This is a genomic window from Actinomadura sediminis (assembly GCF_042675525.1).
GTDB lineage: Bacteria > Actinomycetota > Actinomycetes > Streptosporangiales > Streptosporangiaceae > Spirillospora > Spirillospora sediminis.
Genome location: NZ_JBHTJA010000041.1, coordinates 1 through 57,341, shown reverse-complemented (window position 1 = coordinate 57,341; position 57,341 = coordinate 1). Strand labels below are relative to the sequence as shown.

At 74.7% G+C, this 57,341-nt stretch carries 50 protein-coding genes (1 of these 50 running past the window's edge); 14 read left to right on the top strand and 36 right to left on the bottom strand.

Annotated elements, in window-relative coordinates:
* Positions 1-810, top strand: partial view of an aldehyde dehydrogenase family protein gene (locus tag ACFQ11_RS20460; RefSeq protein WP_378300912.1) — the 3' portion only. The gene continues 618 nt to the left of window position 1, outside the view; only the last 810 of its 1,428 coding nucleotides appear in the window; its start codon lies beyond the left edge, outside the window; its stop codon occupies positions 808-810.
* Positions 811-846: 36 nt separating this feature from the next.
* Here ACFQ11_RS20460 and ACFQ11_RS20455 read toward each other — a convergent pair whose 3' ends face one another.
* On the bottom strand, positions 847-1,881 hold the full coding sequence (locus ACFQ11_RS20455; RefSeq protein WP_378300910.1) for an alpha/beta hydrolase: 1,035 nt from the start codon (positions 1,879-1,881) through the stop codon (positions 847-849).
* Between the two features lie 173 nt (positions 1,882-2,054).
* Between ACFQ11_RS20455 and ACFQ11_RS20450 the strand changes: the two genes are divergently transcribed.
* Positions 2,055-2,990, top strand: a complete 936-nt coding sequence (locus ACFQ11_RS20450) for a hypothetical protein (protein WP_378300908.1) — start codon at positions 2,055-2,057, stop codon at positions 2,988-2,990.
* A gap of 22 nt (positions 2,991-3,012) precedes the next feature.
* On the opposite strand, the gene ACFQ11_RS20445 is transcribed toward ACFQ11_RS20450, so the two are convergent.
* Positions 3,013-4,512, bottom strand: a complete 1,500-nt coding sequence (locus ACFQ11_RS20445; protein ID WP_378300906.1) for a carboxyl transferase domain-containing protein — start codon at positions 4,510-4,512, stop codon at positions 3,013-3,015.
* A 53-nt stretch (positions 4,513-4,565) separates the two neighbouring features.
* Positions 4,566-5,945, bottom strand: coding sequence for a sensor histidine kinase (locus tag ACFQ11_RS20440; protein WP_378300904.1), 1,380 nt, complete (start codon positions 5,943-5,945; stop codon positions 4,566-4,568).
* Between the two features lie 278 nt (positions 5,946-6,223).
* On the opposite strand from ACFQ11_RS20440, the gene ACFQ11_RS20435 reads away from it, so the two are divergent.
* The gene (locus tag ACFQ11_RS20435; RefSeq protein WP_378300902.1) at positions 6,224-7,552 is read left to right on the top strand and encodes a serine/threonine-protein kinase; all 1,329 of its coding nucleotides are present in this window, start codon (positions 6,224-6,226) and stop codon (positions 7,550-7,552) included.
* Positions 7,553-7,594: 42 nt separating this feature from the next.
* Here the strand turns inward: ACFQ11_RS20435 and ACFQ11_RS20430 are convergent, their stop codons facing one another.
* Positions 7,595-8,713 carry a PP2C family protein-serine/threonine phosphatase gene (locus ACFQ11_RS20430; RefSeq protein WP_378300900.1) on the bottom strand — a complete coding sequence of 373 codons (1,119 nt, stop codon included), beginning with the start codon at positions 8,711-8,713 and terminating at the stop codon, positions 7,595-7,597.
* A 160-nt stretch (positions 8,714-8,873) separates the two neighbouring features.
* Here ACFQ11_RS20430 and ACFQ11_RS20425 point away from each other — a divergent pair, with 160 nt between their 5' ends.
* Positions 8,874-9,080: a hypothetical protein gene (locus ACFQ11_RS20425; protein ID WP_378300898.1), complete on the top strand. Its 207-nt coding sequence runs from the start codon at positions 8,874-8,876 to the stop codon at positions 9,078-9,080.
* 210 nt (positions 9,081-9,290) lie between these two features.
* Here ACFQ11_RS20425 and ACFQ11_RS20420 read toward each other — a convergent pair whose 3' ends face one another.
* The 8 genes from ACFQ11_RS20420 to ACFQ11_RS20385 form a co-directional block, all read right to left on the bottom strand.
* A complete protein-coding gene (locus ACFQ11_RS20420) occupies positions 9,291-9,755 on the bottom strand; it encodes a ribose-5-phosphate isomerase (RefSeq protein WP_378300896.1) in 465 nt (154 codons plus the stop codon).
* A 47-nt stretch (positions 9,756-9,802) separates the two neighbouring features.
* Positions 9,803-10,840 (bottom strand): hypothetical protein, encoded by a 1,038-nt coding sequence (locus tag ACFQ11_RS20415; protein WP_378300894.1) that lies wholly within the window; start codon positions 10,838-10,840, stop codon positions 9,803-9,805.
* A gap of 78 nt (positions 10,841-10,918) precedes the next feature.
* The gene (locus ACFQ11_RS20410; RefSeq protein ID WP_378300892.1) at positions 10,919-11,857 is read right to left on the bottom strand and encodes an ATP-binding protein; all 939 of its coding nucleotides are present in this window, start codon (positions 11,855-11,857) and stop codon (positions 10,919-10,921) included.
* A gap of 127 nt (positions 11,858-11,984) precedes the next feature.
* Positions 11,985-12,737, bottom strand: coding sequence for an energy-coupling factor ABC transporter ATP-binding protein (locus ACFQ11_RS20405; protein ID WP_378300890.1), 753 nt, complete (start codon positions 12,735-12,737; stop codon positions 11,985-11,987).
* Positions 12,734-13,450 (bottom strand): cobalt ECF transporter T component CbiQ, encoded by a 717-nt coding sequence (gene cbiQ / locus ACFQ11_RS20400; RefSeq protein WP_378300888.1) that lies wholly within the window; start codon positions 13,448-13,450, stop codon positions 12,734-12,736. The genes ACFQ11_RS20405 and cbiQ overlap by 4 nt, the downstream gene beginning before the upstream one ends.
* A 47-nt stretch (positions 13,451-13,497) precedes the next feature.
* The gene (locus ACFQ11_RS20395; RefSeq protein ID WP_378300886.1) at positions 13,498-13,812 is read right to left on the bottom strand and encodes a PDGLE domain-containing protein; all 315 of its coding nucleotides are present in this window, start codon (positions 13,810-13,812) and stop codon (positions 13,498-13,500) included.
* 11 nt (positions 13,813-13,823) lie between these two features.
* Positions 13,824-14,537: an energy-coupling factor ABC transporter permease gene (locus ACFQ11_RS20390; protein ID WP_378300884.1), complete on the bottom strand. Its 714-nt coding sequence runs from the start codon at positions 14,535-14,537 to the stop codon at positions 13,824-13,826.
* 172 nt (positions 14,538-14,709) lie between these two features.
* Positions 14,710-15,324, bottom strand: coding sequence for a DsbA family oxidoreductase (locus tag ACFQ11_RS20385; protein ID WP_378300882.1), 615 nt, complete (start codon positions 15,322-15,324; stop codon positions 14,710-14,712).
* Positions 15,325-15,494: 170 nt separating this feature from the next.
* Here ACFQ11_RS20385 and pepN point away from each other — a divergent pair, with 170 nt between their 5' ends.
* Positions 15,495-18,032 carry an aminopeptidase N gene (gene pepN, locus ACFQ11_RS20380; protein ID WP_378300880.1) on the top strand — a complete coding sequence of 846 codons (2,538 nt, stop codon included), beginning with the start codon at positions 15,495-15,497 and terminating at the stop codon, positions 18,030-18,032.
* Between the two features lie 70 nt (positions 18,033-18,102).
* Positions 18,103-19,101, top strand: a complete 999-nt coding sequence (locus ACFQ11_RS20375; protein WP_378300878.1) for a hypothetical protein — start codon at positions 18,103-18,105, stop codon at positions 19,099-19,101.
* A gap of 74 nt (positions 19,102-19,175) precedes the next feature.
* On the opposite strand, the gene malQ is transcribed toward ACFQ11_RS20375, so the two are convergent.
* The gene (gene malQ / locus ACFQ11_RS20370; protein ID WP_378300877.1) at positions 19,176-21,269 is read right to left on the bottom strand and encodes a 4-alpha-glucanotransferase; all 2,094 of its coding nucleotides are present in this window, start codon (positions 21,267-21,269) and stop codon (positions 19,176-19,178) included.
* A 51-nt stretch (positions 21,270-21,320) separates the two neighbouring features.
* Positions 21,321-22,745 (bottom strand): amidase, encoded by a 1,425-nt coding sequence (locus tag ACFQ11_RS20365; RefSeq protein ID WP_378300876.1) that lies wholly within the window; start codon positions 22,743-22,745, stop codon positions 21,321-21,323.
* A 328-nt stretch (positions 22,746-23,073) separates the two neighbouring features.
* On the opposite strand from ACFQ11_RS20365, the gene ACFQ11_RS20360 reads away from it, so the two are divergent.
* The 3 genes from ACFQ11_RS20360 to ACFQ11_RS20350 all read left to right on the top strand — a co-directional run bounded on the left by ACFQ11_RS20360 (position 23,074) and on the right by ACFQ11_RS20350 (position 26,552).
* A complete protein-coding gene (locus ACFQ11_RS20360; RefSeq protein WP_378300875.1) occupies positions 23,074-23,874 on the top strand; it encodes a nuclease-related domain-containing protein in 801 nt (266 codons plus the stop codon).
* Between the two features lie 355 nt (positions 23,875-24,229).
* The gene (ilvD, locus tag ACFQ11_RS20355; protein WP_378300873.1) at positions 24,230-26,089 is read left to right on the top strand and encodes a dihydroxy-acid dehydratase; all 1,860 of its coding nucleotides are present in this window, start codon (positions 24,230-24,232) and stop codon (positions 26,087-26,089) included.
* Between the two features lie 103 nt (positions 26,090-26,192).
* On the top strand, positions 26,193-26,552 hold the full coding sequence (locus ACFQ11_RS20350) for a DUF1330 domain-containing protein (RefSeq protein WP_378300871.1): 360 nt from the start codon (positions 26,193-26,195) through the stop codon (positions 26,550-26,552).
* Between the two features lie 28 nt (positions 26,553-26,580).
* Here ACFQ11_RS20350 and ACFQ11_RS20345 read toward each other — a convergent pair whose 3' ends face one another.
* On the bottom strand, positions 26,581-26,799 hold the full coding sequence (locus ACFQ11_RS20345; protein ID WP_378300869.1) for an FmdB family zinc ribbon protein: 219 nt from the start codon (positions 26,797-26,799) through the stop codon (positions 26,581-26,583).
* Positions 26,800-26,858: 59 nt separating this feature from the next.
* Positions 26,859-27,368, bottom strand: coding sequence for an HNH endonuclease (locus ACFQ11_RS20340; RefSeq protein WP_378300867.1), 510 nt, complete (start codon positions 27,366-27,368; stop codon positions 26,859-26,861).
* Between the two features lie 267 nt (positions 27,369-27,635).
* Here ACFQ11_RS20340 and ACFQ11_RS20335 point away from each other — a divergent pair, with 267 nt between their 5' ends.
* Complete coding sequence (locus ACFQ11_RS20335) at positions 27,636-29,723, top strand: prolyl oligopeptidase family serine peptidase (RefSeq protein WP_378300865.1); 2,088 nt, start codon at positions 27,636-27,638, stop codon at positions 29,721-29,723.
* Between the two features lie 106 nt (positions 29,724-29,829).
* Positions 29,830-30,363 (top strand): DUF488 domain-containing protein, encoded by a 534-nt coding sequence (locus tag ACFQ11_RS20330; protein WP_378300863.1) that lies wholly within the window; start codon positions 29,830-29,832, stop codon positions 30,361-30,363.
* Positions 30,364-30,385: 22 nt separating this feature from the next.
* Here ACFQ11_RS20330 and ACFQ11_RS20325 read toward each other — a convergent pair whose 3' ends face one another.
* The gene (locus ACFQ11_RS20325) at positions 30,386-30,991 is read right to left on the bottom strand and encodes a GNAT family N-acetyltransferase (RefSeq protein WP_378300861.1); all 606 of its coding nucleotides are present in this window, start codon (positions 30,989-30,991) and stop codon (positions 30,386-30,388) included.
* A 7-nt stretch (positions 30,992-30,998) separates the two neighbouring features.
* A complete protein-coding gene (locus ACFQ11_RS20320; RefSeq protein WP_378300859.1) occupies positions 30,999-32,660 on the bottom strand; it encodes an XRE family transcriptional regulator in 1,662 nt (553 codons plus the stop codon).
* Between the two features lie 407 nt (positions 32,661-33,067).
* Between ACFQ11_RS20320 and ACFQ11_RS20315 the strand changes: the two genes are divergently transcribed.
* Positions 33,068-33,469 (top strand): hypothetical protein, encoded by a 402-nt coding sequence (locus tag ACFQ11_RS20315; RefSeq protein ID WP_378300857.1) that lies wholly within the window; start codon positions 33,068-33,070, stop codon positions 33,467-33,469.
* Positions 33,470-33,757: 288 nt separating this feature from the next.
* Positions 33,758-34,141 (top strand): globin, encoded by a 384-nt coding sequence (locus ACFQ11_RS20310; protein WP_378300855.1) that lies wholly within the window; start codon positions 33,758-33,760, stop codon positions 34,139-34,141.
* 91 nt (positions 34,142-34,232) lie between these two features.
* Here ACFQ11_RS20310 and ACFQ11_RS20305 read toward each other — a convergent pair whose 3' ends face one another.
* The 5 genes from ACFQ11_RS20305 to ACFQ11_RS20285 form a co-directional block, all read right to left on the bottom strand.
* Positions 34,233-35,645 (bottom strand): S28 family serine protease, encoded by a 1,413-nt coding sequence (locus tag ACFQ11_RS20305; protein WP_378300853.1) that lies wholly within the window; start codon positions 35,643-35,645, stop codon positions 34,233-34,235.
* Positions 35,646-35,972: 327 nt separating this feature from the next.
* The gene (locus ACFQ11_RS20300; RefSeq protein ID WP_378300851.1) at positions 35,973-36,413 is read right to left on the bottom strand and encodes an acyl-CoA thioesterase; all 441 of its coding nucleotides are present in this window, start codon (positions 36,411-36,413) and stop codon (positions 35,973-35,975) included.
* A 137-nt stretch (positions 36,414-36,550) separates the two neighbouring features.
* Positions 36,551-38,215, bottom strand: coding sequence for an energy-dependent translational throttle protein EttA (gene ettA / locus ACFQ11_RS20295; protein ID WP_378300849.1), 1,665 nt, complete (start codon positions 38,213-38,215; stop codon positions 36,551-36,553).
* Positions 38,216-38,372: 157 nt separating this feature from the next.
* Positions 38,373-39,659, bottom strand: a complete 1,287-nt coding sequence (locus ACFQ11_RS20290) for a GGDEF domain-containing protein (protein WP_378300847.1) — start codon at positions 39,657-39,659, stop codon at positions 38,373-38,375.
* A 1,013-nt stretch (positions 39,660-40,672) separates the two neighbouring features.
* Complete coding sequence (locus ACFQ11_RS20285; protein ID WP_378300846.1) at positions 40,673-41,071, bottom strand: single-stranded DNA-binding protein; 399 nt, start codon at positions 41,069-41,071, stop codon at positions 40,673-40,675.
* A 156-nt stretch (positions 41,072-41,227) separates the two neighbouring features.
* Between ACFQ11_RS20285 and ACFQ11_RS20280 the strand changes: the two genes are divergently transcribed.
* Positions 41,228-42,721 (top strand): serine/threonine-protein kinase, encoded by a 1,494-nt coding sequence (locus tag ACFQ11_RS20280; RefSeq protein WP_378300845.1) that lies wholly within the window; start codon positions 41,228-41,230, stop codon positions 42,719-42,721.
* Positions 42,722-42,761: 40 nt separating this feature from the next.
* On the opposite strand, the gene ACFQ11_RS20275 is transcribed toward ACFQ11_RS20280, so the two are convergent.
* The 13 genes from ACFQ11_RS20275 to ACFQ11_RS20215 all read right to left on the bottom strand — a co-directional run.
* Entirely contained in the window at positions 42,762-44,441 is a 1,680-nt protein-coding gene (locus tag ACFQ11_RS20275) for a P-loop NTPase family protein (RefSeq protein WP_378300844.1), read from the bottom strand.
* Positions 44,438-46,435 carry a GTPase family protein gene (locus ACFQ11_RS20270; protein WP_378300842.1) on the bottom strand — a complete coding sequence of 666 codons (1,998 nt, stop codon included), beginning with the start codon at positions 46,433-46,435 and terminating at the stop codon, positions 44,438-44,440. The genes ACFQ11_RS20275 and ACFQ11_RS20270 overlap by 4 nt, the downstream gene beginning before the upstream one ends.
* Positions 46,432-47,694 carry a uroporphyrinogen-III C-methyltransferase gene (cobA, locus tag ACFQ11_RS20265; protein ID WP_378300840.1) on the bottom strand — a complete coding sequence of 421 codons (1,263 nt, stop codon included), beginning with the start codon at positions 47,692-47,694 and terminating at the stop codon, positions 46,432-46,434. Before cobA ends, ACFQ11_RS20270 begins: the two co-directional genes overlap by 4 nt.
* Before the next feature lie 149 nt (positions 47,695-47,843).
* A complete protein-coding gene (cobT, locus tag ACFQ11_RS20260; protein ID WP_378300837.1) occupies positions 47,844-49,592 on the bottom strand; it encodes a nicotinate-nucleotide--dimethylbenzimidazole phosphoribosyltransferase in 1,749 nt (582 codons plus the stop codon).
* Between the two features lie 22 nt (positions 49,593-49,614).
* Positions 49,615-50,637: an Rv2231c family pyridoxal phosphate-dependent protein CobC gene (gene cobC / locus ACFQ11_RS20255; protein WP_378300835.1), complete on the bottom strand. Its 1,023-nt coding sequence runs from the start codon at positions 50,635-50,637 to the stop codon at positions 49,615-49,617.
* A gap of 8 nt (positions 50,638-50,645) precedes the next feature.
* Entirely contained in the window at positions 50,646-51,239 is a 594-nt protein-coding gene (locus ACFQ11_RS20250) for a precorrin-8X methylmutase (RefSeq protein WP_378300833.1), read from the bottom strand.
* A gap of 17 nt (positions 51,240-51,256) precedes the next feature.
* Positions 51,257-51,799, bottom strand: coding sequence for a cobalamin biosynthesis protein (locus ACFQ11_RS20245; protein WP_378300831.1), 543 nt, complete (start codon positions 51,797-51,799; stop codon positions 51,257-51,259).
* Entirely contained in the window at positions 51,796-52,728 is a 933-nt protein-coding gene (locus ACFQ11_RS20240; RefSeq protein WP_378300829.1) for a hypothetical protein, read from the bottom strand. Before ACFQ11_RS20240 ends, ACFQ11_RS20245 begins: the two co-directional genes overlap by 4 nt.
* 2 nt (positions 52,729-52,730) lie before the next feature.
* Positions 52,731-53,192 carry a hypothetical protein gene (locus ACFQ11_RS20235; RefSeq protein WP_378300827.1) on the bottom strand — a complete coding sequence of 154 codons (462 nt, stop codon included), beginning with the start codon at positions 53,190-53,192 and terminating at the stop codon, positions 52,731-52,733.
* Entirely contained in the window at positions 53,189-54,121 is a 933-nt protein-coding gene (locus tag ACFQ11_RS20230) for a GNAT family N-acetyltransferase (protein WP_378300824.1), read from the bottom strand. The genes ACFQ11_RS20235 and ACFQ11_RS20230 overlap by 4 nt, the downstream gene beginning before the upstream one ends.
* A complete protein-coding gene (locus ACFQ11_RS20225) occupies positions 54,118-55,473 on the bottom strand; it encodes a cobyrinate a,c-diamide synthase (protein WP_378300916.1) in 1,356 nt (451 codons plus the stop codon). The genes ACFQ11_RS20230 and ACFQ11_RS20225 overlap by 4 nt, the downstream gene beginning before the upstream one ends.
* An 11-nt stretch (positions 55,474-55,484) precedes the next feature.
* Positions 55,485-56,099, bottom strand: a complete 615-nt coding sequence (cobO, locus tag ACFQ11_RS20220; RefSeq protein ID WP_378300822.1) for a cob(I)yrinic acid a,c-diamide adenosyltransferase — start codon at positions 56,097-56,099, stop codon at positions 55,485-55,487.
* Positions 56,100-56,288: 189 nt separating this feature from the next.
* Positions 56,289-57,341: vWA domain-containing protein (locus ACFQ11_RS20215; RefSeq protein WP_378300820.1), on the bottom strand; the 1,053-nt coding region annotated here is incomplete at its 5' end.

The window sequence follows — 57,341 nt, the reverse complement described above, 5'->3', positions numbered from 1 at the left end:
CCGAACGACCGCGCGTCCGGCCTCGTCGACGACCCCCGGCTGCCGATCGTGTCGTTCACCGGGTCCGTCCCGGTCGGGTGGGCGATCCGGGAACGGGCGCCGCGCAAGCACGTCACGCTGGAACTCGGCGGGAACGGCGCCGCGGTCGTCCTGCCGGACGCCGACCTCGACTGGGCCGCGAAGCGGATCGGGCTGTTCGCCAACTACCAGGCGGGGCAGAGCTGCATCGCCGTGCAGCGCGTCTACGTGGACCGGTCCGTCTACGACGCGTTCCTGCCGAAGCTGGTGGAGAACGTCGAGAGCCTGGTGACCGGCGACCCGTGGGACGACAAGACGCAGGTCGGGCCGCTTGTCGACCAGGCGGCCGCCGAGCGCGTCGAGGCGTGGGTCGACGAGGCCGTCGCGGCGGGCGCGAAGGTCCTCGCGGGCGGCACCCGGGAGGGCGCCGCGTACGCGCCGACGCTGCTCGCCGACGTTCCCGACGACGCCAAGGTGTCCCGCGAGGAGGTGTTCGGCCCGGTCATGCTGGTCCGGCCGGTGGACGGCGTGGACGAGGCGTTCGCGCGGGTCAACGACTCCAAGTTCGGGCTCCAGGCGGGCGTCTTCACCCGGAACCTCGACGTCGCGTTCCGCGCGCACCGCGAGCTGGAGGTCGGCGGCGTCGTCATCGGGGACGTCCCGTCCTACCGGGCCGACCAGATGCCGTACGGCGGCGTGAAGGACTCGGGCGTCGGCCGGGAGGGGCTGCGGTCGGCGATGGAGGACTACACCGAGGAGAAGGTGATGGTCTTCACCGGCCTGCAGCTCTGAACCGCACCCGTCCTCCCGGCCCGGGCCCGGTCTCCGTCAGCGGAGCCGGGCCCGTGCCATGCCGGTGCGCAGCGCCCCGGCGGCCTCCGCCATCGCCTCGCGGAACCGGCCGCCGAGGCCCCACATGTTCGCGAAGCCGTGGACGAGGTCGTCCTGCCGCCGCAGCGCGACCGGCACCCCGGCGCCGGAGAGCCGCTCCGCGAACGCCTCGCCCTCGTCCCGCAGCGGGTCGAACCCGGCCGTGACCAGGTAGGTCGGCGGGAAACCCGCGACGTCGCCGGCCAGCATCGGCGACACGTCCGGTTCCTTGCGGCGTTCCTCGTCCGGGCAGTAGTGGTCGCTGAACCACACCATGTCCGCGTCGGTGAGGAAGAACCCGTCGGCGAACAGCTCGCGGGACCGCCGCCGGACCGACATGTCCGTCGCCGGGTAGAACAGCAGCGCGAAGTCGGGCCGGCGCTCGGCGCGCAGGCCGACCACCGTCGCGAGGTTGCCGCCCGCGCTGTCGCCGCCGACCGCGATGGCGTCCGGGTCGGCGCCCAGCTCGCGCGCGTGCGCGGCCGCGTACGCCCACGCCTCCAGGGCGTCCTCCACCGCCGCCGGGTACGGGTGCTCGGGCGCCAGCCGGTACCCGACCGACAGCACCCGCACCTCCGCGTTCACCGCGAGGTACCGGCACACCGAGTCGTGGGTGTCGAGGTCGCCGATCACCCAGCCGCCGCCGTGGTAGAAGACCAGCAGCGGCGATCCCTCCGCCAGCCCGGCCGGGGTGTACAGCCGCGCCGGGACGTCCCCGGCGGCGACGTCGCGCGTCTTCACCGGCCGCGGCAGGGACCGGACGAGCAGCGTGTTCGACCGCTCCATCGCGCGCCGGGCGCCCGCGGGCGTACCGCCGCCCAGCCTGCGCTGCTCCAGCCGGGACAGCGTCAGGAGGAGCTGCGCGTCCAGCGCCAGCCGCTGCCCGTCCCGGCGGACGGGCGCCCCCGCGATCGCCCGCCGCACGGGGTCGGGCAGCGCGAACACGCCGCGCAGCACAGCGCCGACGACCGCGGGCGGAACACGTTCGGACAAACGAGACATCCGTACCTCCAGGGGGCGAATCGTCCGCCGATCGTAACGAGCTTCCCTACTGGCGGGTAGTGCGGGCGGCGCCGCGCACGGCACCCGCTTGGACCACGGCCGCGCCGGGGGGCGTCGACGGGCATGGCGGGAAACGTCCCCCATGCCCCCTACGCTTCTCGATCATGGGCTACGACACGAGTTTCCACCCGGTCGACATGGCGGTGGTCGAGGGCCGCCTGCTGCCGTACATCGCCGGTCACGGGGACGCCGACGGCATCGACGACCTCATCGCGCGGGCGGTCGAGCTCCGCAAGACGCGCTTCCGGGCCAAGGCGTGGGCGCTCGGCGTGCTCGAGGCGGCCCGCGACCTGGACGGCGTCGCGTTCGACTCGCGGGTGCACGTGTGGGGCCGTCCGTTCTTCATCGTGGGCGACGGGGCCGAGGGGGTCGCCGAGGACGTCCGCCGCTACCTGGCGACGCCGAGCGGCGAGGTGGACGCGCTCGCGCGGGAGATGATCGGCCGGATCGACCCGGCGCTGACCGCGCGCGTCACGCCCGACGCGAGCGGGCGGCTGCCGGACGACGAGCGGCTCGCCGCGGCCCTGAGCACGCCGCTGCGGATCCTGCGCGGCGCCGCGACCGCCCTGCGCGCCGGGAACCGGACGGTCCGCCACCCCGACGGGCGGGAGTTCGACGCCGCCGGGCTGCTGGCCACCGAGGTGCCGTTCAACCTGCTGGCCTTCGCCGCCGCGCTGCTGCCCGGCTGGATGTCGCGCGGCCGCACCTGGCCCACCGCGCTCTGCGCCGACGCGGGCGTCGCGGACGCGGGTTTCGCCGCGCCGTCGGCGCTCACCGGGCTGCTCCGCACGGAGTTCCCCGCCCTGGACTGGCCGGTCCCGGACGGGACCATCACCGGCAACTACACGGTCGGCGGCATGGTCCCCGCGGCCGAGGTCGCCGGGGCCCGCGCCCACCTCGCCCGGCACCGGGACGCCCTGGACTGCGAGCCGGCCGAACTGCGGAAGATCGACGAGGCGATGGGGGTCGCCGCGGCCTTCGGCGCCGCCTTCTGCGAGGCGACCGAGATCTACAGCGGCATGACGGGCGACCTCAACTGACCCGGCCGTCCGGCGCCCGCGGTCAGCGGTACCGGGCCCGCCGGGCGGCGGGGCTACCCGGGGCGAGGCCGGACAGTTCGCGTTCGATCGCGGCGGCGGCGCGGCGGCAGAACGCCGCGGGCTCGTCGGCCGCGTCCGGCAGCTCGTCCACCAGGACGTCCGCGGTCCCGGAGCGCAGCAGGTCGGCGGACCGGACGCCCTGGGCCGCGGCGAGCTCGGCCGCCCGGCCGGGCGTGCGGTGCACGATCACCGAGGCGCCCTCGGGCGGCAGCGGGGCCAGCCAGCCGTGCCGGGCGACCAGGACGCGGTCGGCGGGCAGCAGCGCGAGCGCCGCGCCGCCGGTGCCCTCGCCGAGCAGCAGGCACAGCGTCGGCGCGGCGAGGGTGAGCAGGTCGGCGAGGCAGCGGGCGATCTCCCCCGCCAGGCCGCCCTCCTCGGCCTCGGCGGACAGCACGGCGCCGGGGGTGTCGACGACGGTGACCAGCGGCAGGCCGAGCTCGGCGGCGAGCGCCATGCCGCGCCGGGCGACGCGCAGGCCGGCCGGGCCGAGCGGATGCCCGGCGCGCTGCGACCGGCGGTCCTGCCCGACGAGGACGCACGGCGCCGCGCCGAACCGGGCGAGCGCCAGCAGCAGTCCCGGGTCGGCCTCGCCCTGCCCCGTCCCGGAGAGCGGCGTGACGTCGGACGCGCCGTGCCGCAGCAGCTCGGCGACGCCGGGACGGCCGGGGCGCCGGGAACGTCCGATCGAGTCCCACGCGCCGTCGTCGCGGGCCCCGGGCTCGGCGGCCCCCGGCTCCGGGAGCGCCGGCTCCGGGAGCGCCGGCTCCGGGCGGGCGCCCGGCGGGCGCCCGCACAGCACCGCGAGGGCGCCCGAGGCGACCCCGGCCAGGTCGTCGATCGGCACGACGGCGTCCAGCAGGCCCTTCGCGGCGAGGTTCTCGGCGACCTGCACGCCCGGCGGGAACGGCTCCCCGTGCAGCCCCTCGTAGACGCGCGGACCGAGGAACCCGATCAGCGCGCCCGGCTCGGCGGCCGTCACGTGCCCGAGCGACCCCCACGACGCGAACACCCCTCCGGTCGTCGGATGCCGCAGGTAGACCAGGTACGGGAGCCCGGCCGCGCGGTGCGCCATCACCGCCCCGGCGATCCGGGCCATCTGCACGAACGCGGCCGTGCCCTCCTGCATCCGGGTGCCGCCCGACGACGGCGCGGCGAGCAGCGGCAGGCCGGCGGCGGTGGCGCGCTCGACGGCGGCGACGATCCGGTCGGCGGTGGCCCGCCCGATCGACCCCGCGAGGAACCGGAACTCCGACACGACGAACGCGACGCGCCGCCCGCGGAGCCGTCCCTCGCCGGTGAGGACGGCCTCGTCGCACCCGCTGCGCTCGCGCGCGGCCGCGAGTTCCGCCGCGTACCCGGGCGCGGTCCCGGCCCCCGCGCCGGCCGGCTCGTCCCAGGACGTCCACGCGCCCCCGTCCAGCACCCGGCGCAGCAGCTCGCGCGCCCCGACCCGTTCCGACACAGGGCTCCCTCCTCCGGCGTCCCCAGCATGATGGCCGGACGCCGGGCGGGCGGTCACGCGGGGGTCGCGCCGGGGGGCGGGTCGCGCGGGATCCGCATGACGAGCCGCCCGCCCGCGTCGCTGTCGGCGACGACGAGCGTGCCGCCGTGCGCGACGGCGACGTCGCGGGAGATGGGCAGGCCGAGGCCGGTGCCGCCGCGGTCGCGGCGCCGCGCCTCGTCCAGCCGGGTGAAGCGGCGGAATACCCGCTCGCGGTCCTCGTGGGCGATGCCCTCGCCGTCGTCGAGGACCTCCAGGACCGCGTCCGGCCCGTCGGCCTCCACCGTCACCCGCACCCACGACCGCGCGTGCCGCTCGGCGTTGTCGAGCAGGTTCGTCAGCACCCGCGCGAGCTGGTGGGGCACCCCCCGCACCATGACGCCCTCGGCGGCGTCGATGTGCACCGGCACCCGCCGCGGGCGCCGCCCGGCCTCCTCCCGGACGAACGCGCCGAGGTCCAGCCGCTGCCGTTCGGCCTCGACGCCCGAGCCGAGCCGGGCGAGGATCAGCAGGTCCGACACGATCCCCTGCAGGCGGTCGGCGTCCGCGAGCGCGGCGCGGGCGACCGCGGGCCAGTCCTCGTCCTCGGGGGCCTGCAACGCCACCTCGAGCTGCGCGCACAGGCCGGTGATGGGGCTGCGCAGCTCGTGCGAGACGTCCGCGACGAACGCGCGCTGCCGGGTGAGGACCTGCTCCAGCCGGTACAGCGTGAGGTTCACCGACTGTGCCAGCTCCGACACCTCGTCGTCCTGCTCGGGGACGGTGACCCGGCCGTGGTCGCCGCCGGTGATCTGCGCCAGCTCCGTGCTCATCACCCGGACGGGCCGCAGCGCGCGGCGCACCGCGAGTGCGACGATCCAGGACGTGAGCGCGGTGCCGAGCACGACGCCGACCGCGAGCGCTCCGACGAAGAACTCCTTGTTCGTCGTGTAGACGGACATCGGTGCTCCCGCGTAGATGATGCGGGGCCCGTCCGGGGTCTCGACGCGCACGGCCGTGACGAAGACGTCCGTCGGGACACCGCGCACGTCGGCGACGTAGGAGCGGTGGTCGCCGGGTTCGGACGGCGCGGGCAGGCCGAGCGGGCCGCGGCCGCGCAGCGCGTCGCTGGAGGCGAGCAGCTCGCCCCGCGGCGTCACCACCTGCAGCAGCGCGAAGTCGGGGTCGCGGACCGGCAGCGCGCCGCGCGGGTCGCTCGTCCGCACGAGCGTGGCCAGGTCGCTCGCCACGATGAGCCCGCGGTCGCGGAGGTGTTCGTTCACGGTGCGGCGCAGCGAGAAGTAGAAGATCGTCACGCCTGCCGTCAGCAGCAGCGCGACGACGACGGTCGCGACGGCGGTGACCCGGGCCCGCACCGACCAGTGCGAGGGCGTCCAGCCGCCCCGGAAGATCACTGCTGCGCCCCCTCCCCCTTTCCGTGTGCCGTGCGGCGGCGGCCGCCGCGCGCAGAGCGCCCGGGAGGAGTGCGCAGGACAGGTTGTTACCGAAGCATTGCGCAGCGAAACATCCCCACATACCCACCCGAAACCCCCACGCCATCCACGCTGGGCACACTGCACTCAGGGCGGCACCGAGGCCCTTGATCCAGCCACTTCCTGCACAAACGCGCCATACTTTGCGAACGAGCGGGGATGGACGGACGGGAGACACGCGAGGGAGTCGGGACACCACCATGGACGCAGACATCCGGCCGCTGGAGCCGGCGGACCCCCGGGTCGTCGGCGGACACCCGCTGCTCGGCCGCCTCGGCTCGGGCGGCATGGGCACCGTGTACCTCGGGACGGACCCCGAGTCTGGCGGCCGCGTCGCGGTGAAGACGATCCACCCGCACCTCGCCGGCGACCCGTCCTATCGCCGCCGGTTCAAGGACGAGGCGTACCTGGCGAGCCGCGTGGCGTCCTTCTGCACCGCGCGCGTGCTCGCGCACGGCGAGGAGGACGGCAGACCCTACCTCGTCACCGACTACGTCGGCGGCGTCTCCCTGCACGACCGGCTCGCGGCGAACGGACCGCTGCCGCCCGCCGACCTGCACGGCGTCGCGGTCGGCGTCGCGTCCGCGCTCGCGGCCATCCACGCCGCCGGGCTGGTCCACCGCGACCTGAAACCCGCCAACGTCATGCTCACGCTCTCCGGGTGCCGCGTCATCGACTTCGGCATCGCCGGCAGCCAGGACTCCCCCGGCGCCGGCGGGACGGACCGCCCGGGCAGGACCGGGAAGGGGAAGGTCCTCGGCACGCCCGGCTGGATGGCGCCGGAGGTCCTCGCCGGGGGCGCCGCGACCCCCGCCGCCGACATCTTCGCGTGGGGCTGCCTCATCGCGCACGCCGGCACCGGCCGGATGCCGTTCGGCGGCGACCGCGCGCGGCTGCGCGTCACGACCGGCGAACCCGACCTCGACGGGCTCCCGGAGGCGCTCGTCCCGGCCGTCCGCTCGGCGCTGGCGAAGAACCCCGCGGCCCGCCCCACCGCCGCCGACCTGCTGCTGACGCTGGTGGAGCAGCCGCAGCCGTGCGGAGCCCCGGCGGCGATCTCGGTGCCGGACACGATGTCGCGCACGATGTCCGGCGCGATGTCGCGCTCCATGTCCGGCGCGATGTCGCGCTCCATGTCCGGCGCGATGTCGGGGACCATGTCGGGCGCCGTGCAGAGCGCGGTGCGGGGCGCCGTCCGCGGCGCCGTGCAGGGCGCGGTGCAGGGCGCGGCCCCGGCGCTCGCCGCGACGCCGCCCGGGACGCCGCGGGGACGCACGACACCGCGCCCGTTCCGGCCGCTCCGCCCGCCCCGGCCGACCGCCGCCGACACGGGCGTCCCGACGAAGACGTTCGCCCCGCTCGGCGCCACCGGCGTGTGGGCGTCGCCGCGCACCCGGCTGGTGGCGGGCGCCGCCGCGGGAACGGTGCTGCTCTGGGCGGTGATCGCGGGCTTGCAGGGCCGGGGCGAGCCGCGCGCGGCGTCCGTCCAGGCCGTGCGGCGGGGCGCGGTACGGCAGCGGCGCCGCTGACGGCCGGTCGCGCCTGTTCGCCTGTTCAGGGGGCTCCGGGACTCAGGTGCGCCAGATCAGGACGAGCGCGCAGTCGTCGTCGCGGGCCGCGGCCATCCGCTCCACCAGTTCCCGCGCGCCCTTGCGGAAGCCGTGCGGGACGAGCCGCTCGGCCTCGCCGAGCAGCCGGTCGATGCCGGCGTCCAGGTCCAGGCCGGGCGACTCGACCAGGCCGTCGGTGTAGAGCAGGAGCGCGTCGCCGGGCCGCAGCCGCCCGTGCTCGGGCACGGTGGACACCTCGGGGACCACCCCGAGCACCACGCCCTTGGCCGGGCTGACCTGCCACGCGCCGCTGCTCGCGTCGAACTGGACGGCCGGGGGATGCCCCGCCGACTCGACCGTGTACTCGCCCGTCCGCAGGTCGACGACGACGTGCACGGCGGTGACGAACCCCTCGTCCCACCGCTGGCGCTGCAGGTACACGTTGCACGCCTGGAGAAAACGGTCGGGTTGGATCGATCCAAGCAGTCCACCGAAGGCCCCCGACAGCATGAGGGCCCGCGTCCCCGCGTCCGTGCCCTTGCCGGAGACGTCGACCAGCGCCACCTCGAGCACGTCGCCGTCGGACGCCGACACCACGAAGTCGCCGCCGAACGACGACCCGCCCGCCTGCAGCAGCACGACCTGCGACGACCAGCCGTCCGGCAGTTCCGGCATCTCGCCCTGCCGCCGCAGCCGGTCGCGCAGGTCCAGCAGCATCGAGTCCCCGCGCAGGCCCTGCACGCCGAGCTGCTGCCGCGTCCGCGCCAGCGTGAGCGCGAGCACCGCCGTCACCGCCAGCGTCGCGATCATCCCCGGCCCGATCGCCGGGCCGTTGTGCCAGGCCGCGAAGCACACCATCGCCACGACGATCGCCAGCAGCGCCACCAGGCTCCGGACCCGCAGCAGGAGCCCGCCGCCCAGCACGACCAGCACCAGGACGCCCGACGGCGCGAGCCCGCGGGTGTCGTTCGCCGTCGCCGCGCCGATCACCACCGCGAGCACCGCAAGCGCCGCGAACACGTACCGGTCGCGGGTCAGCCGTCCCCGGCGCAGCAACCGGTACAGGACCACGAGGATCGGGATCCTGCGCAGGAAGGCCCGCACTCTCGGCGGCAGGCGCTGCACCAGACGTTGAAGCATGACTCCGGCACTGTATCGAGCATTCGCCCGCCCGGGACGGGATCCACGCCACCCGTCACTCCTTGTAACGGTCCAGTCGCGAGATTTCCGGGTACAAGCCCTGTTCAGGAGATTTCCGGGCTCGATGGTGCCCGCGGGACGCGACACGAGGAGGCGGCGGATGGGCCAGCCGGGCATGCGCATCACGGTGGACGCGGCGATGCGGGCGCGGGACGTGTCCCGCCCGCGCCCAGCGGGCGAGGACGCCCCCGCGCCCGCCAGGTCGCCGAAGCGCAGCCGTGCCGCGAAGAACGAGCGCCGCCGCCAGGACAAGCGCGGCGGGGCCTCCCCAGGGGGGCGGCTCCCCGCTCCCCCCGCCGACCGGTGACGCCGCTCCCCCACGCGCTGGGCGGCCAACGGGCCCGGCCGGCGGACGTACGCGCACGCAGGCGCGCACTGCGACCGCCGGCACCGGCGCTCCGCGCGGCTCGGGCCGCGCAGCCCGCCCGGTGGCCGATGCAGTAGCCGATGCGGTGGCCGATGCGGTGGCCGATGCGGTGCCGTCCGCGACCGCCGTGCGGAACACGCGGGTGCGGGGTCAGGCGCCGGGGACGACGCCCGTCTGCTCGTAGGCGGTCAGCATGTCGATGCGGCGGGTGTGCCGCGACTCCTTGGAGTACTCCGTGGCGAGGAACAGCTCGACGAAGCGGGCGGCGGTCGCGGCGTCGTGCTGCCGGGCGCCGATGCTGATGACGTTGGCGTCGTTGTGCTCGCGGGCGAGGACGGCGGTGTCGTCGTTCCAGACGAGAGCCGCGCGCACGCCCTTCACCTTGTTCGCGGCCATGACCTCGCCGTTCCCGGAACCGCCGAGGACGATCCCGAACGTGCCCGGCTCCGCCGCCGTCCGCTCCGCCGCCCGCAGGACGAACGGCGGGTAGTCGTCGGCGGCGTCGTACTCGAACGCGCCGCAGTCGACGGGCTCGTGCCCGTTCTCCTTCAGCCAGGAGACCAGGTGCTCCTTGAGCTCGAAGCCGGCGTGATCGGTTCCAAGAAAGACGCGCATGGGCCCGATTGTCGCAGGTCCATGCGCGTCCCTCGTCCCCGGGTCGGTCAGGCGGGCGGCGGCGGACGGTCGTCGCCGGCCTCCCGGTCGCCGGCCTCCGGGTCGTGGTCGAGCATCGTCTTGTCGGCGAGGTCGCCGCCGCCCGCGGCCGGGGCCTCCTCGGAGCCGGCGGGCACCGTCTCGTCCTCGTCGTCCGCCTGCGTGGGCGGGTCGAGCGTGGGGGCGTCCGGTGCGGGCTGCTCCGGCGCGGGCGGCTGCTGCGGGACGCCGGGCTGCTGCGGCGCGGCGCCCCAGGCGGGCTGCTGGGGGCCGCCCTGCGGCGGGACGTAGGGCACGTTGGCCGGGTGCTGGGGCGGCGCGTACGGCTGCCCCGGCACCGGCTGACCCGGCACCGGCTGGCCCGGCGTCGGCTGCATCGGGGCGCCCGGCTGCGGCTGGTGGGGCCCCTGACCGAACTGCTGCTGACCGAACTGCTGCTGGTAAGGCTGCTGCTGGTAGGGCTGCTGCTGCCCGAACTGCTGCTGGTAGGGCTGCTGGCCGAACTGCTGCTGCGCCTGCCGGCCGCCGCCCGTCCCGCGGTCGCGGGTGAGGTGGAAGCCGGCGAGCGCACCGAGACCGGCGAGCCAGCCGTAGACGAGACCGAAGGCGGCGCCCCCGGCGATGGAGCCCCAGACGATGCCGTCGAACGACGGGCCGTCGTCCAGGGAGAGCTTCACCAGGGTGCCGGTGACGAGTCCCGAGACGCCGCCCGCGACGACGCAGGCCCACCAGCCGGTGACGGCCGCGCCGAGCATCCCCCGGTTCGGGTCGACGGCGCGGACGCCCACCGCGGTGAGCCCGGCGATGAGGGCGAAGAACAGGATCAGCCCGATGTCCACCGAGATGACATAGCCCCAGTTGAAGAAGCTCTCCGGGTACAGATGCCACTGCGGCGTCTGCAGCCAGTGCACCAACTGCCACAATCCTCCGTCGCGCGCTTCGCCCCGTACCGCATCGACCGCCCACTGGTTTCCGAAGACCAGTGCGATCAACGCGACCGGGAGCACCGCGCCGCCCGCCGTCATCACCATCCGCCGCATCGTCATGGCGCGCAGGGTAGTGGCCCTCGGCCCGTCACGGGTAGGCCCCATGTCACCCGGTGTACACGGCCGGACGCTCGGCGGTCAGGCGGCCGGGAAGCGGAACCCGGGGTCGACCTGAGCCTCCAGGTCCTCCCCGACGGCCCGGCTCGCCCAGCTGCGGGCGTTCTTCACGTGGAACTCGACGGCCTGCCGCCGGAACTTCTCCCAGTCCTTGACGCGGGAGTCGACCTCGGCGCGCATCCGCGACAGCGCGGCCTCGTTGCCCTCCTCCAGCGCGACGCCCGTCCGGCCCTGCTCCAGCGCGCGGACGGACGCGGACTGGCCGAGCCACGTCAGCAGGTCGTCGCCGACGTGCTCGCGCAGGTAGGCGACGTCGTCGTCGGTCTGCACCTTGTTGCCGACGACGCGGATCGCGACGTCGTAGTCGCGGGCGTACTCGGTGTACTGCCGGTAGACGCCGACGCCCTTGCGGGTGGGTTCGGCGACGAGGAACATCAGGTCGAACCGGGTGAAGAGACCGGACGCGAACGTGTCGGCCCCGGCGGTCATGTCCACGACGACGTACTCGCCCGGACCGTCGACGAGGTGGTTGAGGTACAGCTCGACGGCGCCGGTCTTGGAGTGGTAGCAGGCCACGCCGAGGTCGTCGTCGTTGAACGGGCCGGTGGCGAGCAGCGTGACGCCGTCGACGTCCTCGCCGAGCCGGTGGACCGGGTCGTCGCCGCGGAAGTCCAGCAGCCGCGAGCCCTCCCCGGGCGGGGTCGTCTTGACCATGGCGGACGCGGACGAGACGCGCGGGTTCGCGCCGCGCAGGTACTCCTTGATCTCGGCGAGGTGGTCGCCCATCGCGGGGATCTTGGCGGCGCGCTCCTCGTCGAGGCCGAGCGCCACGCCGAGGTGCTGGTTGATGTCTGCGTCGATGGCGACCACCGGCAGGCCGCGGCCCGCCAGGTGCCGGACGAAGAGCGACGACAGGGTGGTCTTGCCGCTGCCGCCTTTGCCGACGAACGCAACCTTCACGGTGAAATGCCCCCGTTTCGGATATGAAAATCATTGCCACTTCGGGAACACGAGTGTGGCGGAGGCGCGCGCGTCAGGCAAGCGGAACGGCCGACAAGACGGCGAGCAAGATCGCCAGGAGCGGGGCTCAGCGCCGCACGGCGGCCGGGTCGAACCCGAACGGCAGCTCGAGCCGGTGCGCGCGGAGCAGGTCCGCGTCGGCGAGCAGGTCGCGGGTGGGGGCGTCCGCGGCGATCACCCCGTCGGACAGGATCACCGAACGCGGGCACAGCTCGGCCGCGTACGGGAGGTCGTGGGTGACCATCAGGACGGTCACGTCGAGCCCCAGCAGGATCTCGGCCAGCTCGCGGCGGCTCGCCGGGTCGAGGTTGGACGACGGCTCGTCCAGCACGAGGATCTCCGGCTCCATCGCCAGGACGGTCGCGACCGCGACGCGGCGGCGCTGCCCGAAGGACAGGTGCTGCGGCGGGCGGTCCGCGACGTGCGCCATCTCGACGCGGCCGAGCGCGGACCGGACGCGCGCGTCCAGTTCGGCGCCGCGCAGCCCCAGATTGGCGGGGCCGAACGCGACGTCCTCGCGGACGGTCGGCATGAACAACTGGTCGTCGGGGTCCTGGAACACGATGCCGACGCGGCGCCGCACCTCCCGCAGCGCCGCGCGGTCGCCCGGGTCGACGGCGAGCCCGCCCACCCGCACCTCGCCCAGGCCGCCGTGCAGGATGCCGTTCAGGTGCAGGACGAGCGTCGTCTTGCCCGCGCCGTTCGGCCCGAGCAGCGCGACGCGCTCGCCGCGCCCGATCGTCAGGTCCACGCCGAACAGCGCCTGCGTCCCGTCCGGGTAGGCGTAGGCGAGGCCTTGCACGTCCAGGGAAGGCGTCATGCGCCCATCCAGGCGGTCAGGGCCACCAGGGACGCGGCGAGCGGCAGGACGGCGGCGGCCGACCACTGCGCCGGCGTCGCGCCGATGTCGTGCAGCACCGGCATGCGCCCGTCGTACCCGCGGCTCACCATCGCCAGGTGCACCCGCTCGCCGCGTTCGTACGAGCGCAGGAACAGCGCGCCCAGCGACTTCGCGAGGACGCCCGTGGCGCGGACGTCCCGTGCCTCGAACCCGCGGGACGCGCGGGCCGTCCGCATCCGGCCGAGCTCGGCGGCCACGACGTCGCCGTACCGCAGCATGAACCCGGCGATCTGCACGATGAGGCGCGGGACGCGGAGCCGTTCGAGGCCGAGCAGCAGCATGCGCGGTTCGGTCGTGGCGGCCAGCAGGACGGACGCGACGACGCCGAGGGTGCCTTTCGCGAGGATGTTCCACGCGCCCCACAGCCCTTCCCCGCTCAGCCGCAGCCCGAGCACGGTGACCTTCTCGCCGTGGGCGACGAACGGCATGAGCAGCGCGAACGCGACGAACGGGATTTCGATGGCGGCGCGCCGCGCGACCGTCGCGAACGGCACCCGGGCGGTCAGCGCGACCGCGGCGAGCAGCAGCGCGTACCCGCCGAACGCCCACATCCTCTCGCGCGGCGTCGCGACGACGAGCAGGACGAACGTCAGCACCGCGACGAGCTTGCAGTGCGGCGGCAGCCGGTGCACCGGCGAGTCCCCCGGGAGGTGGAGCCGGTGGACGTGGCCCGCGCCCACTAGTCCGTCCGGGACGCGGCCCCGGTGCCGCGCCGCCGGATCGTCCAGAACAGCCCGCCGCCCGCCGCGAGCGTGAGGCCGACGCCGATCAGCCCGGCGAGCCCGCCGGACACCCGGCCGTCGCCGACGCCCTCGACGCCGTAGTCGCCGAGCGGGGAGCCGGCCAGCGCGTGCTCCTCCTCCTTCTCGGCGATGCCCTTGTCCGCGGCGACCTTCTCCAGGCCGTCGGGGCTGGAGCTGGCGTAGTGGCTGACGACCCCGGCCAGGATCAGCGACACGATCAGGAACCCGGCGAAGAAACGCTTGGTCTGCACGGCTCTCCCCCTCACGCCTGCGACGGCTCGGCCCGGTCGGCGCCGCCGGCGCCCCGCGTCCGCGGCTCCGGCGGCCTGCGCAGCTCGCGGGCGCCGTGCACCAGGTCGGGCCGGACGGCGAGGACGCTCGACACCGTCGCGGCCGTGATCAGCGCCTCGCCGATCCCGATGAGGACGTGCACGCCGACCATCGCGCCCGCGACCGTCCCGATCGGGACGTCGGTCGTGCCGCCCAGGGCGTACAGGGCGGTGAACGCGGCGGCCGAGGCGGGCACCGACACGAGCGCCGCGGCGAACGACGCCCCGGCGGCGGCCGGGCGCGTCTTCGGCAGGACCCGGACGAGCGCGCGGAACAGCGGGTACGCGACGGCGACCGTGACCAGCGACATCGTGACGACGTTGACGCCGAGCGCGGTGAGGCCGCCGTCGGCGAACAGCAGCGCCTGCAGCAGCAGGACGACCGCCACGCACAGGACGCCCGCCCAGGGCCCGACGAGGATCGCGGCGAGCGCCCCGCCGAGCAGATGCCCGCTGGTCCCGGACGCGACCGGGAAGTTCAGCATCTGCGCGGCGAAGACGAACGCCGCCGTGAGCCCCGCGAGCGGGGCCGTCCGGTCGTCCAGTTCGCGGGCGGCGCCGCGCAGCGCCAGCCCGACCCCGGCGACCGCGACGGCGCCCGCCGCGAGCGAGACGGGCGCGTCGATGAATCCGTCCGGTGCGTGCATGCCTCACCGCCCTGCCGTTGGTGGTCGCACCAGGGACAGTGTGCGGCGCGGCGGTTGCAGTTGCAATAGCCTCGCAACTGCCGGTTGCGGCCGTTCGCCCCGAGCCGGTTCAGGCGAGCCGGTTCAGGCGAAGCCGGGGTTCAGTCGAAGCCGGTTCGGTCGAAGCCGGCGTTCAGTCGAAGGACGGCTCCTCGGTGCGGGTCCGCTTGAGCTCGAAGAAACCCGGGGTGCTCGCCACGGCCACCACGCCGTCGAACAGCTTCACCGCGTCCTCGCCGCGCGGGATCGGCGTCACCACCGGCCCGAAGAACGCGCTGCCCGCGACCTCGACGACCGGGGTGCCGACCTCCTGGCCGACGCGGTCGATGCCGTCCTTGTGGGACGCGCGCAGCGCCTCGTCGTACGCGGTCGAGTCGGCGGCCTCGGCGAGGGACGGGTCGAGACCGGCGGCGGTGAGGGCCTCCGCCAGCAGCTCCGGCCCGGGCTCGCGCCGGTCGTGGTGGCGGCGCGTCCCCAGCTCGGTGTAGAGCCGTCCGAGGACCTCGCTCCCGTACTTCTGCTCGGCGGCGATGCAGACCCGCACCGGGCCCCACGCCGTCTCGAGCATCTTCCGGTACTCCTCGGGGATGTCCTTGTCCTCGTTGAGGACGGCGAGGCTCATCACGTGCCAGCGCACGTCGATCGGGCGCAGCTTCTCGACCTCCAGGATCCAGCGGGAGGTGATCCACGCCCAGGGGCACAGCGGGTCGAACCAGAAGTCCACCGGGGTACGGGCGTCCTGCGTCATCTGCGTCTCCTTCTAGTCCGGTCTACGACAGCGACAACTCATCCCCGGCCGTCCGCATTTCCCCCGGATGGGACGGGCCGAAATCCGCGCGGGGCACCTGTCCGCCGACGGGGCGGGCGCCCTGTTGGTAGACATGGGGGATCAAGCCATAAGCCGACCGAGGAGTTCATGTGGCAGGCAACCTCACGCGCGACGAGGCGCGGGAACGGGCACGGCTGCTCACCGTCGAGTCCTACGCGGTCGAACTGGACCTCACGACCGGTGAGGAGCGGTTCGGTTCCACGACCGTGATCAGGTTCGGGAGCGCCGAGCCGGGGGCGTCCACGTTCGTCGACCTGCACGGCGCGACCGTGCGGGAGGCGACGCTGAACGGCACCGCGCTGGACCCCGCGTCCTACGACGCGGACAAGGGGCGCCTCCCGCTGCCCGGCCTGGCCGCGGAGAACGAGCTCCGGGTCGTCGCCGACTGCGCCTACTCGCGGTCGGGCGAGGGCCTGCACCGGTTCGTGGACCCGGTCGACGGCGGCGTCTACCTGTACTCGCAGTTCGAGACGGCCGACGCGCACCGCATGTACACGTGCTTCGACCAGCCCGACCTCAAGGCGACGTTCGAGTTCACCGTGCGCGCCCCCGAGGACTGGGAGGTCGTCACCAACGAGGCCGCCGAGAAGCGGGAGGGCGGCGACTGGCACTTCCTGCCGACGCCGCAGATCTCCACCTACATCACCGCGCTGATCGCCGGGCCGTACCACGTGGTGCGGGACGAGTACCGGCGCGAGGACGGCACCGTCATCCCGCTCGGCGTGTACTGCCGGGCGTCGCTGGCCGAGCACCTGGACGCCCCCGCGATCATCGACGTCACCCGGCAGGGCTTCGCGTACTTCGAGAAGGTGTTCGGGCGCGAGTACCCGTTCGCGAAGTACGACCAGCTGTTCGTGCCGGAGTTCAACGCGGGCGCGATGGAGAACGCGGGCGCGGTCACCTTCCTGGAGGACTACGTCTTCCGGTCGCGCGTCACCGACGCGGCGTACGAGCGGCGCGCCGAGACGATCCTGCACGAGATGGCGCACATGTGGTTCGGCGACCTCGTCACCATGCGCTGGTGGGACGACCTGTGGCTGAACGAGTCGTTCGCCACGTACATGAGCGTGCTGTGCCAGGCCGAGGCCACCAAGTGGTCGTCGTCGTGGACGACGTTCGCGAACCTGATGAAGGCGTGGGCGTACCGGCAGGACCAGTTGCCGTCCACGCACCCGATCTCCGCCGACATCCCGGACATCCGGGCCGTCGAGGTGAACTTCGACGGCATCACGTACGCGAAGGGCGCGAGCGTCCTGAAGCAGCTCGTGGCCTACGTCGGCCGCGACAACTTCCTGGAGGGCGTCCGCCGCTACTTCGACCGGCACGCGTGGGGCAACACCGTCCTCACCGACCTGCTGGGCGCGCTGGAGGAGACGTCCGGGCGGACCGACCTCGGCGCGTGGTCGCAGGAGTGGCTGGAGACCGCCGGGGTCAACACGCTGCGGCCGCGGTACGAGGTCGACGGGGACGGGAACTTCACGTCGTTCGCCGTCCTGCAGGAGGCGAAGCCCGACTACCCGACGCTGCGCGCGCACCGCGTCGCGATCGGCCTGTACGACCGGACGCCCGAGGGCATCGTCCGCCGCGAGCGCGTCGAGCTCGACGTCGTCGGCGCCCGCACCGAGGTGCCGGAGCTCGTCGGGCGGCGGCGGCCCGACCTCGTCCTGGTGAACGACGACGACCTGACCTACGCGAAGGTGCGGCTCGACGACCACTCGCTGAGCACCCTCGTCGACGGGATCGGCGACATCAGGGACGGCCTGCCGCGCGCGCTGTGCTGGTCGGCGGCCTGGGACATGACGCGGGACGCCGAGATGGCGACGCGCGACTACGTCCGGCTCGTCGCGAAGGGCATCCGGGGCGTCACCGACATCTCGGTCACGCAGACGCTGCTGCGGCAGGCGCGCCTCGCCGTCCAGCAGTACGCCGACCCGGCGTGGCGGGACGAGGGCCTCGCGCTGCTGGCCGACACGCTGTGGGAGCTCGCCCGCGAGGCCGAGGCCGGGTCGGACTTCCAGCTCGCGTACGTCCAGGCGTTCGCCGGTTCCGCGATCACCGACGCGCACCTGGCGTCCGTCCGGGGCCTGCTGGACGGGTCGGAGAAGCTCGACGGCCTCACCGTCGACACCGACCTGCGCTGGACGCTGCTGCGCCGCCTCGTCGTCACCGGCAAGGCCGGGCGGGACGAGATCGACGCCGAGCACGAGCGGGACCGGACGGCGGCGGGCGAGCGGCACGCCGCCGCCTGCACCGCCGCGATCCCCACCGCCGAGGCCAAGGCCGCCGCGTGGGAGCGGATCGTCTCCGGCGACCTGCCGAACGCCGTGTACCGCGCGACGCTCGGCGGGTTCGTCGAGCCCGACCAGGCCGCCCTGCTCGTCCCGTACGTCGACCGGTACTTCGTCGAGGTCGGCCGCATCTGGAAGGAGTGGAGCAGCGACATGTCGCAGACGTTCGCCGAGAGCGCCTACCCCTTCCTGGTGATCGAGCAGTCCACGATCGACCGCACCGAGGCGTACATCGCGGACAACACGCCCCCGGCGGCGCTCGTCCGGCTGCTCTCCGAGGGACGCGACGGGGTCGCGCGTGCGCTGCGGGCGCGCGCGAAGGACGCGTCGGCGTCCTGACGGCCGTCCGTGGCCGTGCGGGTCCCCCGCACGGCCACGGCCCCCCGACGACGACAGAAGGAGCGGCGGGATGGAGACCGCACGGGACGTCCTGACCGCCCTGGCGCGACGGCACGCGTTCGGCGACCTGGAGGCGCTGCTCGACGAGGGCACGATCGCCGCCGACGGCCGGACCCGCGAGGTGGCGGCGCTGTGCGCGTTCGGGCAGCGCGTCCTGGACCTGGACGCCGAGGACTTCGGCATGCCCGAGGCCGCCGGGGACGTCCCGCCGGACCTGCTGGACCGGGCCCGCGCCAGCCGGATGCCGCAGGCGCCCCGGGAACGGCCGCGCGGCGCCCTCGCGAGCCTGCGGCCCGCGTACGCGCTGCTGCTGGAGGTCATCGCGGTCCGCTGGCACCGCCGCGAGATGGCCGCGCTCGTCGCGGCCGTGCACATCGCGGGCGAGTACCTGGCGATGCTGGCGTGGGAGCCGGTGCTCGGCCACGCGGGCGACCCGGCGCTGCTCGCCGCCGCCGTCGGCGGCGCGGGCAGCCGGTGGGGCGTGCCCGTCGACCCGGACGCGCCCCGCGAGTGCGACCACACGCGGCCGGAACGGTCCGCGTGCGAGCGGGCGCTGCGGGTCGCGACGATGCCGCCGCCGGGCTGGCGCGCCTACCTCGACCGGCAGCACAGCCAGGTCGCGTCCGCGCTCGGCGACTGCGCCGCCCGCTGCCGCACCCCCTGCTCGGTCGTGACCCGGCTGGACGACGCCGTCCGCGCCGACCTCGCCGAACGCTGCGGGCTGGCGAACGACTTCGCGGACGGCGCCCTCGTGAGGCTCCGGCACGCCGCGCCCGTCGGGCACGGCTTCGGGGTGCCGTCGCCGGAGGAGGTGCGGTCGGCCTGGGAGCGGGCCCGCACGTCGCTGCGCCGCCGCCCGCTCGGCGCCGCCGCGATGGAGGCCGCCGGCGACGACCCCTACCCGCTGCCCGGGCTGCCCGCGCTGTTCTCCGCGATCGCCGCGGCCCCGATCGTCCCCGACACGCTGCTGCACGACGTCACGACGCGCATCACGGCGACCTTGGGCTGACCCCGGCCGCACGCCCGTGCCCGGCCGCCGCCGCCCGTGCCGCACGGCGGGGCGCACGGCGCGGCGGCACCCGGTCACGCGGGCTCCGGGCCGGCCTCGCTCGCGAGCGGCCGCACCGGGTCGACGGCCGGCAGCGGGCGGGACGGCAGGTCGTCGAGCAGGACCGGGCGCCCGTCCGCGCCGGCCAGCGGGACGCGCCAGTTCGGGTACTCGTCGACCGTGCCCGGCTGGTTCTGGGTGCGCCGCTCCCCCACGGCGTCGGCGAGCGCCACGCCGACGAGCCGGGCGGGCGTGCGGGCGAGGAAGGCGTGCAGGGCCGCGACGACCCGCTCGTCGTACTCGTCCGATCCCGCGGCGAGCGCCCCCAGGACCGTCTCGGGCGGCGCGGCCAGCAGCCCCTCGGCGTGCAGGAGCGCGAGCCAGTCGGCGAGCCGCGCGCGGTGCTCGTCCTCCTCCTCGGCGCGGGGACGGGCGAGCAGGCCGAGCCGGTCGCGCAGATCGATGTGGTCGCCGTGCAGGAACCCGGTGATCGGCGGCATGTCGTGCGTCCCGACCGTCGCCAGCGACGGCTCCCGCCAGTGCCGCGCCCGCTTCGGCCGGCCCCGGTCGTCCCGCTCGAACCACAGCAGCGACGTCCCGAGGACGCCGTGCGCGGCGAGCGCCTCCCGCACCTCCGGCTCGACGGTGCCGAGGTCCTCGCCGACCACGACGGCGCCCGCCCGCTCGGCCTCCCACGCGAGGCAGCCGAGCAGCGCGTCCCGGTCGTAGCGGACGTACGTGCCGTCGGCCGCCGAACCGCCCTCGGGCACCCACCACAGCCGCGACACCTGCATGGCGTGGTCGAGGCGCAGCCCGCCGCCGTGCCGGAACGCCGCCGCGAGCATGTCCCGGAACGGGGCGTAGGCGGCCTCGGCGAGGCGGCGCGGGTGCCACGGCGGCTGCCCCCAGTCCTGGCCGCGCTGGTTGAACTCGTCGGGCGGGGCGCCGACGCTCATGCCGGGCGCGAACAGGTCCCGGTACATCCACGCGTCGGCGCTCCCGTGCGCGACGCCCACCGCGAGGTCGTGCACGATCCCGATCGGCATGCCCGCGTCCCGGGCCGCCCGCTGCGCCGCCGCGAGCTGCTCGTCCAGGCGCCACTGCAACCAGGAGTGGAACTCGACGCGGTCGGCGAGGCGGGCGGCCTCGGCGGCGACGGCCCGGCTCCCGGCGTCGCGGAGTTCGGCGGGCCAGGCCCGCCAGTCGGGGCCGTGCTTCTCGGCGAGCGCCGACCAGGTCGCGAACATGGTGAGGGCGCCGCCCTCCCGGGCCCGGAACTCCGCGAACGCCCGCTGCTCGGCGGCGCCGCGCGGCAGCCGGTGCAGCGACTCCAGCGCCTGCAGCTTCGCCGCCCAGGCCGCGCTCCGGTCGATGCTCCGGTCGATCGGCCGCGCCGCGTCGCCGTCCGGGCGCAGCGGCGCGCCGAGCGCGCTCAGCCGCTCCCGGTCGGCGGCGGGCAGCGCGGCGTACTCGGGCAGGTCCTCGACGCGCAGGTAGAGCGGCGCGGCGAAACGGCGGCTCATCGGCGAGTACGGCGACGGGCCGACCGGCGGGACGGCCTCGGTCGCGTGCAGCGGGTTGATGAGCGCGAACCCGGCGCCGAGGTCGCGGCCGCTCCAGGCCGCGAGGTCCGCCAGGTCGCGCAGGTCGCCGACCCCCCACGACGCCCTCGACCGCACCGAGTACAGCTGCACGGTGAATCCCCACGCCCGCCCGGGACGGGCGAGCGCCCGCGGGGCCATCAGGAAGGGCACGCTCTCGTGCCGTCCGCCGAGGCGGGCGTGCAGCCGGTGCCAGCCCGGCGGGACGTCGCCCGCGTCGGCGCCGCCGAACGGGCGCTCCGTCCCGTCCGCGAGCTCGACCGTCAGGTCCGGGCGGCCGGGCGGCCGCGGCGGGGCCTCGCCCCGGCGGGCGACGACGACCGGCGGGAGCAGCCGCGTCCGGTCCCGCTCCCGCTCGCGCTCCAGTTCCTCCCGGACGGCCGCCGGGGACGACACGTCCGCGCCGAGCGCCGTCAGGACGGAGCGGAGGGTGTCGGGCGCGACGCCGGTCTCGCGCCCCCGCCAGTCGGTGTAGCGGGTCGCGACACCGTGCCGCCGCGCCAGCGCGGCGAGTTCCTCTTCCACCACGCTGTACCACTGCCCCGTCCGCGCGGGCTCATCCGTCGCGCCCGGCCGGTCTTACTCGGTCCAGATGGGCGGCTTCCGGTCCGCCCAGGGGCGCGCCTCCTCGAGCTGCGCCGACAGGGAGATGAGCGTGCCCTCCCCGCCGATCCGGCCCGCGAGCATCACGCCGATGGGCAGGCCCTCGTCGGTCCAGTGCAGCGGGACGTTCACCGCGGGCTGCCCCGAGATGTTGTACATCGCGCAGAAGGGTGTGAAACGCGTCTGCCGCGCGAAGTTCTCCTCGGGCTCCTGCTCGTGGAAGTACCCCACGGGCGCCGGGGGCTGCGCCAAGGTCGGGTGCAGGATCGCGTCGTACTCGTCCATCATCTCCAGCGCGAGGCGGAACGCGCCCTGCAGCGTCGCCTGCGCGTCGAGGAGCCGCGGCGCCGTGACGGCCTCGCCGCGTGCCCGCAGCCAGCGGGTCAGCGGCTGCAGCAGGTGCTCGCTCTCCGGCGGGACGGGCGTCGTCGTCGCCATCGCCGCCCACAGCGTCTCGAAGTGCGGCAGCAGCTCCGACGCGTCGACCCGCGGCAGGTCCACGACCTCGTGCCCCAGCTCCACCAGCAGCTCCGTCGCCGCCTCGTAGGCGGCGACGCAGTCGGGGTGGACGGTCGCGTCCGGCACCGCGGTCTCGATGCTGCGCGCGATCCGCAGCCGTCCCGGCGGCCGGTCCGCGAACGACAGGAACGTCCCGCCGGGCGCCGGCGCCCGGTACAGGTCCCCGTACATGGGCGCGGCCATGACGTCCAGCAGCAGCGCCGCGTCGCGGACGCCGCGGGCGATCGGGCCGTTCGTCGCGAGCCCGAACAGGTCCGCGCTGATCGGCCCCTGCGAGATCCGGCCGCGCGTCGGCTTGATCCCGAACAGGCCGCACGCGCTGGACGGGATGCGGATCGACCCGCCGCCGTCGCTGCCCTGCGCCCCGGGGGCCAGCCCGGCCGCGACGGCCGCCGCCGCGCCGCCGCTCGACCCGCCCGCCGACCGCGACAGGTCCCACGGCGTGCGGGCCGGCGGCGCCACCGGGCTCTCGGTGTAGCACGGCAGCCCGAACTCGGGCGTCGTCGTCTTCCCGGGCATCACCGACCCGGCGTCCCGCAGCAGCCGCACGACCGAGTCGTCCGCGAAGCCCTTCAGGTCGGCGAACACCGCCGAGCCGAACGTCGTCCGGACACCGGCCACCAGGTTCAGGTCCTTGATCGGGATCGGGACGCCGAGGAGCGGCGGCAGCTCCGCCGGATCGGCGGTGTCCAGCAGCGCCTTCTCGGCCGCGCGCGCCTGCTCGCGCGCGAGCTCCGCGGTCACGGTCACGTACGCCCCGACCCGCGGATTCAGGCGTTCGATGCGGTCGAGGTAGTGGTCGGCGAGTTCGACCGGGGACAGCTCGCGGGCCCGGAGGGCCGCGGCCGTCTCCCTGACGCCGAGGTCATGGGGTTGTGTCACGGAAGGAACCGTAGACGTCCCCTGCGCGGGCATCAACGGACCGCCCTGCGCGAAGACGGGCACCCCCCGGACGGAAGGGAGGTGAATTACCACCCTACCCACCTACCGCGTAAGAGAATCACTCACGGGCGGAGACAAAACTATTAACCCCGGACGACTAGTTCGACGCCCGCACGACTGATTACTCTGCGCACGGAGGATCATGCCCCCGATCGGAAAGGAATACGGAGCGTCACTCATGGCGATCACGGAGCGGGGCAACGGACAGGAAGCCCGGGTGCGTCCCGGGCCCGGACCCGAAGAGAGGCGTGACCAGCGTGAACCTCCCGTGAACGACCGGCCGGACGGCCCGGACGACCGCGCCGACGACCGCGCCGACGACCGTCCGGACGAGCCGGCGCGCGACCGCGCGGACGAGCGCGCCGCGGGCCTCGAGGGGCTGCTGAGCGACCCCCGCGCCCGTCCCTGGATCGTCCGCGGCGCCGCCGCCGTCGTCGCCCTCGCCGCCGGCTGGGTCCTCATCGACCTGCGCGCCGGGCTCACCCTCGCCGTCCTCGTGGTCATCGCCGACGTCGTCCGGGTGGCCCGCAAGAGCTCGAGCGTCCCCGCGTGGCAGAAGTCCTCGGCCGCCGAGCGCCGCACCGAGAAGCAGTTGAAGGCGCTCGAACGCCGCGGTTACCTCGTGCTGCACGCCCGCGCGGTGCCGCACGACACCGAGGGCGTCAGCGACGGCCGGATCGACCACCTGGTCATCGGACCGAGCGGCGTCTACGCGATCGACTCCGAGAAGTGGGACAAGCGCCTCCCGGTCCGCACGCTGTCCCACCTGAAGCTGTTCCACGGCCCCGTCAACAAGAAGGACCGGCTCGACGAGGCCCGCTGGGAGGCCGAGCAGGCCAGCAAGATCCTCGCCGGCCGGGTCGGTTTCGAAGTCCCCGTCCAGCCCTCGGTGGCGATCTACGGGCCGTCCATCCCGTGGAAGGTCATGCGGGTGCGGGACGTGGACGTCTACGCGGGCAACCGGGCGCGCGCCTACCTGCGCCGCCGGCCGAAGATCCTCACCGACGTCGACGTCCAGCGGATCTTCCAGGCGGCCGAGAAGGCCCTGCCGCCCAAGTACCCCGTCTGAACCCCGACGCGACACGCGGCACCTCGACCGCCCGGGGTGCCGCCCCCCTCCGCGGGACGCGCCGCCGCGCGTCCGCTCCGCAGGGCTCTCCGCCCGCACGGACGACTCTTCGCACAGATCACCGGGCCGGCCGCGCCGTCCCGGGAATTCGCGCGCCCGCCGCGCGTTGATACCATCGGGGACCTGGAAAGGCCGGCCCGCGCGCGACCTCCGCTGAGCCGGCGGCAGCGCCGCGATCCGCCGCTGCGAGCGTCCCGGCACACACCGCGACACCCGGGCGAAGATCGCCCGCCCGCCGACCCCGGCGCGGCGCGCGCACCCGGGCTCGCGCACGTCACAGGTCAGAGAGGTCACGATGCCCCCGCTCAGGTCACGCACGGTCACCCACGGCAGGAACATGGCGGGCGCCCGCGCGCTCATGCGGGCCAGCGGCGTCGAGCGCGAGGACTTCGGCAAGCCCATCGTCGCGGTCGCCAACAGCTACACGCAGTTCGTGCCCGGCCACGTCCACCTCGACGAGGTCGGCAAGGTCGTCGCCGGCGCCGTCAAGGAGGCCGGCGGCGTGCCCCGCGAGTTCAACACCATCGCCGTGGACGACGGCATCGCGATGGGCCACGGCGGCATGCTGTACTCGCTGCCGTCCCGCGAGCTCATCGCCGACGCGGTCGAGTACATGGTCAACGCGCACTGCGCCGACGCCCTCGTCTGCGTCTCCAACTGCGACAAGATCACGCCGGGGATGCTGCTGGCCGCCATGCGGCTCAACATCCCGACGGTGTTCGTCTCCGGCGGCCCGATGGAGGCCGGCAAGCCGGTCGAGGGCGTCATGGGCGGCAACAAGCTCGACCTCATCGACCCGATGATCGCCTCGGCGGACGAGTCCGTCGCCGACGCCAAGCTCGCCGAGATGGAGGAGAGCGCCTGCCCGACCTGCGGGTCCTGCTCGGGCATGTTCACCGCCAACTCGATGAACTGCCTCACCGAGGCGATCGGCCTCGCGCTGCCCGGCAACGGCACCGTCCTCGCCACCCACACCGCCCGCCGCGCCCTCTACGAGAACGCGGGCCGCACCGTCGTCGAGATCGCCAAGCGGTACTACGAGGACGACGACGAGTCCGTCCTCCCGCTGAACATCGCGACGTGGGAGGCGTTCGAGAACGCCATGGTGCTCGACGTCGCCATGGGCGGCTCCACCAACACGATCCTGCACCTGCTCGCCGCCGCCACCGAGGCCGGCGTCGACTTCGGCCTCGACGACATCGACGCCGTGTCCCGCCGCGTGCCGTGCCTGTGCAAGCTGGCGCCCGCGCTGGCCACCTACCACGTCGAGGACTGCCACCGCGCGGGCGGCATCCCCGCGCTCCTCGGCGAGCTGCACCGCGCCGGGCTGCTGAACTCCGACGCGCACACGATCCACAGCCCGTCCGTCGCCGAGTTCGTCGCCAAGTGGGACGTCCGCTCCCCCGACGTCCTGCCCGAGGCCGTCGAACTGTTCCACGCGGCCCCCGGCGGCGTCCGCAGCACGTCCGCGTTCAGCCAGAGCAACCGCTGGAAGGACCTCGACCTCGACCGCGCCGGGGGCTGCATCCGCGACGCCGAGCACGCCTACACCGCCGACGGCGGCCTCGCCGTCCTGCGCGGCAACATCGCCCCCGACGGCGCCATCGTCAAGACCGCGGGCGTCGAGGAGGAGCTCTGGACGTTCGCCGGCCCGGCCGTCGTGTTCGAGAGCCAGGACGAGGCCGTCGAGGGCATCCTCGCCGGCCGGGTGAAGCCCGGCGACGTCGTCGTCATCCGCTACGAGGGCCCGCGGGGCGGCCCCGGCATGCAGGAGATGCTGTACCCGACGAGCTTCCTCAAGGGCCGCGGGCTTGGCAAGGCGTGCGCGCTGATCACCGACGGCCGGTTCTCCGGCGGGACGTCCGGGCTGTCCATCGGGCACGCGTCCCCGGAGGCCGCGGGCGGCGGGATCATCGCCCTCGTCGAGGACGGCGACCGCATCGTCATCGACATCCCGAACCGGGTCCTGGAGCTGGACGTCCCGGCGGACGAGCTGGAGATCCGGCGGGAGAAGCTGCTGGCCGACCTCGGCGGCTACCGGCCCCGCGACCGGCAGCGTCCCGTCAGCGCCGCGCTGCGCGCCTACGCCGCCATGGCCACCTCGGCCTCCACCGGCGCCGCCCGGGACGTCTCCCAGCTCGAGCACCGCGCATGACCTGAGAGGTAATCGACCCACTTACCCGTGGCGGGAGAGAGTGGATCCCGAAAGGCCGGGGCGCCGGAAAGCGCCCCGGCACCACCTCTCAGGGGAGATCACCATGACCGCCTACGCGCTCGCCCACCTGCGACCGCAGCCGCCCCTGCACGACGACGTCTTCACCTACATCGAGCGCATCCAGGACACGATGGACCCGTTCGGCGGCCGCTTCCTCGTGCACGGCACGGACCCCGAGGTGATGGAGGGCCCGTTCGAGGGCGGGTACGTCCTCATCGAGTTCCCCGACATGGAGAACGCCCGCGCGTGGTTCGCGTCGGACGCCTACCAGGCGATCGTCCGGATGCGCACCGACAACATCCCGGGCACGGCGGTGCTGCTGCAGGGCGTCCCGCCGGACTACGACGCCGCCGCGACGGGCCGCGCCATGCGCGCCGCCCAGGCGGCGGCGCAGGCCGGCTGACCCGCCGGTCCGGACGCCGCCGCGGCCGTCAGGAGCAGCAGCCTCCGCCGCAGCAGCCGCCACCGGCGGACGGCGGGGGCTGCGGAGCGCCGCCGCGGGACGAACCGGTCACGGCGACCGTCGACAGCAGCTTGACCGTGTCGTCGTGCCCGTCCGGGCACGGCGCGGGATCGGACGCGTTGATCATCGGCCGGGAGACCTCGAAGGTCGACCCGCAGGCCCGGCAGCGGTAGTCATAACGTGGCACGCCTCAAATATAAGGTCGGCCGCCCGTTCCGGCCACGCCGCGCTCCGCTCCCGCCGCGGTCAGGCGGCGGGTTCGGTCACGTACGGGGCCCACTGGGGGTCGCCGTCGTGGACGATGCCGATCAGCCGCCAGTGCGCGCCGCGCGGGACGCCCGGGGTGACGGGGAGCTCCCAGCCCAGTTCGTCCAGGAGGCGGTCGGCCTTGCGGTGGTTGCACGTCGTGCAGGACGCGACGCAGTTCTCCCACGAGTGGGCGCCGCCGCGGCTGCGGGGATGGACGTGGTCGATGGTCTCGGCGCGGCGCCCGCAGTAGACGCAGCGGAAGTTGTCCCGGCGCATGAGGGCGGCGCGGGTCAGCGGGACGCGGGTGCGGAACGGGATCCGCACGTAGCGGCGGAGCCGGATGACGGACGGCACCTCGACGGCCATCGTGGCCGAGTGCAGCACCGCGCCGCCGACGTCGTGATGGACGATCTCGGCCTTCTCCCGGAGCACGAGGCAGACCGCCCGGCGGAGCGGGAGCGTCGTGAGCGGTTCGTACGTCGCGTTCAGGAGGAGGACCTGTCGCATCAGACGGCCCCCGTCGCGTTCGGTGTCGCCTCGGTGGGCGCGGCCGCACGCACGTCCCACCGAGGCCGGAATATCTTCTCCGGCACCTGTGACCCCGCCATGAGGACCTCCTCGAGGGCGAACCGACAACATCAGTGTGGCCTGTGAGGGGCCCGTTCGCTACCCCAATAATTCCCATCTGTCGGTCTGATGGAACGCAAAAGCCCACTTCGTCAGTCCGGAGCGGTGTGGAGCGGGCCGGTCCCGGCGGCCAATACAGTGCATTCCATGACGCCGTATCCGCCCGCGCAGCGCCAGGACATCGTCGAGGAAATCCACGGACACCGGGTCGCGGACCCCTACCGCTGGCTGGAGGACGCCGACTCCGCCGACACCCGCGAGTGGCTCGCCGCGCAGGACGAGCTGTTCCACAAGGCCGTCGACGACCTCCCCGGGCGGGACGGGCTGCGGCGGCGGCTTCGCGAACTGCTCGGCGCCGGCAGCGTCGGCGCCCCGATCTGGCGCGGCGACCGCCGGTTCTTCACCCGGCGCACCGCCGACCAGGAGCACCCCGTCCTCTACACGGTGGACGCGGGCGGCGCCGAGCGGGTCCTCGTCGACCCGATGGAGCTCGACCCGGAGGGCACCACCACCCTCGACGGCTGGCAGCCCGACAAGGAGGGCCGCCGCCTCGCCTACAAGATCTCCCAGGGCGGGGACGAGGAGTCGCTGCTGTACGTGATGGACGTCGCGACGGGCGAGACGGTCGAGGGGCCGATCGACCGCGCCCGCTACTCGGCCGTCGCGTGGCTGCCCGGCGGCGAGGCGTACTACTACTCGCGGCGCCTGCACGCCCGGGACGTCCCCGAGGGTGAGGAGCAGTACCACCGGCGGGTCTACCTGCACCGCGTCGGCACCGATCCTGACGCCGACGACGTCCTGATCTTCGGTGAGGGGCGCGACAAGACGAACTACTACGGCGTCGGCGTGAGCCGCGACGGCCGCTGGCTCACGATCTCGTCCTCGCAGGGCACCGCGCCCCGCAACGACCTGTGGATCGCCGATCTTTCCGCGTCGGCTCCCGACCGGCCCGAGCTGCGCGCCGTCCAGGAGGGCGTCGACGCCGAGACGAGCCTGCACGTCGGGCGGGACGGGCGCGCGTACGTCTTCACGGACCGGGACGCGCCGCGCGGGCGGCTGTGCGTCGCCGATCCGGCGGACCCGTCGCCCGGCACGTGGCGGGACCTGATCCCCGAGGACCCCGAGGCCGTCCTGAGCGACTTCGCGATCCTCGACGGGATGGACCGTCCCCGGCTCCTCGCCGGCTGGACGCGGCACGCGATCAGCGAGATCACCGTGCACGACCTGGAGACCGGCGAGCGGCTCGGCGAGGTGCCCACGCCGGGTCTCGGCTCGATCGGCGGGATCGTCGAGCGGCCCGAGGGCGGGCACGAGGCGTGGTTCGGCTACACCGACAGCGTCACCCCCTCGTCCGTCCTGCGCTACGACGCCCGCACCGGCGAGACGACCACGTGGGCGACCGCGCCGGGGAGCGTCGAGGTCCCCGAGGTCGAGACCCGCCAGGTCGTCTACACGTCGCGGGACGGCACGGACGTGCGGATGCTCGTCATCTCGGGTACCGGGTCGCGTCCGGACGCGCCGGGGCCGCGGCCCGCGATCCTGTACGGGTACGGCGGGTTCAACATCTCTCTCACGCCGTCGTACTCGGCAAGCATCCTGGCGTGGGTGGAGGCGGGCGGCGTCTACGCGATCGCGAACCTGCGCGGCGGCTCGGAGGAGGGCGAGGAGTGGCACCGCGCGGGCATGCGGGAGCGGAAGCAGAACGTCTTCGACGACTTCCACGCCGCCGCCGAGAAGCTCATCGCCGACGGGCTGACCACCCCGTCGCGGCTGGCGATCTCCGGCGGATCGAACGGCGGGCTCCTCGTCGGGGCCGCGCTGACGCAGCGTCCGGACCTCTACCGTGCCGTCGTGTGCTCGGCGCCGCTCCTCGACATGGTGCGGTACGAGCGGTTCGGCCTCGGCCAGACGTGGAACGACGAGTACGGGACGGCCGACGATCCGGAGGAGTTCGGCTGGCTGATCGGCTACTCCCCGTACCACCACGTCCACCCGGGCACCGCCTACCCGGCGACGCTGTTCACGACGTTCGGCAGCGACACCCGCGTCGACCCGCTGCACGCCCGCAAGCTGTGCGCGGCCCTGCAGCACGCGACCGCGTCCGACGCCCCGGTCCTGCTGCGGAACGAGTCGGAGGTCGGGCACTCGGCCCGGTCGGTGTCCCGGTCGGTGGACCTGATGACCGACACCCTCTCGTTCATCGCGGCCCAGACGGGACTCGAACTGGACGAGTGATCCTGGCAGGGGGTGCGCACGCGGCGAACGTCCGCGTCCTCGTTCTCCGCCTGCGCCGGGACGTCCCCGCCGACATCGCGGCGCGCTCCCGGGGAAGCACCCCCGTATGCGACCCCTTCTCACGTTCGGGCACGGGACGGCCGGGCGCGGCGAGCTGACCCGGCTGCTGGACGGCGCCGCGGTGCGGGCGGTCGTGGACGTGCGGACGGCGCCGGGCAGCCGGCGCAACCCGGACGTGCACCGCGACGCGCTGCGGGAGTGGCTTCCGGCCGCGGGCGTCGGCTACCGCTGGGAGAGGCGGCTCGGCGGTTTCCGCCGGGCCGCGCCCGACTCCCCCGACACGTTCTGGCGCAACGACTCCTTCCGCGGCTACGCCGGGCACACCCGCGACCCCGGCTTCCTCGCCGCCATGGACGTCCTGCTGCGCGAGGCGGAACGGGACCGGACGGCCGTCATGTGCAGCGAATCGGTGTGGTGGCGGTGCCATCGGCGGCTCATCGCCGACTTCGCGGTGCTGGCGCGCGGCCGTCCCGTGCTGCATCTCGCGCACGACGGGCGCCTCACCGAGCATCCGCCGACGCCGGGCGCGCGGCTGCGGGACGACGGCCTGCTCGTCTACGACGGCGAGAGCGCCGAGTGACCCGCCCGGCGGGGCGGTCCGGTCAGCGCAGCGATTTCTCGATGTAGATGTTGACGATGCCGCCGATCGTCTCGCGGCGCGTCTCCGTCCAGCCGAACCGGCGGTAAAGGGCGAGGGCGGGCCGCTGAAGCTCGGTCGTGTCGGCGCGCAGGATCCGGTAGCCGAGTTCGGCGGCACGCTGTTCGAGCGCGGTGACCATGGCGGCGCCGTAGCCGCGGCGCTGCAGCGCGGGCAGCACCCGCAGCCGCACCATCTCCACGGCGTCGAGCTTGCCGCCGCCGAGCGAGAAGCCGCCGAAGGCGCGCGCGTGCCCGCCGGGGACGAGGTCGGCGCGGCGCAGGCCGCCCATGGCGACGATGCCGCCGTCGACCTCGCCGACGAGGAACTCGCCGTCGTTGCGGAGGTAGATGTCCTCCATCCGGAAGAAGTCGTGGTCGTAGTACACGCCGTCGCCGGGGCGCAGCCCGACCTGGGCGAGCCCCTCGCGGTGCAGCGCGAGGACGACGCCGTGGTCGGCGGGGTGGTAGCGGCGCAGGCGCAGTTCGCCGAACCGCCATTCGGGCGGCTCGTCCGCGACGCGGACGAGGGGGCGAGCGCCCTGCCAGGGGGCGTCTTCGGAGGTCGTCATGCCGGTGTCAGACCTGTTCGGCCGGGGGGACGGACGGGGTGTCCCGTGCGGGGCTCGTCACCCACGGGCCCGCCAGGGCCTCGTAGAAGTCCTTCAACCCGGGGGTGTCGGGGCCGTGCTTGGCGGAGACGGCGGCGCCGATCTGCCGCGCCCGGTGCACGAGGATGTCGGACCGGTGGTCGGCGGGCAGGTCGAGGATGGCCTCCTGGCCCGCGGCGAGGGCCGCCTCCGGTTCACCGGCGTGCAGCTTGCAGGTGGCGCGGTCGAGGCGGACGAGCGTCCGGTCGACGCGGTCGGTGGGCTCGTACAGGGTGAGGGCGTGGCTCAGCACCTCGTCGCCGCTCTTGTGGTCGCCGAGGCTGGTGAAGGTGTCGCCCTCGTAGAACGCCATCTGCCGGTCGGTGAAACCGAACACCAGGTCGCCGGTGTCGGTCTTGGACAACTGGTCGAACACCGAACGTCCGCGCACCAGGGCGCGGCGGGCGCTCGGCGCCGCGTCGCCCCGGCCGCGCATCGCCAGCATGCCCAGCGCGCGCGCCTCCACGGCGGGCGCCATCGCGGCGGCCACGCCGGGGGTGCGGCCGGCGAGGTCCTGCGCCTTGCGCGCGAGGTGGAGGGCCTCGCGGGGGTCGCCGTAGTACATCGGGACGAGCGACTCCCGGACGGTCACCCAGGCGCGGAGCTGCCGGTCGCCGGTCTCGTCGGCCGCGGTCCGGGCCGTCCGGAAGAACGAGCGGGCCAGCCGGTGGTCGCCCAGGTTGATCATGATGAGCCCGGACAGCCCGGACAGCTGCGCCGCGATCCGGCACAGCCGTTCCTGGAGCTCCACGGGCTGCCGCTGGTCGCACATGCGCCGCACCTCGCTGAAGTCCAGCAGCACGTCGCACAGCATCCGCAGCGACGGCGTCGCCTGGTACTGGCGGCCGTAGCCGTAGGTCGTCTCCTCCCACTGGTCGAGCATGGTCGGCGATACGGTCGCGCCGACGAGGGTGTCGTCCATCTTGCGGCGCAGGCTGTCGACCGTTCCGAGGATCTGGCCGTCGAGCGTGACGCCCGCTCCGGCCAGCAACTGCAGAAGGGTTCTGCGGAGCACGATGTCCTCCTCTCCCACATCGATGTTCAGGGGGCCATCGGCGCGGTCGGGGCCGCGGAGGTCGGTGACGTCGGACCGGAGACCGTCCCCGGTCCGGGGCACGATCGCCCCGACGAGCGGACGCGGGTCGGGTTCCCGGACCGCCGCCGGCCGTTCGGGCACGCGCGGCGGGGGCGCCGCGGCGGACGAGCCCGCACGGGCGCCGTGGCCGCGGCCGCAGATGCAGGGACCCTGGTAGTCCAGCTCGTGGGGTTCCACCCGGTAGACGGCGCAGAGGTAATGGAGGTACTCGGGGCCGGGTCGTTTGTAGCCGCTCTCGTAGGCCGACAGCAGCGTCTCCCCCAGCCGGGGCAGCGGCTTGCCGTCGATCTCGTACAGCGCTTTGACCTGGGCGACGATGTCGGACAGCGCGACGCCGTGGGCGAGCCGGTGCGACTTGATCCGGCTCGTGCCGAACAGCGGGGCGCACTGCTCGTGGATCTCGCGCGCGATCTGCGCGGCGCCGCGCCCGCGGGCGAGGCCGTGCGCGCGGATCCGGCGCGCGACGTCCGTCTCTTTCCGGGGGGGTTCCGACATCGCCTCCGGCCTCCTCACCGTTCTGCCGACATGTTCGTCACCCCGGGGAGAGGCGATCGTCCCTGCCACAGCGACCGGTTACCAATTGGCCACGAGAGATAATCTCTCGCGCACGCAGCGTAACCCTGGGGGCAAGGCCGGCCAAGCGTTTCCCATCAAGAGGAAGGGCCGCGGGGTGATCCTCGCCACCCAGGGTAGAGATTCTTCCTCCGGCGGAGGGGAACCTTCTCCCACCGGGTGAAACCTCTGTACTTCGACGTGCGCGCGCGCCCTTGACCCGGCAGTGTGAGAATTGCAATTCTCGCCGGGAGTAACGGACCGGATCCGCTGAGTCGATCACCGACGCCGCGGACGGGGCGCGGCGCGGGACCCTCCGCGACGGCGCGATGGAGGGAAGGGGTGCGAAAGTGGGCAGCGACGAACGCGTCGGCTACCTGCAGGAGCTGGAGCGCGAGCTCGGCACGCGCGGACTCGTCGCCCGCGTGGTCCGGACACGCTCCGGGCCCGCGTTCCTGCGGGTGGTGAACCCGGAGGCCGCGAGCCTCGCCGAGGACGTCACATGCGCCCCGGTCCCCGACGGCCGCGACCACTACTACTGGTGGTCGTGGGGCGAGCGGATGGTCCGCGTGGGCGATCCGGACGCCGCCGCGCGCAAGCTCGCGCACGTCCTGCAGCCGCTGGCGCCCGCCCGCGGGCCCGCGGCGGAGCCGGTCCGCGACCATCTGGACGTCCGCGAGCACCGGGAGCCGGCGGCGTGCGACCGCCGCGCGCCGGTGCCCGCGGGCGAGCGGCCGCCGAGCCGCTGCTGAGACCGGGCGCGCCCCGCGGGCCGCGGCCGGAACGGCGCGGTGGCCGCGGAACGCGGGGCGCGTTCGCCCGACGGCCCTCCCCGGCCGGGGCGCGATGCTTCGCCGTGGAACACCGGGCGCGGCGCCCGATCCGATCGTGACCGTCCCCTACGATCCGGACCGGGCCCGCCGCCCGTCCACGGCGCCGCGTCGCGCCGCCCACACCGGCCGGGGAGGGTGACCCTCCGCCCGGCGGGACGGCCCGGAGGCGCCGCGAGAGGCGATCTCTCGCATAGGGTGGGACGCGCTATGACGGAAAAGGTGACCTTCTACGAGGCGGTCGGCGGCGAGGAGACCTTCCGCCGGCTGGTCCACCGCTTTTACCAGGGTGTGGCCGAGGACCCGGACCTGCGCGCCCTCTACCCGGAGGAGGATCTCGGCCCCGCGGAGGAGCGCCTGCGGCTGTTCCTCATCCAGTACTGGGGCGGCCCGAACACCTACAGCCGGCAGCGCGGGCATCCGCGGCTGCGGATGCGGCACGTCCCGTTCGTCATCGGCGAGGCGGAGCGGGACGCGTGGCTGCGGCACATGCGCGTCGCCGTGGACGAACTGGAGCTGCCCCCCGAGCTGGAGCAGATGCTCTGGAACTACTTCACGATGGCCGCCAACTCCCTGGTGAACGCCCCCACCTGACGGGCCGGAACCCGCCCGGCGCGGCGATCCGCCCGGAGCCCGGCCGGCCCCGCGGCGGGACGCCCGGAGCGCCCCGCCGCGGGACGGACGGCTAGAGCCGCGGCCGCTGCATCTGCAGGGGGTCGTCGGCGGCCGGGCCGGTCCGCAGCGTGCGCGGCTCGTCCTCGACGCCCGCCCAGCGCCGCACGTCCGACTCGGCGTCCGCCCGCTGCCCGGCCGGCAGCCGGGCGATCAGCCGGGCGCTGTGGTTCTGCCCCGGCGCCACGTACACGTCGGAGTCACGGGCGCCCCGGCCCAGCCGGAACGGCTCGGCCCCCCACGGGTCGTTCTCGCCGTACACGAACAGCATGTGCTCGGCGTTCCGCCGCACCCAGCGATCGATGTCGCGCATCGCCCGGCCGTGGTCGAACCGCATCGGGATGTCGCGCGGCACGTACGTCCGCGGCTGGTAGCTCGACTCGTACCGCAGCATCGGCCGCAGGTTCCGGAACTCCGGCTTGGGCCAGCCGAGCTGCGTGCCCGCCTGGTAGTAGTACGGGATGTACGCCTCGAGTCCCTGGTCGGTGTAGAACGACAGCCCCGACACGGTGTCGAGCGCCTCGTAGAGCTTGTCGTCCGACGCGGTCGCCGGAGGCAGGTCCTTGCAGTCGGACTCCAGGCTGTACTGCCAGAACGCCCACTCGAAGTCCATCACCGAGTTCTCGAACGCCCGGTCGGGCGTACGCAGGATCTCGAACGTCCAGCGGTTCTTCTCCGCGGCCGCCGCGAACCGCTCGAGCATCGCCGGCCGCCGCTCGAGGAACTCCCGGGCGAGCGCCTTCACGTGCGCGTTGCACTCCGGGCTCCCGACCGTCTCGAAGAACGCGTCGTACGCCCGGTCGTCCCGGTTCCGCACGTCGTTCGGCGCCACGTACACGACGCTGCCGTCCACGTCGTCCGGGTAGAACCGCTTGTGGTAGACGGCCGTCATGCCGCCCTTGCTGGCGCCCGTCGTGATCCACTTCCCGGTGTAGATCCGCTCCAGGGCCTCGATGATCCGGTGCTGGTCGGTCGCGGCCTGCCAGATCGTGTCCTTGCGCCAGTCCGTCGGCTCGGGCCGCGACGGGCTGAAGTACCGGTACTCCATCGAGAGCTGGTTGCCGTCCACCAGCGCGGTCGGTTCGGAGGTGAACATGACCTCCGGCGTGTGGTAGCCGCTGGTGTAGAAGACCATCGGCCGGTCGGTCGAGACGTGCTGGAGCATGATCCGCTGTTCGAACCACTGCCCCCACGGCCTGCGATGGTCGACGGGCTGCCGGTAGGTCAGCCAGAACCACCGCTGACCGGGGATCGTCGAGGGCTTCTCCGTCACCGTCATGCCCGGGATCGCGTCGAGCCGGGCGCCGATGTCGCCCGCCTGCGCCGTGACCTGCGTCGTGGGCGCCGCCTGCGCCGCGGTGAGGCCGGATCCGGCCAGACCCGCGGCGAGCAGCAGCGCCACCGCCCCTTGTGAGACGCGCCGCATTGTGTCCCTTTCTACGTGGGTTCGCCACATTTGCGTCGCGACACTAGAGCGAAAACCCGGGCAAAAACGGAGTCCTGCGCCGCTCGTTACCTATCCGTGATCACCCGGAGCCATGCGGACAACAGACGAACTTTCCCTTGGAAGGGCAGAAAGAAGACACGTAAGGGCACCGCCCGCGCCTCACCCGCCCCCCGACCTGGGCACGAACCACCCGAGGACCCGACCGTCCCGGAGAGCCGACCGGTTGCCGAACGAGCCGGCGGCCGGAACCGGCCGGATGGACGGCCGGAATCCCGGACGGCCGGGCGAGGCGGTCGGGTCGGTCGGTTAGCGCCGGTCGGGCGCGGGGGCCATGTAGCGGCCGATGAAGTCGCGTTCGTGGGGGGTGAACCGGCGGAGCCGGTTGGCCTCGACGTCGAACGCGACGAGCGTCGAGGTGGCCTCGGCGTAGACGTTGTCGTCGTCCCGCACCTCGTAGGCGAGCTTGAACGACGCCGCGCGGGCCTCGGTCACCCACGTCTCGACCCGGATCGGGTAGACGGTCGGCAGCAGCGGGAGCCGGTAGTCGATCTCGTGCCGCGAGATCACCATGCCGCGGACGGGCTCCTCCCCCTTGCGCACCGGGTCGCCGTGGAACATCTCCAGGCGGGCGTCCTCCAGGTACCCGAGGAACTTGACGTTGTTCACGTGCCCCTGGGAGTCGATGTCCCCGAAGCGGATGTGGAACTCGTAGACGTGCCGGTACTCGACCGCGGGCTTGTCCGTCATGTCCTCGCCTGGGGTTATTGGGGGAATTGCAGTGATCGGCCCGATGCTACCGGCGGCCCGGTGCGCCTCCGTACTGCGGGACGTGACAAAAACGGCCGCCGCCACGCGCATGCGCGGCGGCGGCCGTTCGAGAACCGCTAGTCCCGCGTCAGCTTGCGGTGCGTGACGCGGTGCGGGCGCGCCGCGTCGGCGCCGAGGCGCTCGATCTTGTTCTTCTCGTAGTCGGCGAAGTTGCCCTCGAACCAGAACCAGCTCGAGCCGCCCTCCCACGCCAGGATGTGCGTGGCGATGCGGTCCAGGAACCACCGGTCGTGCGAGGTGATCACGGCGCAGCCGGGGAACTCCAGGAGCGCGTTCTCCAGGCTCGACAGGGTCTCGGTGTCGAGGTCGTTGGTCGGCTCGTCCAGCAGCAGGACGTTGCCGCCCTGCTTCAGCGTCAGCGCCAGGTTGAGCCGGTTGCGCTCACCGCCGGACAGGACGCCCGACGGCTTCTGCTGGTCCGGGCCCTTGAAGCCGAACGCCGCCACGTACGCGCGGGACGGCATCTCGACCTGGCCGACGTTGATGTGGTCGAGCCCGTCGGAGACGACCTCCCACACGGTCTTCTTCGGGTCGATGCCGCCCCGGCCCTGGTCGACGTACGAGACCTTGACGGTGTCGCCGAGCCGCAGGTCGCCGCCGTCCGGCTTCTCCTCACCGACGATCATCCGGAACAGCGTGGTCTTGCCGACGCCGTTCGGGCCGATGATGCCGACGATGCCGTTCGGCGGGAGGTTGAACGACAGCTCGTCCATCAGGAGCCGGTCGCCGAAGCCCTTGGTCAGCTTGTCGGAGACGATCACCGTGTTGCCCAGCCGCGGCCCCGGCGGGATCTGGATCTCCTCGAAGTCCAGCTTGCGGGTCTTGGCGGCCTCCGCCGCCATCTCCTCGTACCGCTCCAGACGGGCCTTGCTCTTCGTCTGCCGCGCCTTCGGGTTCGAGCGGACCCACTCCAGCTCGTCCTGGAGCCGCTTCTTGCGCTTGGCGTCCTTGTTGCCCTCGACCTTGAGCCGCTCCGCCTTCTTCTCCAGGTAGACGGAGTAGTTGCCCTCGTACGGGTAGCAGCGGCCCCGGTCGAGCTCCAGGATCCAGGTCGCGACGTTGTCGAGGAAGTACCGGTCGTGGGTGACGGCGAGGACGGTGCCCTCGTACTTGGCGAGGAACTGCTCGAGCCACTGCACGCTCTCGGCGTCCAGGTGGTTGGTGGGCTCGTCCAGCAGCAGGAGGTCGGGGGCCTCCAGCAGGAGCTTGCACAGCGCGACGCGGCGGCGCTCACCGCCCGACAGCTTCGTCACCTCGGCGTCCGGCGCCGGGCAGCGCAGCGCGTCCATCGCCTGCTCGAGCTGGCTGTCGAGGTCCCAGGCGTTGCGGTGGTCCAGCTGCTCCTGCAGCTTGCCCATCTCCGCCATGAGCTCGTCGGAGTAGTCCGTCGCCATCTGCTCGGCGATCTGGTTGAACCGGTCGAGCATCGCCTTCGTCTCGGCGACGCCCTCCTGGACGTTCTCCAGGACGGTCTTCTCCTCGTTGAGCGGCGGCTCCTGCTGCAGCATCCCGACCGTGAAGCCCGGCATCAGGCGCGCGTCGCCGTTCGACGGCTGTTCCAGACCGGCCATCATCCGCAGCAGCGTCGACTTACCGGTGCCGTTCGGTCCCAGGACACCGATCTTGGCGCCGGGGAGGAAGTGCAGGGTGACGTCGTCCAGGACGACCTTGTCGCCATGTGCCTTGCGCACACGCTGCATCGTGTAGATGTACTCGGCCATAATCCTCAAGCCTAGAGGGTCCGCGGCACCGCTTGGTCGCACTCGCCGGACATCCCCGCCCCGGCGATCGTCCCGCACGACGGCCGCCATCGTCCCGCTCCCCAGGGACGAACGTACGCGCGTCCCTCGGGCGGGCCGAGGACGCCGCCGGGCGGGGTCAGGCCTCGGAAGCCCGGGGGCCGTCGAGCGCCGGGAGGCACACCCGGTCGCGGCCGGACGACTTCGCCCGGTAGAGCGCGAGGTCGGCCGCCGCGAGAAGCTCGATCAGGTCCTCCCCGTGGGTGTGGAAGAGCGCGACCCCGATCGACACGGTGACCGTCACCGTCCCGTCCTCCGCGGGCACCGCCAGCCGCTTCATGCGGCCCCGCAGCCGTTCGGCCACGCGGCACGCCTCAACGGTGTCGGCCCCCGGCAGCAGCACCACGAACTCCTCGCCGCCGAACCGTCCCACCACGTCGTAGTCGCGCAACTGGTGGCACAGCGTGCTCGCGACCCCCACCAGGACCTGATCGCCCACGAGGTGGCCGTGGGTGTCGTTGACCCGTTTGAAATGGTCGATGTCGATCAGCAGCACCGCCAGGCCCGCGTGCGTCCGCTGCGCCCGCGACAGCTCGGTGTCGGCTTCCCGCTGCCAGGCCGCCGCGTTCAGCAGACCGGTCTTGGCGTCCGTCCGGGCCGCCGCCTGCAACTGCTGGTGCATGAGGCTGCGCTGCAGCAGCATCACCGGGGGCAGCGCCAGCAGCAGCAACCACGGCGTGAGCGCCGCGGTCACCGCCACCAGGATGCCGACGCACAGCTCCACGACGTCCAGCAGGAGGCTCTCGCGCGTCCACAGGACGTCGCGCCAGCGCCCCTGCGGGTTCGCCGCGTGCGCCGCGATCCCGACCAGGGCCGCGTTCACCACGGTGAACAGGGCCGCGCACCCGACGGCCGCCGCCACCTCGGGGCACGCCTCCATCACCCACTGCGCGCCCGCGAGCGGGTCCGGGACGACCTGGTGGAACACGACCGACGCGCAGGCTCCCGCCAGCCCGTGCGCGGACGCCACCAGCACCCGCCGGTACACCAGCGTGCGCCGCACCCGGAACTGCAGCAGCGCCTGCAGCGGAATGGGCATCAGCAGCGCGTACACCGGCGGCAGGAGCAGCGCCACCGGCAGCCACCAGGCCGACAGCAGGTCCCGCGCCACCCCGGCCGGGATCCCCAGCCGGCGCGTCGCCTCGATGCACACCGCACCGCAGGCCACCAGCGCCCCGAAGGTCACCAGGTCGTCGGCGCGCCAGGAGGCGGTGACCAACCCCGCGGCGAGCAGCGCCACATGGACGGCGACGACCGTGGGCACGTACACCACGAGCAGGGACGGACGTCCCGTGATCGTCCTGCGCCGGGGCCTGCGGGCCAGTTCCCCACCACGGTCCTCGGCGGACGACTGCACTGCCGTCATCCTTCCCCCTTACGCGCATCACGTTGTGTAACACGATAGTTGCAAGGTGTGCGGAAGGGGCGTGAAACAGGTACCTTCGGTAGGGCACATGCGGCTGACCTTCGCGGGCATCCGCGAAATGCGCGGCCCGAATCCACCCAAAGGGGAAGGATCATGCGCGGCGTCTCCTGGATCTGAAACCTCGCGCCACCGAGTCGCCCAAGACCGTCGAACGCCCCGCCGGGCGTCGGAACCGGTCTCGCTTCCGACCGCCTCCGCCCTTTCCCGGCGCCCTCGCATGGCCCGGACCCGCGCGAGACGGAGCGGACCGAGGCGGCCCCCGACCCGCCGGACGCACGACGGCGGCACGCCCCCGGGGGTGGAGATCACCACCGCCCCGGGAATGGCCCGTGGCGTCCTTGAGCAGCCCCGGCACGGTCGCCCAGGCGGAAGAACTTTCCGGGCGCACGGAAGTCGCCGACGAGCAGGCACGCCGAGCCGCCGCAGCCCCGGGTCCGGGGCCGCGGCCGGCGCGCCCCCCGGGCCCCGGATCCGGGGCCCCTCCGGTCTCACCCCGTGGAGGGACGCCGTCACCAGGATCCTGGTGGCGCCGTGCTCGCAGACCGGCACGTCACGCATACCACCGCCACGTCCGCTGCAAGACGAAGGCCGCGCCAGCATGGACCGGTCGGCGCGATCCCCCAGCAGGTTGGCGCCGCGAGTTCGGAGCCGTCCCGGCAGAGCCGCGCGCCCGTTCATCCGGTCGATGCCCGGGCGGCGGCGACCTCGTCGGCGCGAGGTCGCGGCAGGCGGACGAGGCGCGACCACCGGTCACGCACCGCCAAACGGCCCAAGGCCGCGACCGGCGGACGCAACGCGGCCAGCGGTGATGCAAGAGCGCGACCGGCGGAGGCAGCGCGGCACCGGTCACGCGCCGCCAAGCGGCCCCAAGGCCGCGGCCGGCGGGCGCAACGCGGCCGGCGGTGGCGCGAGGGCGCGGGCGGCGGAGGCGGCGCGGGCGCCGGGGGTGGCCGTCAGGCGGCTCGGGGTTCGCGGTCCGTGAGGGTCGCTTTTCGCATGGGGGTGAATTCGGCGGTGCCCCGGGAGAGGTCGTGCCCCACGGTGGCCGCCTCGATGTCGACGGCGGTGCGCCACTGGCCGTCGCGTTCGTACTGGCGGACGCGGAGGCGGCCGGTGACGACGACCGGGGTGCCGCGGCCGATCTGTGATGCCCGGACGTTGTCGGCGAGGGCGCGCCGGCAGATCGCGGTCATGAACTGGGTCTCCTGGTCGACCCACTCGCCGGTCTCCCGGTCGTAGCGGCGGGGCGTGCAGCCGATCCGCAGCGAGAGGAAGGGGACGCCGCTCGCGGTGACCGCGTACGCGGGGTCGGCGGCGGCCCAGCCGATGACGGTCGCGTGCGCTTCGTTCATGGTCGCCTCCGGGGTTCGCGTGCTCGTTCCATCACGGTGCCGCGGTGGAGGAACGGGGTGAAGAGAAAACCGAACCTGTGGACAACCGGGAGCGCGCCGTGTTTCTGGGAGGATCGGAAGTCGAGTAAACGTTGATGTTCTTCTGAGGGGTGACCGATGGAGCCGCTGCGGCAGGGTGATCCGTGCGAGGTCGGACCGTACCGGCTGGAAGGACGGCTGGGCGGCGGCGGGATGGGACGGGTGTTCCTGGGGCGGTCCCGTGGCGGGCGCTCGGTCGCGGTGAAGGTCGTGCGACCGGAACTGGCGGACGATGCCGGGTTCCGGCGCCGGTTCGCGCTCGAGGTCGAGGCGGCCCGGCGGGTCGGCGGGTTCTACACCGCCCAGGTGGTCGACGCCGGTCCCGACGCCGACCCGCCGTGGCTGGTCACCGCCTACGTCCCCGGGCCGTCCCTGCACCAGGCGGTCTCGGCGCACGGGCCGCTGCCCCCGGAGTCGGTGGCCGTCCTGGGCGCGGGGCTGGCCGAAGGGCTCGCCGCGGTCCACGCGTGCGGCCTGGTGCACCGTGACCTCAAGCCGTCCAACGTGATCCTCGCGGACGACGGCCCCCGCATCATCGACTTCGGGATCTCCAGGGCGCTGGACGCCACGTCGCACACCCGCTCGCAGGCGGTGGTCGGCACCCCGTCGTTCATGTCGCCCGAGCAGGCCCGCGGCCGCGAGATCGGCCCGGCGAGCGACGTGTTCTCCCTCGCGTGCGTGCTCGCGTTCGCCGCCACCGGCCGCAGCCCGTTCGGGACGGGTCCGGCCGAGGCCGTCGTGTACCGCATCGTCCACGACGAACCCGACCTGGCGGGGCTGCCCGGCCACCTCGTCGGCCTCGTGCGCCGCTGCCTGGCCAAGGACCCCGGTGCCCGGCCCGACCTGGCGGACGTGCTCGACGAACTCGCCGATCCCGCCCGCGCGACGGCCCGCTGGCTCCCGCCGCCGGTCGCGACGATGGTCACCGAACGCCTCCCGGCCGTCACCGTGCCCGCGCACGACGCCGGGGAGCGGCCTTCCCGGACGTCCGCGGCACGGCCGGACGAGCGGACGGGACCCTTCGCCGGCCCCGCCGGGCCCGCGATACCGCCGCCGCGACCCGGCGGCGGACCGTTCACGGCACCGGCGCCGGCCGGCCCTCAGCGGACGACCGCGGCGGCCCAGGGCGGTGCCACCGCGATCGCCGCGACGGCACTGGCGATGCTGTGTCTCCCGGGACTGCTGGGAATGATGCTGATGGGTTTCAACCTGCTCGGTCTCTTCCCCCCGAACCCCGATCGCTTCGAAATGAGCCCGTTCACGATCATCTTCCTGCTCAACCTGGCGATCGCCGTGGCCGAGGCGGCCGGACTGGCCAGGGGCGCGTCGCTGCTCTCGCAGCGGGATGCGGCCGGAGCCCGGCTGATCGCGGTGACGGCCGGCGTCGCGGCACTGCACGGAATGTCCGGGATCGTACAGTTCTTCCTGACGGGCGGGGAGCCGGACAGCGCGGCCGCCTCCGCGATCCTCGGCGTCTTCGTCGCCGCGCCGCTGACGGCCGTCGCGGGGGTCGCCGCCACGACCACGGCGCTGCTCCCGTCCACCCGCCGCTGGTGCCTCCCCCGCCACTAGCGCGGCCGCCGCGGCGGCGGGTGGAGGGCGAGTCGGTCGGCTACCCGCCGAGGGCGACGTCGACGTCGCGGCGGAAGTCGGCGTAGGCGCGCAGGTCGGCCTCGATGGGTTCGATGACCTTCTCGCGCGCGACCCGGGCGATGCCCTCGCGCATGGCATCCTCCATCCTGTCGCCGTGCTTGGCGGACGAGAGGGCCACGAGGTTGCGGCAGGCCGAGGTGGTCAGGCGGCCCATGCCGAGGGTGCACAGGACGAGGACGGCGATGTAGGGGATCAGGCCCGCGTCGCCGAGGGGGCCGGGGGCGGCGGCGTCCATGACTCCGTAGGCGATGAGGACGGCGATCCACACGGTGCCGAGGGCCGCGACCAGCGCGAGGAAGTACTGCCAGGTCTTGACCAGCCACCACCAGCGCGGCACCTGGTTGAAGCTCGGGAGGGCGGCGCGGAGGGACTCGCCGAGGGCCTCGGGGATCTCGGCCGCGTGGGACCGGGCCGCCATCCGGACGGACCGGGCCCAGTGGACGGGCAGTTCGGCGGCGACGCCTTCCGCGACGCCGTGGAGCGCGACGTCCACGTCGCCCTGCTGGGCGCCGACGGGGCCGGTGAAGGCGCCGCGGAGCTCCTCGCGGAGCTCGGTGAGGCGCATCCGGCGGAGCGGGTCGGAGCGGAGCCGGGTGACGAGGGTGGTGACGGGCCAGTCGATGAAGTCGGCGGCGCGGAGCTCGTAGGCGCTCTCCATGGCCTCGGCGACGGCGGGGGCGCCCGCGGCGTCGCCGAACGCCTGGACGAGCTCGGCGCGGCGGCCGTCGTCGATCGTGACCGGCGGTTCGGCGTCGAGGCGGTGCTCGGCGAAGCGTTCGGCGACCCGGTCGATGTCGGTGGACAGCCGCTCGGTGCGGGCGCGGCGGGCGGCGACGGTGTCGACGAGGACCTCGCGGAAGCCCGTCACGCCGTCCTCGGCGACGGCGGACGACGTCACGATGCGGGGATCGGCGAGTCCCTCGGCCTCGAGGAGGCGGCGCAGATCGGCGACGCAGTCGTCGATCTCGCCGGGACCGAGCCGGTCGACCTGGTTGAGGACGATCAGGGTGACGCCGGTGTGCCGGGCGAACGGGACGATGTAGTTGCGGTGCAGGGACGCGTCGGCGTACTTCTGCGGGTCGACGACCCAGACGAGGAGGTCGGCGACGGTGACGAACCGGTCGACCTCGGCGCGGTGCATCGCCTGGATCGAGTCGTGGTCGGGCAGGTCGATCAGGACGAGTCCCTGCAGGGAGCCGTCGGCGCGGTCGGCGGCGCCGGCGCGGGCGAAGCGGTGCTTCTTGTCGACGTCGAGCCAGTCGAGGAGGGGGCCGGCGCCGTCGAGGCCCCAGACGCAGGCGTGCGCCTTGGACGTCATCGGGCGGCGCATGCCGGGGGGCGACAGTTCGAGGCCGCAGATGGCGTTGAACAGGGACGACTTGCCGCTGCCGGTGCCGCCCGCGAGGGTCACGACGGTGTGCTCGCCGGACAGCTTGAGCCGCTGCCCGGCGCGCTCGAGGAGGGCCCCGGCCTCGTCGAGGAGGGGCCGGTCGAGCCGTCCGGCGCCCGCCCGGACGAGCCGGTCGAGGCCGTCGAGGCGGTCGGTGAGGGCGGGGGCGGGCGCGGCGTCGGCCGGGACGGGGGCGGGGCCGGCCGGGGAGTCCACCGGCGGGTTCGCGGGGACGGCCGATGTCGTCATCGGGCAACCTCGAGGTTGTAGGTGGCCTGGTACAGCTGGACGGGAACGGTCTCGTCGGGGATGCCGGTGTTGTCGAGGACCTGCCCGAACCGGATCGCCTCCTCGTCGAACAGCATCCCGATGCGGCTGCGCAGGTCGGCGCGGGCCTTGGCGCCCATCCCGCGGAGGGACTCGGCGCCGAACAGGGCCTTGAGGAGGCGCTGCGGGACGGCGCCGCCCTCGTCGTCGCCGGTGCCGTGGCCGAGGAGCCCGACGGTCAGGACGAGGGAGACCGCCTCGGTGTCGAACGAGACCAGCTTCGCGACCGAGCGTTTCGTCACCCCCTCGGTGCGGATCAGTTCCTGCACGTGGTCCTGCCAGGCGCTGACGGCGCGGGTGACGCGGCGGGCGAGTTCCGGGGAGACGGTGCCGATCTCGGCGGCGGGGCCGGACACGACGGGGCCGCCGGCGGGATGCTCGCGCCACAGGGCGAGGACCTGCTCGGCGCCGCGTTCGGCCGCGGCGACGATCGTCGATTCGAGGCTGCTGCGCAGGGCGGCCTTGAGCGCGCGCACACGGGTGGGGCTGCGGCGGCGCCGGTTCGAGCCGCGTCCCTTGCGCGCGCGCTGGACGTGCAGGGAGCGGAGCAGGTCGCCGGTGCCGGCGAAGTCCTGCCAGCGGGCGAGCGCCTCGCCGCGCAGGAGGGAGCCGTTGCGGGTGGCCTCGTCGAGTTCGGCGAGGGCGGTGCCGTAGCCGGTCTCGACGGCGCGGGCCAGTTCGGCGCGCTGCCCGGCCTGCGCCTCGACGTGCTCGCCGATCTCGGCGACGCGGTCGCGGATGCTGTCCAGGACGGCGGCGAGGGTGTCGCCGACGACGATCTCGCGGCCGGGGGCGTCGGCGGCGACGCCGGTGAGCCACGCGCGGACGTCGGCGACGGCCTCCTCCGGCAGGCGGCTCTCCTCGATGCGGGTCTCGGGGACGGTGAACCGCCGCGCGTCGCCGAGGCCGTGCTCGTCCAGCATCTCGCCGAAGTGCTCGACGACCTCGGCGGCGCCCGAGCCCGCGGCCCCCTGCGGGACGCGCGACAGGACGACGCCGACGGTGGCGCCGTTCTCCTTCGCGCGCTCGATCATCTGCCACACCATCGCGTCGGCGTACCGGGCGGCGGTGGTGACGCACAGCCACAGGTCGGCGGCCGCCATCAGCTTGGTGGCGAACTCGTAGTGGTCCTCGAAGACGGAGTCGAAGTCGGGGCTGTCGAGGAGGGCGAGGCCGGGCGGCAGCGCGTCGCTGGCGATGACGACGAGCTGGTCGCCGGCGATCGCGTCCGGGGCGGGGCCGCGGACGCGTCCCATGCCGGGCAGCAGCGGCCCTTCCAGGAACCAGTCGGCGTGGTCGGGGTGGCACACCAGGATGGGGCTGCTGGTGGTGGGCCGGAGCACGCCGGTGGCGCTGACGCGGGCCCCGACGAGCGTGTTGACCAGCGTCGACTTGCCCGCGCCGGTCGATCCGCCGAGGACGACCAGCAGCGGGGCCCCGGCGGCCTGGATGCGCGGGAGGACGTAGTCCTCGATCTGGGCGCGCAGCTCGTCGCGGAGCTCCTTCGCCTCGGCGGCGCCGGGCAGGTCGAGGACGAACTCGAACGCGCCGAGCCGCTCGCGGAGGGCGGTCAGCGCCTGGATCAGCTCGCCCTGCCGGACGGTTCCGGCGCCGTCGCGGGGGTCGCGCCGCGCGGGCCGCTCGGCGGCCCCGCGGTCCTCGGCGGGCTCGGCGCCCTCGGCGGGCTCGCCGTCCTTGTCGCCTTCGTCGTCGGTGCGCGCGTGCCTGCCCTTGGCCCTGCCCTTCTCCTGCTCGGTCGTCTCGTCCTCGGGGGCGCTCGCGGGGGCGGCGTCCGGCTCGTCCCGGACGGCGGACGACGTCCGCCGCGCGGACGCCTCGGGGTCCCGTCCGCCGGGTCCCGGGCCGGTGCCCGCCTCCTCGTCGTGAACCGCGCTCTGCTCTGCGGGGGGTGTCACGGATCCCGTCCCATGTCGGCTGGAATGTCGGCTCGTTCGTCGGCTCGGAGCATGTCGATCTCGCGCCCCACGGCCACCACGTCGCCCACCACGACGATCGCCGGGGGCCGGACGCCCGCGGCCGCCATCGCGTCCGCGACCGTGCCGAGGGTGGCCGTGACGGTCCGCTGGGCGGGCCGGGTACCGTCCTGGATCACGGCGACCGGCGTGTCGGACGACCGACCATAGCGCACGAGGGTCCCGGCGATGAGCGGCATCCGCTCGACCGCCATGAGCAGGACGAGCGTGCCGTGGGCGCGGCCGAGCGCCGCCCAGTCGACCGTGGAGTCGGGGTGGTCCGGCGGGACGTGCGCGGAGACCACGTGGAACTCCTGCGCGACGCCGCGGTGGGTGACCGGGATGCCCGCGGCCGAGGGCACGGCGACGGCGCTGGTGATGCCGGGGACGACCGTCACCGGGACGCCGTGGCGGGCGCAGTGCAGCGCCTCCTCGCCGCCGCGCCCGAACACGAACGGGTCGCCGCCCTTGAGCCGGACGACGAACCGGCCGCGTTTCGCCTGCTCGACGAGGTGGTCGTTGATGGCCTCCTGGGTGACCGTGCGTCCGTAGGGGATCTTCGCGGCGTCGATGACCTCGACGTCGTCGGGCAGCTCGTCCAGCAGTTCGGCGGGGGCGAGCCGGTCGGTGACGACGACGTCGGCCATGGCGAGGAGCTGCCGGCCGCGGACGGTGATCAGCCCGGGGTCGCCGGGGCCGCCGCCGACGAGCGCCACACCCGCCGGTTTCGTGCGGGACTCCCGCGACTCGAGGGCGCCGTCGCGCAGGCCGTCCACGACGGCGTCGCGGATGCCGGCGGCGCGCCGCGGGTCGCCGCCGAGCAGCACCCCGACCGTCGCGTCCCCGGCGCGGCCGCTCGCGGGCGTCCAGGCGGGGGACGACTCGGCGTCGTCGGCCCGCACGGACCAGATCCGGGCGGCCTCGGCCTCGGCGACGACCTCGCCGTTGACCTTGGCGTCGTCGGTGACGGCCTGGACGAGCCAGGCGTCCGCGCAGTCGCCGGGGGCGTAGGGACGGCGGTGCCAGACGACCCGGCCGTCGTCGATCAGCGCCTCCAGGGACGCGGTCACCTCGGGGGCGATCAGCACGACCTCGGCGCCGGCCGCCAGCAGCGCGGGCACGCGCCGCTGGGCGACCCGTCCGCCGCCGACGACGACGACGCGTCGCCCGGCGAGTCGCAGACCTAGCAGGTACGGGGGCACTCGGGAAATCTCTCGCTCGTACGGTTGACTTGCGGGCGCCGGTGACCGACAAGTTCCTTCGTTCGACAACGTTACTCGGCTTGGGGAGTCCATGGAGAGGGGCTCCGGCGAGTCGATAGCCGAGCGTGACTCAGCCCGTGATCGTGTCGTTACGGCGCCGTGTCCTTGCCGCTGACGCCCGCGGAATCGAACGTGGCGACCTCGTGCAGCACCCGGACCGCGCCCTGGACGAGCGGCAGCGCGAGCAGGGCGCCGGTCCCCTCGCCGAGCCGCAGCTCCAGGTCGACGAGCGGGCGCAGGCCCAGCCGGTCGAGGGCGGCGGCGTGCCCGGGCTCGGCGGAGCGGTGCCCGGCGACGCAGGCGTGCGGGGCGTCCGGGCACAGCTCGGCCGCGGCGAGCGCGGCGGCCCCGGCGATCACGCCGTCGAGGACGACGGGGACGCGCAGCGCGGCGGCGCCGAGGACGAACCCGGCGAGCGCGGCGTGCTCGAGGCCGCCCACCGCGGCCAGCACGTCCAGCGGGTCCCGGTCGCGGGGGGCGTCCAGGAGGCCGTGCCGGACGAGCGCCGTGCGGACGATCTCGACCTTGCGGGCGTGCGTGGCGTCGTCGACGCCCGTCCCCCGGCCGGTGACGCGCTCGGGCGGCAGGCCGGTGAACGCGGCGATCAGCGCGGCGGACGCGGTGGTGTTCGCGATGCCCATGTCGCCGGTGACCAGGCAGCGGGCGCCCGCCGCCACGAGCTCGCGGGCCACCTCGATGCCGGTCTCGACGGCGCGGCGCGCCTGCCCGGCGGTCATCGCCGGGCCCCGCGTCATGTCGGCGGTGCCGTGGGCGATCTTGCGGCGGAGCAGCCCGGGGGCGGCGTCCAGGTCGGCGGCGACGCCGACGTCCACGACGCTGACCTCGGCGCCGACCTGCCCGGCGAACGCGTTGACGACCGCGCCGCCCGCGAGGAAGTTCGCCACCATCTGGGCGGTGACCTCCTGCGGCCAGGGGGTGACGCCCTGCGCGTGGACGCCGTGGTCGGCGGCGAACACCGCGACGGCGGCGGGTTCGGGCAGCGGCGGCGGGCAGTGCCCGGCGAGCCCGGCGAGCCGGACCGACACCTCCTCCAGCACGCCGAGGGACCCGGGCGGCTTGGTGAGGCGGGCCTGGTGCTCGCGGGCGTCGCGGATCGCGGCCTCGTCCGGCGGCGCGATCGCGGCGACCGTCTGCTCGATCATGTCCACGGCGTCCTTCCCGGGCAGCGCGCGCCGCCCGTACTCCTCCTGGTGCACGGCCCACGCGAGGGGCCGACGGCGCGCCCAGCCGGTGAGGTCGAGGACGGGCGCGGGCGGGAACCCGGTCACGTGCCCGACGCACAGGTAGGCGACGATCTCGACGTCGGGGGGCAGGCCGAGTTCGGCGGCCAGTTCGCGTTCGTCGAAGAAGCTGACCCATCCGGCGGCGAGCCCTTCGGCGCGGGCCGCCAGCCAGAGGTTCTCGACGGCGCAGGCCACCGAGTACTCGGCGGTGCGCGGCTGGACGTGGCGGCCGAGCGGGTTGCGGCCGCCGCGCGTGGGGTCGCAGGTGACGACGATGTTCACCGGGGCCTCGCGGATGGCCTCGATCTTGAGCCCGTCGAAGCGGGCGGCGCGCGCGGGCGGCAGCGTGGCCGCGTAGCCGTCGCGCTGGCGTCCGGCCAGGGCGCGGATGCGTTCGCGTTTGGCGGCGTCCCGGATGATGAGGAAGTCCCAGGGCTGGGTCAGCCCGACGGACGGCGCCCGGTGCGCGGCCTCGAGGACGCGGGCGAGGACGTCGTCGTCGATGGGGTCGGGCAGGAAGCCGTCCCGGACGTCGCGTCGTTCGGCGATGGCGCGGTAGACGGCCCGGCGCTCGTCCGGTGCGAAAGCGTGCACGGGGCCGCTCCGTTCGGGGTTGTCAGATGCCGAGCTCACCCATGACCTCCAGAAGCGCGTCGTTGGACGTGCGGTCGCGGACGGCGATGCGGAGCCAGTCGGGGCCGAGCCCGGGGAACGTGTCGCCGCGCCTGACCGCGTAGCCGCGTTGCCGTAGCAGTGCCCGGATGCCGAGTGCGTCCGGGATGCGAACGCAAAGGAACGACGCGCGCGCGCCGGGAACGACGTACAGGCCCCGGCCGGTGAGTTCGGCGGCCAGCCGGTCCCGTTCGGTTCCCAGCTCGACGGCCCATTTCTCGGCCTCCGCGACGGCCTCGGGCGCCGAGCATTCCTCGACGGCGACGAGCGCGGGCGTGGACACGGCCCACAGCGGCTGCGCCTCCGCGAGCCGGGCGACGAGGCCGGGCGCGGCCAGCACGTATCCGGCGCGGAGCCCGGCCAGGCCCCACGTCTTGGTGAGCGACCGGATCACGACGACCCCGGCGGGCAGCCGCGCGGCGAGCGACTCGGGCTCGCCGGGCACGCAGTCCATGAACGCCTCGTCCACCACGACCGTCCGGCCGGGGCGGGCGAGCGCCGCGACCGCCGCGGCCGGATGCAGCACCGACGTCGGGTTCGTCGGGTTCCCGATCACGACGAGGTCGGCGCCGTCCGGCACCGCCGCGGGATCGAGCACGAAGTCCGCGCCGAGCACGGCGCGCTCGACGTCGTGACCGGCCGCCCGCAGCGCGGCCTCCGGCTCGGTGAACTGCGGGTGCACCACGACGGCCCGCTCCGGCTCGAGCACCCGCGCGAGCAGCACGAACGCCTCGGCGGCGCCGGCCGTGAGCAGCACCTCCTCGACCGAGCGGCCGTGCCGCCGGGCCACCGCGCGGCGGGCCGCCCGCTGATCGGGGTAGGCGGCCAGGTCGGCGACCGACGCCCGGATCCGGTCGGCGAGCCAGGCGGGCGGCATGCCGGTCCGCACGTTGACGGCAAAGTCGGCGAGGCCGTCGCCGATCTCGGCGTCCCCGTGGTGCCGCAGGTCGATCTCGCGTCCGGTCATGCCCGCGGTCACCGTCCCTGCTCGTGGTACAGCAGGGCGTTGACGGCCGCCGCGGCGACCGCGGAGCCGCCCTTCTCGGACACGTTGCTGAGCTGCGGCAGGCCGCTGGCGCGCAGCGCCTCCTTGGCCTCGGCGGCGCCGACGAACCCGACCGGGACGCCGATGACCAGCGCCGGGGCGACCCGCCGGTCGATGATCTCGAAGATCGCCTCGGGCGCCGACCCGACGACCCACACCGCGCCGGGCCCCACGTCGGCGTACGCGAGCCGGACGGCGGCGGCCGGACGCGCGATGCCGGCGGCCCGCGACATCCGCGCGGCGGCCGGGTCGGCGGCGTGGCAGACGGTCTCCCGCGCGGTGATCCCGGCGGCGACCATGTTCTCGTCGGTCACGATGGGCGCGCCGGCGTGCAGCGCGGCCCAGCCCCGCCGGAGGGACTCCTCCTCGGTCACCAGGTCGACCGCGTACTCCAGGTCGGCGGTGGCGTGGATGACCCGCTCGGCGACGGCCCGCCACAGCGGCGGCATCGGGGACAGGTCGACGCGGGACCGCAGGATCTCATACGACCGGATCTCCACCGGATGCGGCTGGCGTACGCTCACAGGAGCCTCCTGCTGGGTCACGGGCAATCCTCGCTGTCGCCGTCCCCGGGCGCGTGCCGCTCCGGGAGGAGGTACAAGGGTTTCACGGCTTCTGCACCGTCATGCCGGGATAGGGGCATGACGCCCGGGTCGGCACGGTCCGCCGGGAGGGCCGCCGGGAGGGCCGCCGGGAGGGCCGCCGCCAGGGCGGCGGTCGCGCGGGCGGACGCGCGCTTGGGCACCGCGAGACGGACGGGCGGGCCGCACAGCGTGCGGGCGGCGTGCAGGGCGGCGGCCTCGGCGACGCTCGCCGTGCCCGTCCGCGACCGCGCGACGTCGGACGGGTTGGGCACCTCGACCTGCGCCAGCACGGGCACAGGGTAGGCGACGACCGGCAGGCCGCGGGCCCCCGCGGCGGCGCGGACGGCGGGCTCGGCGGCCCGCCCCTCGGCGGTCGCCGCGCACCAGACGGCGTCCGGGCGCACGCCCGCCTCCCGCAGGACGGCGTCCAGCAGCGCGCCGACCTCGCCCGCTCCGGCCGCCGCGGACACGCCGACACCGATCACCGCGACGTGCGTCACAGCGGCGGCGTCCTCTCGACCGGGCGGCCCGGTGCGGGGGCCGGCCGGACCGGTTCGGGGACGGCGCGGCGGGCCCACACGAGGGCGGCGGGCGGGTGCGGCGCCCGCGCCGGCACGAGCGGCGTCACCCCGAACGCGGCGGCTCGGGCCGCGAAGCCCGCCTCGGCGAGGACGTCCGCGATCTCCGGGACGCGGCTCTCGTCCGCCGTCGCGACGAACCGGTCCAGGGTCCGGGCGGCGCAGGCCCGGACGGTCGCGGGTTCCGCGCCGGCCAGGAAGATCGCGTCCGGGTCCGGGAGGTGGCCGAGGACGGACGGGAGCGCGCCCCGCGACACCGCGACGCGCACCCGGCGGGCGCGGACGGCCGCGCGGATCCGCGCGCAGGACGCCGCGTCCGGCCCCACGGCGATCGCGGCCGCGCCGAACCGGGCGCACTCGGCCGCGACCGACCCGTCGCCGGACCCGAGGTCCCACACCAGGTCGCCCGTGCGCGGGCCGAGCCGGGCGAGGACGAACGCCCTGGTCTCGGGCGCGAGCGCCGCGCCGTCGAAGCCGTCCAGGGCCCAGCCGTCCGGGCCGGGCGGATGCGCGGTCCAGCCGGGCCCGTCCGGTGGGCGGCGCTCGTCCAGGACGAGCACGACCTGCGGGGCGTTCCAGGGGCGTGTGGTCGCCTCGGCCGGACGGACGCGCACCACGCGTTCGTCCGGCCCGTCGAGGTCCTCGCAGACGACGAACGTGCGCGGGGTCTGCGGGAACAGCGCGCGCGCCAGTTCCGCTGGACCCGCGCCGGGAGCGGTCAGCACCGCGACCTTCGGATGGGCTCGGCACGCGTTCACCGCACGGCGCAGCTCGTGCGCCGACACGATCAACGCGTCCTCCCAGGGCAAACCGGCGCGCGCGCACGCGCGGACCGCGAGGGATCCGTCCATGCCTATCGCGCCATGCGCCCGAACATGCCGACCATGCGCTCGCCGGCGGCGTCCACCAGCACCACCTGGGCGGCCACGGACCCGGCCCGGCGCTCCAGCTCGCCCGCGGTGCGGCGGCACAGCTCGCGCCCGCACGGGCCGAGCCGTCCGGCGGACTCCCACAGCGCGTAGGCGCGCTCCGGGTCGGCGGCGGCGTCGGCCGCGGCGACCTCGGCCGCCAGCGCGTCCCCGCCCGCCGCGCCGCCCGCCATGGCGGCGGTGATCTCGCCCAGCACCGGCCCGACGATGGCGGCCTGGTCGGCCATCCCGGCGACGAGGACGACCTGCCGGAGCCCGCGCCCGGCGGCCTCCCCCAGCGCGTCCAGGTCGACCGGCGCGAAGCAGCCGTCGGGCAGCTTCGGCAGCATCCTGCGCGCCGCGCCCTCCGCGCCGCCGCCGTACATCACCAGCGTCTCTTCGATCATGCTCGTCCCTCCCCGTCGTGGGCGACGAGCCTCCCGGAGGGACGGTCCGCGGACGGGCGCGGCGCGCCGGGTGGCGGCGGATCGATCAGCACGTCGGGGCGCGCCGCGGCGACGCCGCGCGCCGCGTCCCGGAAGGCGGCCGGGTCGTCGAGCGCGAACGCGCCGGCCCGGGCGGGGCCGTCCAGGGCGGCGAGCACGGCGGCGGCGGGGTCGCCGTCCACCCGCCGGAGCCGGGTCGTGTGCGCGCGCACGGGGGCCTCGGGCGCGTCGGCGACGAGCACGGCGTCGGCCTCGTGCAGCAGCCGCAGGGCCCGGACGGTGACCAGTTCGGGATCGCCCGGGCCGACGTCCACGGGCACGAGCCGCGCGGGGCGGTCGTCCCGCACGTCGGGCGCGATGCGGCTGAACACGAACATGTCCTGGTTGACGCCGCCGTGGCGCTCGGCGCCGCGCGCGCGTCCCTCCCGCCAGAACCGGGCCTTCTCCGCCACCCGGATGGACGCCTTGTTGCCCGTGAGGGCGCGCAGCTCCACCCGGTACAGGCCGCAGTCTCGCAGCGCCCAGTCCGACACCAGGCGGAGCGCCTCGGTCGCGTACCCGTTCCCGCGCGCGCCGGGCCGCATCCCGTACCCGACCTCGCACGTGCCCTGCGACCATTCGACCCGGAACAGCCCGATCGTCCCGAGGAGCCCGCCGTCCGCGCCGGTGATCGCGAGATGGATGCCGAGGCCGTACTGCTGCACCTTGTGGACGCCCTCGCGCAGGAACCACGCGAGCATCTCGGCGTTCAGTTCGGTGGGGAAGTTGGGCGGGAGCCAGTCCTCCCGGGCGCGGATCACCTCGATGATGTCCGCCGCGTCGTCCAGGCCGAACGGGCGCAGGACGGTCCGCTCCCCCTCCAGCCGCACGTTCCCCTCGAAGGCGTTCAACCGCGCTCCCTACCGCAGGCGTAGGCGAATCTCCTCGCGAACCAGGGCGAACCGGCCCAGTGCAGGTGGAGGTAGGACGCGACACAGTCGCCCTGCACGAACCCCGCCGGGCCGGACGTGGACCACTGCCAGGCCGCCGTGTCCCCGTGCGCGGGGTCCGTCACCGTGCGGTGGAACTCGTGACCGCGCACCCGCTCGCCCGCCCGGGCGACGACGGAGTCGGCCACCGCCACGGCGGCACGATAGCCCAGCGTCAGGCGCGGGGCCATGGCCGCTTTCACACCGTCCAAGACGCCGCACATCGGCGCACCGTCCAGCTCCTGCGCAAGGTAGAGGAGCCCCGCGCACTCGGCGTAGACCGGACGGCCCGCACCGGCGAACGCGGCCAGCTCCGCCCGCAGCCGCTCGTTCGCGGCCAGCTCCGCCGCGTACACCTCGGGGAACCCGCCCCCGACGACGACGCCGCGCGTCCCCTCGGGCAGCGACTCGTCCCGCAGCGGGTCGAACCGGACGACCTCCGCGCCCGCGGCCGCCAGCAGCTCCTCGTTCTCCGCGTACCCGAACGTGAACGCCGCGCCCCCGGCCACCGCGACGCGCGGCCGTCCCCGGACCTCGCCGCCGGCCTCCGCGGCGGCGTCCCAGGGCTCCGCCCGCAGCGGCGGGGCCGACCGCGCGAGCGCCCGCAGGGCCTCCAGGTCGCACGACGCCGCGACCAGCCCCCCGAGCCGCCGCACGCTCGCGACCGCGTCGGCGTCCCGCTCCGCCGCCGGGACCAGCCCGAGGTGCCGGGACGGCGTCGCCGCGTCCGGGTGCCGCCGCAGCGCCCCGAGCACCGGCACGCCCAGATCGTCCAGCGCGTCCCGGCACATCGCCTCGTGCGCGTCCGAGCCGAGCCGGTTGAGGATCACGCCCTCGACCCGCGCCGGCCCGAACGACCGGAAGCCGTGGACGAGCGCCGCGACGGACCGCCCGGCCGCCGCCGATGCGTCCACGACGAGCACCACCGGGGCGTCCAGCAGCGCCGCCGCGTGCGCGGTCGACGCGAAGTCGCCGCCGCCGAAGTCGCCGCCGCCCGTCCGCCCGTCGTACAGGCCCATCACGCCCTCGACGATCGCGAGGTCGGCGCCCGCCGCCCCGTGCAGGAACAGCGGGACGACCCGCTCCTCCCCTGCGAGCCACGGGTCCAGGTTCCGCCCCGGCCGGCCGGTGGCCAGCGCGTGGTAGCCGGGATCGATGTAGTCGGGCCCCACCTTGTGGGGCGAGACGGCCGCGCCCCGGCCCGCGAACGCCGCCATCAGCCCCGTCGCGACGGTCGTCTTGCCGCTCCCGGACGCCGGCGCCGCGATCACCAGCCGCGGAACGTTCACCACTCGATGCCCTTCTGCCCCTTCTGCCCGCGATCCATCGGATGCCGCACCTTGCCCATCTCCGTCACCAGATCGGCGAACTCGACCAGCCGCGGGTCGGCGTCCCGCCCGGTGATCACCACGTGCTGGTTGCCGGGCCGCTCGCGGAGCGCCTCCACGACGTCGTCGACGTCCACCCATCCCCACTTCATCGGGTAGGTGAACTCGTCCAGCACGTAAAGGCGGTACGTCTCGGCCCGCAGATCCCGTTTGATCTGCTCCCAGCCCTCGCGCGCGTCCGCCGCGTGGTCCTCCTCGCTGCCCGGCCGCTGGATCCACGACCAGCCCTCGCCCATCTTGTGCCACGCGACCGGGCCGCCCTCGCCCGTCTCCCCGTGCAGCCGCCCGAGCGCGAGCAGCGCGTTCTCCTCACCGATGCGCCACTTCGCGGACTTGACGAACTGGAACACCCCGATGGGCCACCCCTGGTTCCACGCCCGCAGCGCCAGGCCGAACGCCGCCGTCGACTTTCCCTTGCCGGGGCCCGTATGCACCATCACCAGCGGCTGATTGCGCCGCTGCCTCGTCGTCAGCCCGTCCTCCGGCACGTACTCCGGCTTCCCCTGCGGCATCCTCGATCCCCTTCCACATCGTCGAACCGGGCGGACCCGGTCGTTTGAGCCTTGGCAGGCGCGCCCCCGAGGCGTTGCCCCTCCTCCGGACGTCGATCGCCCCTGCTCCGCGCCGGAGAAGACCCTCCCGGCGCTCCAACGGCAGGCCGACCGCGCCCGGCAGAACCGTTCGGTGACGACCGGACCGGATCAGGCGGCCCGTGCGCCGCGGACCAGGCCCGCCAGGGAGTCGGCGGCGAGGTCGTCCAGGCGGACGACCTCGGCGGCGAGGCGCGCGCCCAGCGCGGCGGCCAGGCCCAGCCGGACGGGGCCGGACTCGCAGTCGACCACCACGGAGGCGACGCCCGACAGGCGCGCCGCCGCGGCCGCCGGATCGGGACCGTGGGTGGCGCGGCCGTCGGTGACCACCACCAGGAGCGGGCGGCGGGCCGGGTCGCGGAGCCGCTCCACGCGCAGGACGTCCGCCGCGCGCAGCAGCCCCGCCGACAGCGGGGTCCGCCCGCCGGTGGGGAGCCGTTCGAGGCGGCGCGCCCCGGCCTCGACCGACGAGGTCGGCGGCAGCGCGAGCGCGGCCTCCCGGCCGCGGAACGTGATGAGGCCGACCTTGTCGCGGCGCTGGTAGGCGTCCAGCAGAAGGCTCAGGACGGCGCCCTTCACCGCGCGCATCCGTGCGCGCGCGGCCATCGAGCCGCTGGCGTCGACGACGAACAGGACGAGGTTGCCCTCACGTCCGTCCCGGACGGTCTCGCGCAGATCCCCCGGCCGGACGATCAGGCCCGTGCCGTTCCGTCCGCGCACGCTCTGGTGCGGGGCCGCCGCGCGCAGCGTCGCGGTCAAGTGCAGCCCGCGCGCGCCCGGACGCGCACCCGAGACCCGTCCGTACGGGCTGCGGGCCTTGGAGCGGCGCCCCGGCGCGCCCGCGCCGACGCCGGGAACGGTGAACAGGCGCGGCTTGTAGGCGGCGTCCGCCGGTGCCGGCTCGCTCTCGGCGGGTGCGCCCCCGTCGCGTGCGCCGTCGCCGGACGGCTCCGGTGCCGCGCCGTTCGTCCCGGGGGCCTCCGCGGGCCCGTCCGGACGTGCGCCGCCGGCGGGCCCGCCGTCGTCGGGGCCCTCGCCGCCGGGACCGCCGTCGGGGCCGCCGTCGCCGCGGCCGCCGGCGGGTCCGTGGCCGGGGCCGTCCGGGCGGCCGTCGTGGTCCGGGTCGTCCCACGCCTCGGGGCCGGGCGCACCCTCCGGGGGCTC

What these genes read in the sequence shown, in the direction of transcription:
- ACFQ11_RS20450 (WP_378300908.1), top strand. Translation starts at nt 2,055, where the DNA reads ATGGGCTACGACACGAGTTTCCACCCGGTCGACATGGCGGTGGTCGAG.
- ACFQ11_RS20435 (WP_378300902.1), top strand. Translation starts at nt 6,224, where the DNA reads ATGGACGCAGACATCCGGCCGCTGGAGCCGGCGGACCCCCGGGTCGTC.
- ACFQ11_RS20430 (WP_378300900.1), bottom strand. Translation starts at nt 8,713, where the DNA reads ATGCTTCAACGTCTGGTGCAGCGCCTGCCGCCGAGAGTGCGGGCCTTC.
- ACFQ11_RS20425 (WP_378300898.1), top strand. Translation starts at nt 8,874, where the DNA reads ATGGGCCAGCCGGGCATGCGCATCACGGTGGACGCGGCGATGCGGGCG.
- ACFQ11_RS20420 (WP_378300896.1), bottom strand. Translation starts at nt 9,755, where the DNA reads ATGCGCGTCTTTCTTGGAACCGATCACGCCGGCTTCGAGCTCAAGGAG.
- ACFQ11_RS20415 (WP_378300894.1), bottom strand. Translation starts at nt 10,840, where the DNA reads ATGACGATGCGGCGGATGGTGATGACGGCGGGCGGCGCGGTGCTCCCG.
- ACFQ11_RS20405 (WP_378300890.1), bottom strand. Translation starts at nt 12,737, where the DNA reads ATGACGCCTTCCCTGGACGTGCAAGGCCTCGCCTACGCCTACCCGGAC.
- ACFQ11_RS20390 (WP_378300884.1), bottom strand. Translation starts at nt 14,537, where the DNA reads ATGCACGCACCGGACGGATTCATCGACGCGCCCGTCTCGCTCGCGGCG.
- ACFQ11_RS20385 (WP_378300882.1), bottom strand. Translation starts at nt 15,324, where the DNA reads ATGACGCAGGACGCCCGTACCCCGGTGGACTTCTGGTTCGACCCGCTG.
- ACFQ11_RS20375 (WP_378300878.1), top strand. Translation starts at nt 18,103, where the DNA reads ATGGAGACCGCACGGGACGTCCTGACCGCCCTGGCGCGACGGCACGCG.
- ilvD (WP_378300873.1), top strand. Translation starts at nt 24,230, where the DNA reads ATGCCCCCGCTCAGGTCACGCACGGTCACCCACGGCAGGAACATGGCG.
- ACFQ11_RS20350 (WP_378300871.1), top strand. Translation starts at nt 26,193, where the DNA reads ATGACCGCCTACGCGCTCGCCCACCTGCGACCGCAGCCGCCCCTGCAC.
- ACFQ11_RS20340 (WP_378300867.1), bottom strand. Translation starts at nt 27,368, where the DNA reads ATGCGACAGGTCCTCCTCCTGAACGCGACGTACGAACCGCTCACGACG.
- ACFQ11_RS20335 (WP_378300865.1), top strand. Translation starts at nt 27,636, where the DNA reads ATGACGCCGTATCCGCCCGCGCAGCGCCAGGACATCGTCGAGGAAATC.
- ACFQ11_RS20330 (WP_378300863.1), top strand. Translation starts at nt 29,830, where the DNA reads ATGCGACCCCTTCTCACGTTCGGGCACGGGACGGCCGGGCGCGGCGAG.
- ACFQ11_RS20325 (WP_378300861.1), bottom strand. Translation starts at nt 30,991, where the DNA reads ATGACGACCTCCGAAGACGCCCCCTGGCAGGGCGCTCGCCCCCTCGTC.
- ACFQ11_RS20320 (WP_378300859.1), bottom strand. Translation starts at nt 32,660, where the DNA reads ATGTCGGAACCCCCCCGGAAAGAGACGGACGTCGCGCGCCGGATCCGC.
- ACFQ11_RS20310 (WP_378300855.1), top strand. Translation starts at nt 33,758, where the DNA reads ATGACGGAAAAGGTGACCTTCTACGAGGCGGTCGGCGGCGAGGAGACC.
- ACFQ11_RS20305 (WP_378300853.1), bottom strand. Translation starts at nt 35,645, where the DNA reads ATGCGGCGCGTCTCACAAGGGGCGGTGGCGCTGCTGCTCGCCGCGGGT.
- ACFQ11_RS20300 (WP_378300851.1), bottom strand. Translation starts at nt 36,413, where the DNA reads ATGACGGACAAGCCCGCGGTCGAGTACCGGCACGTCTACGAGTTCCAC.
- ettA (WP_378300849.1), bottom strand. Translation starts at nt 38,215, where the DNA reads ATGGCCGAGTACATCTACACGATGCAGCGTGTGCGCAAGGCACATGGC.
- ACFQ11_RS20290 (WP_378300847.1), bottom strand. Translation starts at nt 39,659, where the DNA reads ATGACGGCAGTGCAGTCGTCCGCCGAGGACCGTGGTGGGGAACTGGCC.
- ACFQ11_RS20285 (WP_378300846.1), bottom strand. Translation starts at nt 41,071, where the DNA reads ATGAACGAAGCGCACGCGACCGTCATCGGCTGGGCCGCCGCCGACCCC.
- ACFQ11_RS20280 (WP_378300845.1), top strand. Translation starts at nt 41,228, where the DNA reads ATGGAGCCGCTGCGGCAGGGTGATCCGTGCGAGGTCGGACCGTACCGG.
- ACFQ11_RS20275 (WP_378300844.1), bottom strand. Translation starts at nt 44,441, where the DNA reads ATGACGACATCGGCCGTCCCCGCGAACCCGCCGGTGGACTCCCCGGCC.
- cobC (WP_378300835.1), bottom strand. Translation starts at nt 50,637, where the DNA reads ATGACCGGACGCGAGATCGACCTGCGGCACCACGGGGACGCCGAGATC.
- ACFQ11_RS20240 (WP_378300829.1), bottom strand. Translation starts at nt 52,728, where the DNA reads ATGGACGGATCCCTCGCGGTCCGCGCGTGCGCGCGCGCCGGTTTGCCC.
- ACFQ11_RS20235 (WP_378300827.1), bottom strand. Translation starts at nt 53,192, where the DNA reads ATGATCGAAGAGACGCTGGTGATGTACGGCGGCGGCGCGGAGGGCGCG.
- cobO (WP_378300822.1), bottom strand. Translation starts at nt 56,099, where the DNA reads ATGCCGCAGGGGAAGCCGGAGTACGTGCCGGAGGACGGGCTGACGACG.